This window comes from Nocardia sp. CA-129566 (genome assembly GCF_050956075.1).
Taxonomy (GTDB): Bacteria; Actinomycetota; Actinomycetes; order Mycobacteriales; family Mycobacteriaceae; genus Nocardia.
Genome location: NZ_CP192085.1, coordinates 4,651,155 through 4,706,145, shown reverse-complemented (window position 1 = coordinate 4,706,145; position 54,991 = coordinate 4,651,155). Strand labels below are relative to the sequence as shown.

Below are 54,991 nucleotides of genomic sequence, written 5' to 3'. Positions count from 1 at the left end.
GGCCCTGCCCAAGGATCAGCGCAAAGCGGAGTGGAAGTCCTACCGCCAAGCGCACCCTCAGGACGTACAGGACTTCAGGACCGCCCGCGCGGCCATCCACGACTACCGGCAGGCCTGCCACAAGTAAGTCATCGATCTCGGCCATCCGCGCCCGGCGTGACGGGCGCGGATGGAGAGCAACCCCTGGGCCGCTGCACAAGTCGATCTCGTTATCGCCGGTACCGCCGTTCGAGATGCTCATCGGACCGAGTACTCGAGCGGGCCGCTGACAGGCCAACCCTCGATGCCATCGCGTATGTGGACGCTTTGCCCTGTGGTCCAGTCCGTGCACGGGCATCGAATGTGACGAAGTCCAACTGCGAAATGTGATGCAGGTCATTGCCCGAGAGGGCGTGGTTGGGCATCGTCGTCAATTCGTTTTTGGAAAGAACCTGGTTGGAGATGCCGAAATGGCCGACCTCAATTTTGCTTACGACCTCACGCTGGACGAGGCACGACGGCGCAGCGCCGTCGTCGAGGCGCTCGGTGACAACTGGGATCCGGTCGCGGTGCTCGCCGAGGAAGACCGGGCGTACGACATGCTGTACTCGAATCTCGACGATGAGCAGCAGCGGATCTACGACGAACTCGTCCAGGCCGGGATCCTGCCGGATCGGGCGACGCGCTACATCGCCGACTGATCTCACCGCCAGCGCGAACCATGACTGATGTTCGGCGTGTTGCCTCCGGCGAGTCGTGACCTGGCCGCTCGGGCTCTCGGCTGAGTTGGATGCGCAGGAATGCGCGGCCCGAGCGTTCGGCCGAGCGGTCAGGGGCCCGCAACGCCGTAGTTGCTGCGCCCTGATCGCTTGCCGGGCCAGGCTTCTGACGTCTCGGGCCCGGATTGTTCGGGGCTGCGTGTATCAACCGCACAGTGCCAGTTGGGTGAACGCGCGAAGCGCGTCGTCGATGGGATGGGGTTGCGGCTTCCCCGAGGAGTCGAGTTGATTCCATCGCTGCAGGTTCACCGCTATGGACATTTGCCGTTTGCCGTCAGCGCTGGTCATGGACATCGCGCCGCCACCCCAGACCGAACCCTCATGGCCCCAGTAGGTGCCGTGACCGGGCATCGTCATCTTCTGCAGGCCCAGACCGTAGTCGAGTGTCTTACCTTCGAAGGAGATGACCGGAACAGTATGTTGCATCTGCGCCAGCGCTGATCGGCTGATGATTTCGCCTGCCAGCAGCAGGGCGAAGAAGCGGTTCAGGTCCGCGGTGGTCGATATCAGCGAAGCCGCCGGCCCCACCCACGACATGTCATAGACGCTGTAGTCGCGGGGCGGGTCGATCATGCCGAACCATGCCTCGTAGTGCAGTGCGTGCGGTCCGTTGATATGCGGTCCGGCTGGGAGTTCGGTGTCGCGCAGCCCGGCGCGCTCGATGATGTTGCGAGTGATGCATTTCTCCGCCGAGATACTGGTAACCGACTCCAGGAGTTGACACATGAGTAGGTAATTGGTGTTCGAGTACACCCCCGGGGTGCCACCAGGGGTCCCGGTAGCAGGCGCCGAGACCCCCATCTCGATCAGCTCGGTCGCATGAAACCTGGTGAACCGGCTGTCATCCAGGCTTGCCGGTGTCGTTTTCGCCAGATCTGGAAACCCCGCGAGGGAGGGGTAGGCATGAGGGAGGTACTCGGCGAGGCCGCTGGTGTGGTTGATCAACATCCGGACCGTGATCGCCGCACCTCGATCGCCGGGAACCAGCTGCGGCAGGTAGTGGCCGATGGGTGTGTCGAGCTCTATTTCCCCGTCGTCGACCAGCTGCAGCACAGCGGCTGCGGTGAACGTCTTGGTGATGCTGCCGACGCGGTGTCGCATCTCGGCCGTGACGGGGCGGCCGGTGGCGACATCGGCCACTCCGGCGGCGCCGCACCAGATTTGGTCGTCGTCGCGCACTTCGGCGAAAACTCCGGGCATGCCCGCGCGATGGACGGTCTCCAGGGCGGTCTGTAGCTTCTCGGGATCGAATGTGTTGGTCACGGCACCACTATCGACCGAGCGGTCCCCCACGGTATTGGAAAAATCTTCCCCAGGCCCCGTACCGGTGCCGGGCGATGGTGGGCAGATAGTTCGCCGTGAGTGACCCCGGCGTGCGGTTGGCGAACATCGATACGTCTCGGCACAGATGAGCCTGATCGGTGTACCCGCAGTCCACCGCGACGTCGGCAGCGGGTCGGCCCGCCAGCAGACCGTCGACCGCGGACCGGAATCGGACCAGCATCGCCGCCCGCTTGGGTGTCAGGCCGATCTGGGACTCGAATCGCGCCCACAGCCGCTTGTGGCTCCATCCGAGGGATTCGGCGAGCGCACCGATCTTCACTTGGCCACCGGAGGTGAGTATGGAATTCCAGCCGGCGAGCACCTCCGGGTCGGGAGTCCGCATCGGCCTGTCACACTGCGCCAGAAACGATTTCGTCAATGCGAAACGTTCGTCCCAGGTCCGGGTGGACGCGAGTTGCTCACGCAGTCGCCGAGCCCGCGATCCCCACAGGTCTTCCAGGGCGACAACGCCCCGGCCCAAATCCGTTGGGGAAACACCCAACAGCGAATACGCCTGTATCGGCGACAAGCGAACCTCGATGCACTCGGCGCGCTCGCCACGAACATGCATGGCCTCGAGGGGAAGCCCGGCAACGAAGCCGCCGAGGGTTCGCCGCCCGACAGCATCGTCGACGAGCAGCCCGCGGTCCCCGAATTCGATCAGCACGGTGATCGCCGCTGTCCCGGCGACCCGAAGATCCACCCCGGCGCCACCCGCATCGCGGTAACCGATGATCGCGGCACCCAGCGGCCCGGCATCGGCCGAACCTGCGAAATCCCACCGCACATCAGACTCGCGGCCGAAGTCCACACTGTCCACCCGTCCAGGCTACGGAAAGGCGAGGACACCGCCATCGTGGCCGCAGCCGCACTCTTCAGAGGAAGACACGAGCGATCTCCAACCACTTCCGCGCGTCCTCGCCGACCGCGGTGAGGTCGGTCTCGGCCAGCGACCTGCGTTGGGTGACTCGAAGACAGAAGTCGAGGGCACTGCCCCGAACCCGTTGCGCGGCATCTTCTGGGCCCCAGACCCAGGTCTGGCCCTCGGGACCGGTCAGCTCGACACGGAACGGCTCTGCCGGAGTAGGCAATTGGGCCGCATAGAACGACAGCTCTCGTCCTATGACACCCAAGGCGGCCACATGCCGGAGCCGACCCGTCGGACGGTGTGAGACACCCAGCGTATCGAAAACATCCTGCCCGTGAGCCCAGGTTTCCATCAGTCGAAGCGGCACCATGAGCGCGGCGGTCAATTGCGAGCCGTACCACGGAAACCCATGGTCCAGTGGAACATCACGCAGCGCCGCCGCCACCTCGGCTCGACCAGCACGCCATTGTTCCAGCAGTACCGATCGCGGTTTCGCTGCTCCCGCGGCGGCGTCGAGATCGGCGTATCGGCTGCCTGCGGCTTCGGCCTGCTTCAGCACGGCGTCGAACGCCTCCGGGGTCCGTATGGCGATGAGAACGTTCGCATCAGCTACGGCAAGATGAGCGATCTGGTGGGCGATCGTCCACCCCGTTGCCGGCGTGTCCTTGGACCAGTCGGCCTGCGCTGATACCAGGGCGTCGAGCTCATCTCCTTCAGCCACCAAGTCGGGCAGAGCGAGATCGCGCTCCACATCGGACATGTCAAGGTCGTAATTCAACATCCGGTATCACCTTCATCCCCGTGGTCGAACATGATCACCACCAAGGTAGCCGCCGACCGTGCCACACGGCCGACACATCCGGAAATGCCGCTGGGCGCGGCCGACGAACGAGATGCACTGCGGCTCAGGACATCTCGCAATAGCCGATGAGTGGGCGCGCCGAGGTCTAGATGACCTTGGCGGCGATCAGTAGGTTCCAGATCTCGACCTGGTCGACGACCTCGACGCCGAGTTTTTCCGCCTTGGCCAGCTTGCTCTCACCGACTCCCGCACCGGTGATGAGCAGGTCGGTGTTGGCCGAGACCGAGGACGCCGACGTCGCGCCCGCCTGTTCACACAGGCGTTGGAACGTAGGGCGGGCGACCTTCTCTCCGGAGCGGGGGTCGCTGATAGCGCCGGTGATCACCACCGTCTTGCCTTCCAGAGGCGCGCCGGCCGCGATGACCGGGGGAAGGTCCTCCTCGCGAACGTCCAGACAGACGCCCGCCTCTCGCAGCCGCTCCAGTTCCGGACGCAGGCGAGTGAGGTGCGCGACCAGGGAGGCAGCGACCTTCGGTCCGATGTCCTCCACCGCCACGAGCCGTTCCTCGCCCGCGTCGGCGACCTCCTCCAGGGAGCCGAATCCCGCCCGGGCCAGGCGAGCGGCGGTACCGTCGGAGGCCATCGGGATCGCCAGGCCGATCAGCGCGCGGCGCAGGCCGATGGGACGACTCGCATCGATCGAGTCGATCATGCGCGCGGCCGAGACCTCCCCGATGCGGTCGAACGCGAGCAGGCGCTCCTTTGTCAGCGTGTAGAAGTCCGACGGGCGCTCCAGGATGCCCGCCTCGGCCAGGCGTTCGATCCACACCTGCCCGATGGCGTCGATGTCCGCCGCCGCGCGCGATGCCCAGTGGATGAGCCTGCGCACCGTCTGTGCGGGGCAGGAGACGTTGGTGCAGAACAGCTCCCGGCTGTTGCCCTGCTCGGTCACCGGCTGCGCGCACGAGGGGCAGGCGGTGGGCGGCACGATCTCGCGCTCCTCACCCGTGCGTTTGGAGGCGTCGAGCACGCCCGCCACGAACGGGATCACGTCGCCCGCGCGGCGCACCAGCACGGTGTCTCCGACCTTGATGTCGCGGGCACGGATCACCTCTTGGTTGGCCAGCGTGGCCTTCGTGACCGTCGTGCCGCCCACGAACACCGGCTCCAGCCACGCGACCGGGACGATCTTGCCCGTCTTGCCGACGTCCCAGACCACCTCGGCCAGCAATGTGGTCTTCTCCTCGGCGGCGAACTTGAACGCCAGCGCGCCCCGTGGGGAGTTCGATCGAGTCCCGGCTGCCGCGTAGGCATCGCGGTCGGCCAGCCGCAGCACCGCGCCGTCGAGGTCGTAGTCCAACTCGTTGCGCCCCTGCTCGATCGCGGTGATCGCCGTCTGCGCCTGCTCTGCATCGGCGCAGAGCCGCATCTGCGCACCCGCGACCCCCAGCGCTCGCAGCCCCTCTCCCAGGTCGACCGCGGCACCGCCGGCAGAGGTATCCAAGTCGAAGCCGAAGAACTGTAAGCGCCGCTCGGAGACCGTGGCCGGGTCCTTCGCCCGCAGCGTGCCCGCCGCGGCGTTGCGCGGATTGATCAGCGGCTTGTCCGGATGCGCCGCGTTGTAGGCGAGGAAGGTCGAACGCAGCATCACCGCCTCGCCACGCACCTCTACCCGCCCCGGGACGTCGATCCTCTCGGGAACACCGTCGACCAACGCGCGGACCAGCACAGTCACATCGTCACCGGTGGTGCCATCACCCCGGGTCACGGCACGCACCAGCCGGCCCTCCTCGAAGACCAGCGCCAAGGACAAGCCGTCGAGCTTCGGCATCACCACCACCGACTGGCCGGGAAAGCGGTCGAAGAACGCCACGACTTGCTCGGGCTTGGTCGCCTTCTCGAGTGACAGCATCGGACGCGAGTGCCGGATCGGGGCGTGCAGCACAGCGGGCGCCCCGACCTGCTCCAGCGGATTCGGGTCGGGCGTGAGGTCGGGATACGCCTCGATCAAGCCACGTAGCTCGTCCTCGATCGCGTCGTACTCGGCGTCCGCGACCAACGGCGAGCCCTGGTAGTAGGCCTCGCGTAGCGCCACAATACGGTCCGCAAGCTCTTGGATATGTACCCCAGTTTCCACAGCACCCGACGCTACCGATACCCACCGACACCCGCGTCGAACGACGCCGCGTGGGACGCTCGGCCTGCTCAATACCTCCTGGGCTGACCGGATTCTGCTTCGCTCGCCCAGACCGGCACGACGGGGACGTTCGTAACCACGGCTGGAGGGCATTGCTCCGAAGACGACTGCCCCGCAATCGGGCGAATCCTTTTGCGCCGTCGGCGCCTCTTACACGTGGCATCTGGACCAGGACGGTATGGCCGAGGTCGCTGATCGCCGAGCCGGCTGGCGTGCCAACGATCGGGCTGTACCCAGTGCGACACAGTCTCGATTCTGGTCCGTCCCGCAACTAGAAGGAGCACACATGTCCGATTTCCATCCGCCACAACCGATCTCGGTCGCACCCGATGGCGAGCCGTTGCCCTGCCAACTCCGGCCCGTCTCAGGACGCCGGACACCCGTCTCGGCCGTGCTGGCGGCACTGGCCATCAGCATGCTGTTTGTCGGGCCCGGCGTCGCTCACGCCGATCCTGCTCCCGATGAGCCCGCCGCCACGACGGATATCGCATGGACAACGGCAAACGGTTTCCGCGGGTCGCCGTCGTTGACAGCGCCCACCCACGTCGTCGATGTCGCTGGGGTACCGATCGCTTACCGCAGCTTCGGACACGGGCCAACCCTGGTGTTGACTCCGTGCCTCGGACTCAGCATGGACGATTGGGATCCGGCGCTGCTCGATCGCCTGGCCGCGACCAACCATGTGGTCATCTTCGACTCCGAGGGCGTGGGACGGACCCCAGCGAACGAGTCGATCATCTCGACCGTCCGACAACTGTCCGATCAGGCCGCCGGTCTGATCCAGGCTCTTCATCTGGACCGCCCCACCGTCGTGGGTTACTCCCTGGGAGGATTCGTCGCGCAACGTTTGGTCGTGGATCACCCCGATGCTGTCGGCGCCCTGATTCTGATGGGTACGGGTCCCGGCGGATCGCAGCAGGTGCTGCCCGATTTCCCCGATCTGATCGCGGGCGCGCCAGCGTTCGATCCACTGGCGCCCGCCGACCGGGTCATTCCACTGTATTTCAGCGATCATCCCGACGCTCTGGCTGCGTGGCGTCAACGAACAGCTCTGCGCCCCGACCGGGTCGGGGTGAACTTGACCGGCCTCAACCGGCAACGCGCGGCAATGAGCGACTGGCTCATCGACCCCACCGCCAACGTCATCGCCAGCCTGCCGAACCTGCGGCTGCCCACCCTGATCCTGGGTGCGGATAACGATAAACAAGAACCCGCCGCCAACTCAGCCCTGCTGCATCGCTACATCAACGGTTCGGAATTGCTGATCTACCCTCAGCTCGGCCACGCGTTCCCCTTCGAAGCACCGGCGCGCGTTGCTGAGGATATCGCCCGGTTCACGCGGTAGCAGCCTGCCCCACCGTCAGCGCCGGTACGCGGGTTCCCGGGCCGACCGCCTACCGAGCGCGACCGGATGGCGATGGTCCTCGCCAGCGGCGGCGCGTCGAGCGCGGCACCGACGTTGTTTTGCGTCGATGGGGAACATCATCGCTTACCGTGAAGCCGTTGATCCTGATGAGCGTGGCTGCGTTCGAACCGTCACATCCGGCAGTGCTGCCTGGTCTCCCTGTCGGCAACACACGACAACGAAGGACCGATCATGCAGGCCATCATCGTTGAGAATCGTAACGCCGGTGTCGCCGGGATGACCCTGACTCACGACTTGCCCTACCCGCACGCCGCCGAGAACGACGTGATCGTGAAAGTGCACGCCGCCGGGTTCACCCCAGGCGAGCTGGACTGGCCCGGCACCTGGACCGACCGCGCCGGCCGGGACCGGACCCCGAGCGTTCCCGGGCACGAGTTGTCGGGAGTGGTCGTCGAGTTGGGTTATGGCACTACAGGTTTGACCGTCGGGCAGCGGGTCTTCGGTCTGGCCGATTGGACCCGCAACGGCACACTGGCCGAATACACCGCGGTGGAGGCTCGCAACCTCGCTCCCCTGCCCGCCGATATCGACCACACCGTGGCCGCCGCGCTGCCGATCTCGGGGCTGACTGCCTGGCAGGGCCTATTCGACCACGCTCGCCTCAGCACCGGTCAGACCATCCTGATCCACGGCGCCGCCGGCGGTGTCGGCTCGATCGCGGTGCAACTGGCCCGCGAGGCCGGGGCCCGAGTCATCGGCACCGGCAGATCCCGCGACCGCGACCGCGCGCTCGCCTTCGGCGCGCACAGCTTCCTGGCCCTGGACACCGAGCCGCTCGAGCAGGTCGGCGAAGTCGATGTGGTATTCGACGTGATCGGCGCAGACATCCTGGATCGCTCGACCACCCTGGTACGCGCCGGCGGAACCCTGGTCACCATCGCCACGCCACCCACGATCCAGCCCGACGACGGCCGCGCGCTCTTCTTCGTGGTCGAACCCGACCGGACCCAACTCACCGAGCTCGCCACGCGTCTGCGCGACGGCCGCATCAAGCCGGCCGTCGGTGCCGTCCGCCCCCTCGTCGAAGCACCCGAGGCCTTCAGTCCCGGCAAGCACAGCCCCGGCAAGACGATCATCCGCGTCAGCGACGAATGAACACACGCCGTTCACCCTGATTGCGATCGGTCGCCGAGTCGAGCGCCTAGGCCCCGATCCCCCGCCGATGCATTCACTGCCGAAAATACGAGAACAGCAACAACACACCGACCACAACCAGAGAGGGTGACCGCTCACGGCCGCCTATTGTGCGTTTCCCAACGCGCCCCCTGAGGTTCGACGGTCGGTGGCCGTGTCGCGGGGTCCGCAGAGGACCCCGCGACCAGTTGCGCCGACCCCGCACTCGTCAGGCGGCGAGGGCCGCGGTGATCTTGCGCGCCATCGCAGCCACGGCCGGGCTGGGCTCGCCCTTGCCGGACCGGGCGGCGGCTTCGACGGCCAACAGGACGGTGTCGCGGAAGTTGTCGGCCTCGCCCGGATGCTGCTGGCCGAGCAGGGCCATGGCCGCTGTCAGGGCGGGCAGCACCTGGTCGGCGAGTTCGGCGACCGACTTACCTTGCAAGTGAATGTCTTTGGACTTGGCCGTGAGCACGTGTCCGACCAGTCCGGTCGCCGAGGTCAGGACGATCGAGGCCTGCGTGCTGCCCTTGTGCGGTGCACCGGCGGCGGCTAACAGCGACACCGCACCGTAGGCGGCGGTGCGCAGGGTGCTCTTGTCCTGATCGGTCAGGGTGATGGTGACAGTCATGTCGTGTGCTCCTCGAAATCGGTTGTGGCACTGACTGGAACGGTGTCGGTGCCGGTCGTTTTGTTCGATGGACAGACTTTCGCCGGGCCGACTGACAGCGACCTGACACACACCTGACACCTGCACTGACACCGCGATCGGCCATCCATACGCCAGCTGACCCGCTGACGATCACACCGTCCGAAACCGCTGTGGCTCAGCACGTCCTATGTCGCGACCCGCGCGCGTTCGATCTCGGCGGTGCCTTACGGCCGACAGTTTCCGATGCCGCGCCGTCAGGTGCGACCGCCTGCACGCAACAAGACCGGAGTCATCGCCGCGACTGCCGTGCTCGTGGTTGCGGCAGCCTTTACCGCCGGGGTGCTGGTCCGGACCGGCCGGGACGCACGTAGTGCGGCGTCGGCGGGACCTTCGGTCACAGTGGTGCCCGCACCGTGGGCACCAGCACAGCAGGCAATTGCGGATGCGTTCCGGAAACTGGTCTCGGGCAAGAAGAACTCGTCAGATTCCTGGCGAGGGGCCCGGTGTACCGGCGCGGCCAGTCAAGGCGACGCGTCTCCATTCGTGGCGGGCAATCTACGAATCCGTATACGTGACGCCGTGTGAATCCGCCGCCGGTTCAGACGCCCTGGCGGACGCGACCGGAGCCGAAGAAACTTCGATCGAGTAGGCCATCCGCTAGGCCAATCGATGATTCGAAAGACCATCCTCGAAAAACAAAGAATTATCTTCAGCGACATAGAGATTTGTACGCATAATCTTCACATTCGGCAGTTCTACTGCGTGGCGAACATGCCCGGCGCGGTGCGGCACACCTCGACCGCCGCCCTCATCAATGCCACTCTGCCGTAGGAGATCTCACTCGCGGACCGCGGCTGGCGCGAAGTCGTCGCCGCCGATCCGGGCCTGGACTCCGCCGCGACCGCTGCGGCAGTGCGCAACTTGGTCCACAACCGGTAACGAAAGCACTGGTGCACAATCGAATTGCTGCGGGAAGCCGTCGAGGACCGTCGGCTGCCGCCGCGCCTGCCGTGTGAACGATTGTTCCTCGGGCCATGATCAGCGGAGCCAGATGTCGATGTCCGCGACCTGTACCGTCCATGTCACCCAAGCCCGGCTGCCATCTACCAGCGATCACCTATATGGCCCGTGAAATCGAGTAACACAAGTCCGCCCGAGCCGCCCGCCGCAGCCACGATCGCCAATTCGCCAATGTGATCATCCGGCGCATGTAGGCCGACGCTGCTTCGGTCGCATGTCCGGACGGAATCGCAACTCCTGGCTGGCCGAACACGAATCGGGTCGACCTCGGCAAATGGTGTACGACGATTCATGCGTTGCCCTGCTATTGCCCCTTGTCAATGATGGCGGTCGAATATAGCTGGCGATGACGAATTTGCGTTGAGTTACTGGCAATTTCGTATCGCCCAATCTTGCTTGCTGTATGTTTGCCATCGTTGTCCGACCACAACTTCGGGAGGTTTGTCATGAACGATGAGCGCGACCGATTTGCTGAGCTGTCCGAGGTCAGGATGTGCTACCGCGACGAGGGTGATCCGTCGGGGGAACCGCTGCTGATGATCATGGGGCTCAGCTCGCAGCTGATCCACTGGCCCCAGGAAATCGTCGACGACCTCGGCGAGCGGGGCTACCGGGTGATCCGTCCCGACAACCGCGACAGCGGTCTGACCGAGTGGAAGATCACACCGAGCCAGTACTACCTGAGGGCGGTCGCGCGCGACGCCATCGAGTTGCTCGATCATCTCGGTATCGAGCAGGCGCACGTCGTCGGCGCCTCGATGGGCGGGATGGTCGCTCAACTGCTCGCGATCGAGCACCCTGCGCGGGTGCGGTCGCTGTGTTCGATCATGAGCACGCCGCACGTCAGCATCGGCATGGCCGATGGGGAGGTGCTCCAAGAGCTGACCAAACCGCTCCCCCCGAATCGTGACGAGGCGATCGAGCAGGTCGTCGACCTGTACACGCTCATCGGCTCGAAGACCTACGCCGACCGGGAGCGCCGCTACGCACTCGCGACCCACGCCTACGATCGCGCGCGCCACCCCGAGGGCCCGGCACGCCAAGTGACCGCGAGCATCATCGCTCCCAACCGCACGAAGAGCCTGCAGCAGTTGCGGGTGCCCGCGCTGGTCATTCACGGCGCCGAGGATTCGCTCATCAAGATCGCCGGCGGCGAGGCCACCCACGCAGCGATCCCCGGATCGACCTATCTGCCCCTGGCGGCGATGGGTCATGACATACCCGCACCCCTGTTCGACGAAGTCGTCGCGGCCATCGCCGAAAACGCGGCCCGGCGCCCTGCGGTCGTGTGAGATCCTCGCCGCACCCCAAGTTGCTGCCGGGTGGCCTGGGCCAGACGCCACCCGGTGACGGGGCCATGGTCAGTTCTCGAGGCGAAATACCGTGGGGCGACCGACGGTAGCGACGACCTCCACCAGTCCGGCGGTTACGAGCAGCCCGTCCGAATCACGGCGGGCTGTTCGTGAACCCATGGGGCCGATGACAAAGACACCCGAACTCCTGAACACGCCGGAGCCTCCCGCAAATCACAACGATGGTGCTCAGCGCTTCGAGTGCGTCCTGACCGACTACGGTCGGCGGTCGGGCAGTAACGCCCTCGGATGAGTTGCGGCAGCGGCGATTTCGATCTGCCCGGCCAAGCCGAGAATATCTGCGGCGCACGTCGTATCGACGCGGATTACCGGGCTCAGTTCCAGCGGTCGACCGTGCTCGGCCCAGGTATCCCAATCAAGAGCCAGGCGCTGTCGGTCATTGTGCACAGCGGCCCGCTCTCGCTGCGCGTACCTGGCGCGCGCCGTTTCCGCGGAAGCGTCACACCAGATCTCGATCGCGCGGTCGGCGCCGACTCGCTGCATACCTGCTTTCGCGAACCCGAGGTCGCGCGGTCTGAACCACCATGAGTCGATCACCACCGAATAAGGTATCGCCGCGGCCATAGCCCAGACCGCCTCCATCGCAATCGCGCCGAGTGACGGCAGGTCCTCGGGGCAGGAAATGCATTCCGCCAAGTCTTCTTTCACCACATCCTTGGACAGCACCTGCGCATTCAGTGCGTGCGCGAGCAGCGGTGCCAATGTCGACTTACCCGAGCCGGGTAGGCCATTGACCAGCACGAGAAGCTTGTCCATCGCTCCCTACGGTTTCGGGTATGGGCTTGGCGAATGATTCTGGAGTCCAGCGGTCGAGCGGTGTGACCGAAACGATACTTGAAACCGACGTTGCGTCAGGTTTTAGCGTGGGTGGGGCACGTCGAGAGGAGTCATGTTGGTTGAGCGGGTGTGGCGGGTTGGGGAGGTGGCTCGGGAAAGTGGGGTGACGGTGCGGGCGCTGCATCATTACGACCGGCTCGGGCTGTTGGTGCCGTCGTCGCGGACATCGGGTGGGCATCGGTGCTATACCCAGGCCGATGTTCAGCGGCTGTATCGCATTGTGGCGTTGCGGGGCTTCGGGTTTGCGCTCGAGGACATCGCGGCACTCCTGCATGCCGAGCCGACTCTGGACGCGCGCGAGCTCATCCGGCAGCAGCTGGTGGTGGTCGATGAACGCATCGCACGCGCGGCCGCATTGCGTGAACGCCTGCTCGGTGTGCTGGACGGCCTCGATGACGCGGTCGAGCCGTCGACATCGGAGTTCCTGCGATTGGTAGAGGAGACAATTTCCATGAATCAGCCACTGACCCCTGAGGAATTCGCCCGGCTGACGCGGCAGCGCGCAGAGTACGCACGGCAGTTGGGCGCGGAAGAATTGGCGGCGATGGCGCAACGGCGCGAGGCTGCCTTCGCGGCGATGAGCCCGGCCGAATGTGCGCGCAGGCACGCCCAACGTGCGCGAATGATGCCGCCCGGCGTCGGAATCGCTGGCGGAGACGACTGACCCACAGCCTCCTGAACGAGGGATTCCGGCACGTGATCCCTCGTCTAGGTGAGGGGTTGCCAGGTCCAGGTGGTCGAGAGTTCCAGGGGCGTGGTGGGGGTTACGGCGTCGGGGTGGGTGTTCAGGCCGTTGGGTGGGCCGGATTGGGGTTCTACGCAGACGGCTTCGGGTTGTTGGTCGAAGATGACCACCCACTGCGCGGGACTGGTAATTGTCAGCTCCAGGGCGTGGGGCCAGGTGAGGGTGACGGTGGTGCCGGTGGGCATGGCGAAACAGTCGTCCCAGGGGCCGGGCTGCGGAGCGATCCGGCGGCCATCGGGAAGGTAGTCGGGGCCACGTTCTTCTTGCCAGGCGGGCGTGAAGTCGAGCTGAATGTCGTTGCCGGAGCCAAGATTCCGGAGGAACCAGGGGTGCCAGCCGACTTGGGCGGGGAAGGTGTCGGCGGCGGCTTCGACGCGCATCGTGAGGGTGACCGAGTCCGGGGTGAGTTCGATCAGCTGGGTGACTCGGCCGGGGTATGGCCATGGGGCGGTGAGGTCGTAGCTCAGTGTGGCGGAGGTTTCGCTAACGCTGAGTACGTGCCAGGCGGTGTCGCGACCGGTGCCGTGGATGGCGTGCGGGGCGGCATTGATGGGCATTTGGTGGACTGTGCCGCCATTTCGGAACTGGCCCAGTCCCATTCGTCCGCACCAGGGAACCATGGGGAACGCGCCATAGTGGGGACCCTGTCGCAGCAGCTCGAGGCCGCTGATCCGCAGGCTTCTCGAGCGTCCGCCATCCTGCGGATCAATTGTCAGCTCCGCGTTCCCAGCGGTCAGCACGACCGTGGAATCGCCGGTATCGGCCATGAGCACTCCCCTTTCGGCAATGAACTGATCCGGTAGCACACACTGCCACGGCGGCGGCCTGGATGCGCGGCGTGCGCGTGGTAGGAGCCTCAGCTGATCCAGTACCGGCGTACCAATGTGCCGTTGGTCCCCGGCTCGATCGAGTCGAGCGTCCGCCGCAGGATTCGATAATGTGTGCGGAGGCGGCGTTGGTGTCGTCGCAAGTGACAAGGATTCGATCCACACCGAGGCCGTGGGCGACGGCAACGCTGGCGCGCAGGATCGCGGTGCCGTAACCGCGACCGCGGAATCGACGCAGGACGGCGTACCCGATGTGCCCGCCGCGGCGCGCCAAAGCCGGATTCAAGGTATGCCGGACCGAGGCGCGTCCGATGATCTCGTCGTCGACGGTGGCGACGAGGAAGGTCTCGGGCACTATGCCAGGTGGTAGACCGGCGCCGATGCGGCGCTCTTCCAGGGTGGACAGGTAACGCGACCAGGTCATGCCGGGCTCGAGACCGAGCGCGAAGTCGAACCCGCATTCTGCCAACTCCGCGTGTGCCGCGCGCACCACCTGCTCATCCGACGCCCGTGGCACCCGGAGCAGCACGGCATCGGTGCGGCGGGGTGGTTCCGGCATCACCGCGACGGTAGGCCGCCGCGCGGCGCGGTGTCGACCGAATTATTCATCGCTTCGCAGGGCCCTGGGCGTGGCGCCAGGTTTACGTCGACCGGGCGGTGCCCGAGCGTGCATGCTGGTGTTAATACCGTCCGACCTGTCGGTTGAGAACGCGAGGTGGTGCAGGTGCTGGATATAGTGCGGGGCGTGTCCTTCGTCCAGCCAGCTCTCGACCGCATTCCGGAGCCGTATCGGTCCTATCTGATCGAGCGTCGCGAACTACTGAAGTTCGCGGTGGTCGGCGGGATCACCTGGTTCATCGACACCGGCATCGTGTACGCACTCAAGCTGACCGTACTCGGCGAAAAGCCGCTCACGGCGCGCGTTCTCGGTGTGCTGATCGCCACCATCGTGTCGTATGTGCTCAATCGGGAATGGTCGTTCCGAACCAGGGGTGGCCGCGAACGACATCATGAGGCGGCCCTGTTCTTCGCCATCAGCGCGCTCGGCATCGGTGTCACCCTATTGCCGCAGGCGGTGGCGCTGTATGTGCTCGATATCCGGGTGCCGCATGTCAGCCCGGTCACCCAGGCGGTATCGAATTTCATTACCGGCCAGATCCTCGGCGTCTTGCTCGCCATGGCATTCCGATACTGGGCGTTCCGCCGGTACGCCTTCCCGGATGATCTCGTCCAATCCGAGCTGGAACCACGGTAGGCCGCTTACCTACGAGGTAATTGACCCCGATTCGGGACGGTCCGAAGATCGCCGGTATGACTCGGATCGGTGTTCTTCTGCCCAGCCGCGAAACCGCCATGACCGGCGACCACGACGCTGCTGGACTTGTCCGCTTTGCCCATGCCGCCGAGGATGCCGGGTTCGACTCGGTGTGGATCGGTGATTCCCCATTGGCCCGCACGCGGGTCGATCCGCTGCCGCTGCTGGCCGCCGTCGCCGCGACCACCTCGCGGGTACGGCTCGGCACCGCCGCGTTGACCGCGACATTGCGTCATCCGCTGCTCGGCGCGCACACCGCCGCCACCGTCGACCAGATCAGCAACGGCCGATTGATCCTCGGCCTGGGTGCCGGATTCCCGGTGCCCGAGAGCCGGGACGAATTCGACGCTGTCAGTGTCCCTTTCACCACGCGGGTGGGCCGACTCGACGAGACGGTCACCATCTGGCGGCGGAGTTGGTCCGGCGCAACCGATTTCGACGGCCGCTACTGGCAACTCGATGACCTGTCCCGCACGCTCCCCGCCGCGAGCCCGGCAGGTCCCCCGCTCTGGCTGGCGGGCAGCGACACACCGCGAGTACTGGAACGGGTGGCCCGGCACTACGACGGCTGGCTGCCGTTCCTGCCGGATCCGGATGCCTATGCCCGCGCGTGGACGACGATCCGCGAAAAGACCACCCGCACAATCACTCCCGGCCTCTACGCCACGATCAATATCAACCCGGACGCCGCCGCCGCGCGTGCCGAACTCGACGGCTACGTGCGCCGGTACTACCGCCGATCCCTGGACGAAATGTCGATGATCCAAGCCTATTTCGGCGGCTCGGCCGAGGAATGTGTGCAGTGGCTCGGCCGATATCTCGATGCCGGTGCGTCGCATCTGGTGCTGCGCATCGGATCACTCGATGCCCGCCGCCAATTGGATCTGCTCGCCGACGCGCTGCTCCCAGCACACCAATCGGCTTGAGCCTCAGGCCTTGTGCTGGGCGATCTGAATCAGATTGCCACACGTGTCATCGAGTACCGCGGTGATGACCGGTCCGTGATCGAGCGGCTGCTGGGTGAACCGCACGCCGAGCCCGAGCAACCGCTCGTATTCGGCGTGCAGGTCGTCCACCGCGAACGAGGTGTACGGAATCCCGTCCTCGACCAGCGCCTTCTTGAACGGTCCGACCGCCGGATGCCCGTCGGGCTCCAGGAGCAATTCGACGCCGTCGGGGTCCTGCTGTGAGGTGACGGTCAGCCAGCGCGCCTCGCCGAGCGGAATCTCGGTCTTCTTCACGAAGCCGAGGACTTCGGTGTAGAAGCGCAACGCCTTGTCCTGATCGTCGACCAGGACACTGGTGACATTGATGCGGATCATTCTTCCTCCTGAAGCCAGCGGTGTGTGAGCCGCCGCAGTGGTTCTCGATTCAGATGGTGGAACTTGTAACGGCCGTCCCGCCGGGTGGTCACCAGACCGGCGGCCGCGAGCACATCCAGATGCTGCGAGACCGCCTGCCTGGTCGAGGTGAGCTGATGGCCCATGGTGAGCCGGGTGCAGAGCTCGAATAACGTCTGGCCGTCGCGATCGGCCAGCTCGTCGAGGATCGCGCGGCGCGTGGGGTCGGCCAATGCCTTGAAGACATCGCCTGCCGGGCCGGTGCTCATGCTCCCACTATAGGCAAGTATTTACTTGCCTATCAAGCCCGAGCTGCGCAGACCGTGCGGTATGCAGGGCGAATGGGGCGGCGGCCGAGCTAAATTGGGTGGATGAGTTACGAGTTCGTGGTGCTACCGGCGGGCGCGGCGGCATCGCCGGGGGACGTACTTCCGTACTTTCGGTCGCGGCGCGGGCAACCCGCGGACGACCATCTCTATCAGACCGTCATCGCCGGACTGCACGGGTGGAACAGCCGAATTCCGGCCGCCGCATCGCATGCCAGGCTGCGGATCGAGGCGGCGGGCGATGCGGTCCGGGTGACCGCGGCAGATAGCGTGGACCGCCGAAGAACGCGTGGCTCCGCGAAGGACTACGCGGAGCCACGCGTTCGCGAGCTCATCGAAGCTCTCATTACGGGTTTCGCGTACGAAATCTACGATGCGCGGGCCAACACGTTGACCAGCCCCGAAATCCGCTGCTTCGCCCTGGTGGATATCGGCGGTGAGCGCAAATATTCCTCCCTCACCCAACGCGATGTCTTCGACTGGGTCCGCCAACTCCACCTGCTGGCCGCAACCCCATTCCTGATCGCCGAAAAGCGAAATGGCACAAAAAGTTTCATACAGACCTACCGTAACTCCCCCACCGACTACACCGTCGAACTCCACCACCCTGTTCGCGACCAACGCCTCAGCGCCACAATGACCGACGGCGCGACCGTTGCCCAGCTCATCTGGGACTGGGCCAGTGACGAGTGGAGCCGCCTCGACCAGGTCCCATGGGAGCCTCTGGACTGAGACCCAGCCCAAAAGGCTAGTGCCACTCCATGATTCGGGCCGCAGCCGCTCGGCGGTGAGCGTCCTCTTCGGTCGAATCCTTGGCGATGGTGCGGATTCGTTCGCGGATCCCCGGAATCCGGGTGTTCACGTGCGCAATGGCGAGTCCGCGGGTCTCGGCCTCGCAGTCATCCAGGCATTCGACCGCGCGGTGCTCGGCGAAGGGCGATTCGAGCCAAGGCAGCGGCGCATCTCGCGCGCAGATAGGAGTACACGGTGCCCTCGTAGATCTCTTCGATCAGCCCGATGCCAGCGACGTGGCCGAGGCGGGCGAGGCCGTCGACCAGGTCGCACTGGGCATAGATGTACTCGTTGCCGCGCTCGAACGCATCCGCCAGGATCTCGAAAACCATTGCGGCGTCAGCAGTTGCGCCGCAATCGGCGATCGGCAGTGGGAACCGATTTATCTGCGGGACGCGCCTATGACGAATGTCCGGGCAACACGCAGACCGTGTCCAGGCCGAGCACGTGGTTGAGTCGTCCGAAGGCCAGCCACGATCCGATGCTCATGCTCAGCTCGACGATTTCGGTTTGGCTGAAGTGCGCCCGCATCCGGTCCCAGAACTCCTCGTCCAGATTGTGGTGATCGGTGGCGTAGCGTTCGGCATATTCGGCGGCCAGCCGGGTGCGCTCGTCGAACAATTCGGTGGTGCGCCAGTTCGTCACCGCGTCCGCGAACTCAGGCTCCACCTTCTGACCGTCGCGCTCGGTGCGCCAGTCCAGGCAGAAGATGCAGCCGTTGACCTGGGCGATCTTCAGCCGCGCCGCTTCGAATTCGCGCAATCCGAGGGTCGAATGCGAGTACACCGACAGGGAGAAGTTGGAGGCGGCCAAGCCGATACCGGGCACCATTTCGCCCCAGACGTAACCGATCGGGTCCTTGCCTTCGGGAATGTCGATGATCATGGGTGTTTCCTTCCGAGCTTGCCGACTGCGGGGCGCAGTGGGATATCGAGCGCGTCATAGAGTCCTGGTTCGGCGTCGACGAGCCAGTCGATGGCATTGACCAGTCGGCCGACCGCGGTGGCATTGCCGCCCGCGGAACGGTTTCCGTCCTCGTCGGCGGCCTCGATGGTGATCTCGATGCGCGGATGGCCCTCGATGATCACGCGGTGCGCACCCTCCCCGTCGGGTGGCGTCGGCCAGTCGGGTGCGCACGACGGGTGGATCCGGGTGACGTGTTCGATGACGATCCGAGGTTCGCCCCCGACGATCCCCTGCACCTCGAATCGCAACGCGCCCTGGGTGCCCGCTTCGAAATCACCCATTCGCTCGGTGCTGACAGTTGTGTCGAGCGCGCGCCGGTCCAGGGTTTCCCGAATCTCGTCGAGTTCGACGCCGAGCGCCCGCGCCATCAACCGAATCTGCCCGCCCCACACCATGGTCGGGACGCTCGGTGCCACCATCGGCGGCAGGTAGTCCATCGGCTGCCCCATCCCGACCAGATAGCGGACCGAATCGGGCTGGTCGTAGGTGGTGTAGTCGAAGATTTCCTGGCAGCGGATCATCTCGACGGTGCTGCCCAATCCGCTCATCAGCAGCGGCAGCACGTCATTGCCCCAGCCGGGATCGACGCCGGACACGAACAGCGACCCGCCGCCGCGTGCGACCGCGGCCAGTACTGGATCGCGCACCTCGGGTGGGGCGCTGGACGGGTCGTAGAGCGCGTAGAGCGCGGGGGTGACGACCACCGCTGCGGCTTCGATGGCTCGGATGATGTCGGCGAGTGCGTCATCGGGGCGGATATCGCCCGAGGCCGCGTACACGACGGCCCGAGGTCCGGCGGCGAGGGCCGCCTCGATATCGGCGGTCGCCGTGACGTCGAGGTCGTAGTCGAGCCCGGCGAGCGGACCCGCGTCGCGGCCGACCTTATCGGGATTGTGGACGAGCACGCCCGTGAGTTCCAGCGCCGGGTGCGCGTCGACGGCGCGGATGGCCGCACGGCCGACATTGCCGGTGCCCCAGACGATCGTGGGGATCATCGAGTGAGCGTAGCAAGCGCTTGGTTCGGTGGTGGGGATTAGCGCAATTACGCTGTGCGGCTATGTAATTCGCGCGGTTATCGTGCGGTGTTGTAGCGAACCAGATACTCGGCGAACCGGCGGATATCGGCGTCTTCCCATGCCGTCAAGCGTTCGGCGAACTCTCGATGGCGACGCTGCTCGGCCACCCCTGCGACCCGTCGCCCCTCTGCCGTCGGCCGCAGGATGTGGTTGCGGCGGTTCTCCGGATCGACCTCCCGGGTCAGATATCCCAGCCGCTCGAGCGCGCCGACCTGTCGGCTGACCGTGGATTTGTCGAGGACGAAATGGTCGGCGACATCGGTCGCCTGGCAGCCGTCGCGCTCGATGACCAGGTCCAGAATGCTGAACGCCACCAGCGATAGCTCCGGATGCAACTCCGAGGCGCGGCCACGGGCGCGCCGCGCGAAGGCGGTCAGTTCGCGCTGGATGGTGTGGATCGACGCGGTGCGCGGTTCCGAAGTCATGGTTGCATGATACATCAGTTGTATGTTACAACCGTAACGGTTGTATTTACCAACTATTAGGAGTTGACCTTCATGCGCTCGCACCAGCTACGGCATGTCGCCGGACATCTGTTGACCCCACTGCTGATGTGCCTCGGCATGGCCCTGGCCTACCTGGGCGCGTTCCATCAGCCGGAGCCCAACCATCTGAAGGTGGCGGTGGTCGGCACATCCGCGCAGGACATGGTGCTCGCCCAGACCATGAAGGACAAGGCGGGCGACGCGCTCGAGGTGATCACGCTGCCCACCCGCGACGATGCCACGGCGCAACTGCGCGACCGCACCCTCTCCGGTGCCTACGTTTCCGATGCGCAGCAACCGGAACTGCTTGTCGCGAAGGCCAATTCCGATACCACTGCCATGGCCGTCGAGCTGGTGTTCCGGCAGGTCGCCGGTGCGCGGGGCATGCCGATGACGGTCACCAATATCGCTCCCACTGCCGATGGCGATCCCACCGGACAGGGCCTGTTCTTCCTGCTCGTCGCGTTGAGCATCGGCTCCTACGGCAGTGTCGCCGCGATCGGCGCGGCCGGTGCCGGACTGTCCATGCGGGTGCGTGCGGCGATCGGGCTGGCCACCTCACTCGCCGTCAGCATGATCGGAATCACGGTGGCCGGACCCGTATTCCACATCGTCGACCACGACTACGCGGCGATCTGGGCCATGGGTTGGCTGTACTCGGCGGGCATCATCGCCGTCGGCATCGGACTGCACACCTTCTTGAAGCGCTGGACCACCCTCGCGCTGATGGTGCTGTTCGTCATGCTCAACTTCACCACCTCCGGTGGTATCTACCGTCCCGAGCTGCAGAACGGTTTCTTCGGCTCGCTGCACGCGTTCTGGAATGGCGCGGGATTCGTGGAGGGGGCGCGCAGCCTGTTGTACTTCGATGGCGGTGCGGGTTTCGCGAGTCGAATCGCCAGTCTGTTCGTGTGGCTGGCGGTCGGCGCGGTGCTGCTGGTGGTGGCCGCCGGATGCGAACGCCGCAGCTCCCCCGCTCCAGCAGCGCCTGAGCGTGCGCAGCGATTGGTGGAGGCCGAAGAGGAAGTGGAAGAGGCAGTCGGCGTCTGACGCCTCGGCTGGTCGCCTCGGCCCACGGATCTCGCTCGATCCGTGGGCCGAATTCCCTACGCTGTCTCGGGTTCCCGGCCCTCGCTGGTGGCACGAGCTTGGGTGCGACCATGATTCGCGGTTGCGCCACATCGCGGCCTGGCATCGGGTAGCATCATCGACATCGCCGCTCTGGCATTCGATTCCACAGAATCTGCTTTACATGTAACCGTGGGTTACATGTAAAATTCCTGCCCACTATCGGATCGGGCACGAGCCGCAACTTCGCATGGCCTGCAACATCTTCCGAGACGTACCCGAGTTGATCGACGCCCTGTGCAGGTGCAAGATCGTGGATGTGTCGCGTGACGGCGCCGGGTGGACGGCGATCGGCATGGAGGCACCGTGATCGAGGAGTCCGCCGTGCGTCCACATTCACGCTCGCACTGAGGTCGAGCCGGGCATCGAAGCCCTACGCATACCCATCCTTCTTGCGGAGCCGCGCGTCCCGTGTGGCTTCCTCGATCGAGAGAAGATCCATGGCAGCAAGTCATCTCGACGCGAACCGAGCGCGCGCCCTCGGACAGGAACTGGTGGCGATCCACCACTGGCTCCGCACCGAACTCGCCCGAATCCGCGCCGACATCACCGCCTATGCAGCGGGTTCCGATCTGCGGCCGACGCAACTTCGCGCGCACTGCACCGCATTCTGCGCCGCGCTGACCCGACACCACACCGGCGAAGACGATGCGGGCTTCCCGGCGCTTGCTGGGCAGTTTCCGGAGCTGGCGCCGGTACTGGCGGAACTGCGTGCGGACCACCAACTGGTGGCCGATATCCTGCGCAGGCTGACCGAACTGCTCGACTCGATCGGGCCGGATAATTCCGATACCGTACGGCGCGAACTCGACGGCCTGGCCGCCATCCTGGAATCGCATTTCCAATGGGAGGAACGCAGACTCGTGCAGGCTTTCGACGAACTCGAAATGGGTATCAGAACAGGCGAGGAACTACTCGGCGCCGCGGTTCGGCGGGACCGCATGCGGTCCTCTCGGGATTGAGCCGCCGACCGGATAGGAGACGAGTACGGTATTACCGGCCGGACCGCGTAGACAGGGGCGAGGAAGCATCGGTGGAAAGTCGGGGCGCGATATGAATCAGCCGTATTCGCACTGGTATGCCCAGAATTCGCCGGAGAGCATACCGCTGGCCGCCCGCTACCGCTCCGCCGATCCGATCACCTGGAACGGCAGTCTCGTCTACCCGATGTACACCGAGCAGGTCGGGCCCGCACCGATCCTGGTCACCATCACCCTGCTGTCCGCCGCACCGCCGGCGGGGCTGCGCGGACACGGAATCGGTCTATCGGTGATAGATGGGCATATCGGCATCGATGGCAGACGCCTGGCCGGTGTCGATGTCTGGAGCGATGCCCTAGCCGCGGGCGTGAGTTTCGAAGTGATCCCGACCGATCCGGGCGCCCTGTTCTCCCTCACTCCCGTCTGGGTGGACGCCTACGGCGCGCAGAAATCCTGGACCGGCAACTACGGCATCCTCATCGAACAACCCCCGACCGGCCGACTCGTGCTCTGGTGCAGCGTCGGCGAGGGCCCACCGAACTTCGCCAACCTCGTAGTAGAAGTCGACACTGCCAGCCTGCCCGCCCTCTCCGTCCCGACCCCGCCTCCCTACGCTGCGCACATTCCGGCGCCGGAGCAGACGCGGCCCGTCGAATCCCCCGCCGCACAGTCGATACCGACCGCAGCACAGCCGACGATGGCCGCCGAATCCGAGCAGCCTCGGTTCCCACAGCCGCAGCCGACACCCCCGGACCTCGAAGTGGTCCGGTTCCCGGAGCCAGCGCAAACAGCATTCGCCCGGCCCGAGATCCCGGACGCGGAGCAAACCGCACCACTGCAGCCCGCGCTGGCCCGGTTGGCGGAACCGCCAACAGAGGTTACGGACATAATGCGTGCTCGGTCTCCAGAGACGCGGGAACCAGCAGCCGCGAATGCCAGCCGCAACCAGGTGACAGAGCTGCCACAGCCCGAGCTGCGACAGCGGCCCGGGGATGGGGACCCCGGATATCGCGCTGCCCTCTACGATCTCGGCGTCGCGATGTTCGGGCGCGGTGAGGAGGATCAGGCATGCGGGCTGTGGGCACAGGCTGCCGATGCGGGGCATGCCGGGGCGGCCTATGACCTCGGAGTCGTGTTGTTCCGCCGCGGTGAACTCGGTGATGCCGAACGCTGGTGGCGCACTGCTGCCGATCGACGGGAACTACGCGCCATGGTCGGGCTTGCCGAACTGCTCGAACGCCAGGGCAATCATGCCGAGGCCAGTGCCTGGCGCACCTGCGTGGCCGAGGAACAGACCGGCAAATCCGATCAATCGGTCAATTCCGGCTGAGTGCCAGCACAATTCGAGGTAGCCAGCTGTGCTCGTGCGGCCGAGATCCTTCGAGCTGGCGAATCACTTGCCCAACTCGGCCGCCTCCGGGGTATCGGCGGGGCTACGATGCGCAGATGGCGCACTCCGCTCCGCCGGTTCCGGGGGCGACGGTCGCTCAGGACCGCTCGCCGGGTGGTTCACGCGGCGTCGCCGAGGTCATCGAGCGGTTCGCCGAGGCCTGGCGGGTGGCCGACGCGCCTCCGGATCTATCGGCCTACTTGCCGGACTCCCCCGCCATCCGCCGGGTGTCGCTGATCGAGCTGATCAAGGTTGATCTGGCGAACCGGTGGACGCGTGGCACCGAACCGAAGCGTCTCGCCGAATACGTCGACGACCTGCCGGAATTGCGTACCTGGCCGCTGCCGCCCGATCTCATCTACGAGGAGTTCCATGTCCGCAGGCGCGCGGGCAGTTCGGTAGCCGTCGAGGAATACACCGCCGCCTACCCGGAACAGGCCGAGCAACTCTCGCAGATGTTGGCCACCGACGACTACCGCAGCACACTGCTGGCGGTCTCCGCCGATCCGGTGAATCTCGACGAGATCGATGTCGGCCAGACGATCGACGATTTCGACCTGATGACGGATCTGGGCCGTGGCGCATTCGCACGGGTATTCCTGGCCAGACAGCGTTCGATGCAGCGGCTCGTCGCGGTGAAGATCTCCCAGGACAAGGGTGCCGAACCGCAGACTCTGGCCCAGCTCGACCACGACTACATTGTGCGGGTCTTCGACCAGCGGGTTCTGCAGAGTCGTCGGCTGCGGCTGCTCTATATGCAATACGTGCCGGGCGGCACGCTGTTCACGGTGCTGGAGCGGGTGCGCAATACGCCGGAAGCCGAGCGCAGCGGCGCACTCCTGCTCGATGTCATCGACTCCGTACTCGCCGATAAGGGCGAGATCCAGCCCAGCGAATCCGCCGTGCGCGCCGATTTGGCCGCACTGTCCTGGCCGGAGACCATCGCCTGGCTCGGACGCAGACTCGCCCTGGCGCTGGACTACGCCGGACGCTGCGGTGTACTGCACCGTGATATCAAACCGGCCAATGTGCTGCTGACCGCCGAGGGCATTCCGAAACTCGCCGATTTCAATATCAGCTTCAGCGGCAATGTCTCCGGTGACAGCCCGGTCGCCTATTTCGGCGGTTCGCTGGCCTACATGTCACCGGAGCAGCTGGCCGCCGTACATCCGGGTAAATCGACGACGGCCGCCGACCTGGACACTCGCAGCGACCTCTACGCACTCGCGGTGATGCTGTGGGAATTGCTCACCGGCAGTAAACCTTTCGATGACAAGACGGCAACCGGCGGTGACCGCACCACACTCGACGGCATGCTGGAGCGCCGCTCGGGCAGCCCGCAATCGCTGCCGTACCAAGATCTTCCGGCCGACTGTCCGGCCGCGCTGCGCCGCGCGCTGGTCCGTGCCCTCGAACCGGATCCCGAACGGCGGTGGGCGCGCGGGGCGGATATGGCCCAGCAGTTCGATGTCAGTCTCGACGCGCGCGCCCGCGATCTGGTCGACCCGCCGCCGCACAGCTGGCGGCTACGCGCCCGACTGCTGATGCATCCCGTCATGGCGCTGGCCATTGCTGTTCCCAACGCGTTGGCAATCCTGTACAGCTACAACCACAACCGCACCTTGATCATTGCCAAACTCGATGAGCAGGCACAGCACCGCTTCGATCAGATCGCCGTCATCACCTACGGCATCTGCTTTCTCATCGGGGGCATTGTCACCATTGTGCTGGTGGTGAATCTCTGGTCCATCTCACGTGGGCTACGCAAGGGCAAGTCTTATGACGCACCCACGCTGGCCAGAGCCCGCACCGACACACTGCAACTCGGCCGCCGAACTGTGTTGACCTGCTTCGCGCTATGGGTGCTGGCCGGTGTGGTCGTCCCGGTTTCGGTGCAGGTCTCGGGCAACCACCTCACCGCCCAGGCCTATGTGCACTTCTTCATCACCCAGATCGTCTGCGGCGCGATCGCGATGGCCTACCCATATTTCCTGGTCAATTTCTATGCCGTGCGCAGCATCTATCCGATGTTCCTGCCGCACGGCGGACTCGGCGGCGCCGACGACGCCCAGCTGCGCCAACTCGACCGCCAAAGCAGCTATTTCCTCGCCATCGCCGCCGCCGTGCCGCTGCTGGGCGTCGCAGGCGCGACTTTCATTCCCGCCATGGACATTCCGGCGGTCATCGTCGCGCTGCGCGTGCTCTGTGTCGGCAGCGCGCTGGCCTTCATCGCCATCTACTGGTTGTTCCGAATGCTCGAGCAGGATCTCGCCGCGCTCGAACGCATTGTCGCCGAACACGTGGTCGCCCGATGACCACCACGCAGCCATTCCCCCGGGCTGGATCAGTGTGCGCTCCGGTCGCATTCTCGCATTGCGCGGCAAGGCATCCAGGAGGGTGACATCGCCCGGCACCGAGAATCTCACGGCCTCGGTCACCCGGTCCAATCCGCATGCGTCCAATCGACCACAGCAGCATTGCCGTATTGGACGATCGCCGGATCGATCCGGCCCGCACCGAAATCGGTGACGGTGTGACCCGCACCCGGCCCTCGACGTCAGCATCGCGCAACCGCCCAGCGACAAAGCAGCCGAGGATGGGGCACTGCAACTCGAAGGTGTATCCCTCTTGGCGGACGACGAGCCCGGACCGGCGGTGCGGTGATCGGTGTAACTGAGACGGCGTTGTTACGCATTTGTTCCCAGCGGTAACACCTAGGTCAAGTGTTCGTCGCTTGCCCGAAAGTTGCGGTATGTCCATTGCGATCGAACCGATTCCCGCAGGCCATGTGGCATTGCACAATGTGATCGAGAACGTTTCGTGCACCGTGATCGCGCGGTGGAAACCGGGAGCAAATATGACCGCCAGAGCAGATCTCGAACTCCAACTGGGCGGCCCGGTCGCGGCCCTCGATCAACTCTCCGATGCCGAGGCCGCTCAACTGCTGAGCATGTTCCGCGATGCGCGTCAGGCCGAGACGGCTGGGCTCGCCGAGGTCGTCGACGGGTTGGTGGGCGCGCTGCCCTGGCCGCTGCGCACGGCGGCCAAGAAGATCATGTTCGGGAATCGGCTCGGCTGATGAAGTCGGCGTCACAGAACGAGTCGATGCAGGGGGTGCCCGATCTGGTGACCAGGGCGCAGCTCATTCTGCTTGCCCGCACCCTCGATGTCCCCGTCGAGCGCTTGACGCATCTGGAGCGAGTCGGCGCCGAGCAGTTGCACGAACTGCAACAGCGCATGGCACGCGTCATCTTCGATGACCACGCCGCGACCTTCAAGCGGATCAGCATGCTGGTGCCGATCATTCCATTGAGCATTTCGCTGCCGCTGGTGCAGCGGATCGTGCCGCCGCTGATGGGCGGACGCGCGGCGGGGGCGGTCGGCATCGCGCATCCGAAGCGGGCGGCGGAAGCTGTCGGGATGCTGGATCCGAAATATGCCGCCGATTGCGCGCCGTATATCGACCCGCACACCGTCGGAAAGCTCGCCGAGATCGCCCCGCCCGAGCCGATCGTGCGCATCGCCAACGAGTTGTTGCGCCGCCGAGACTATGTCACTGCGGGTCCTTTCCTGGGCTACGCCACCACGCCGCTGATCCGAGCCATCGAGGCGGGCGTGCCGGACGACGCCGGGCTCATCCTCTCGGCGGCCTACGCCTACTCCGCCTCGAATATCAGCGCGATTGTGCGTCAACTGCTGTCCGGGTCGCTGGACCGGGTACCGCACATCCTCGCGACGGTCCTGGCCGGTTCGACCGACCTGCGGCTGGCGGCCGTATCGGTCTTCGCCCGCTGCGATGAGGACGTGATCGAGGCGCTCGGCGATATCCTGCTCGATATCGGAGCGCCCGAAGCCATCACGGACCTGGCCACCACCTTGATCGAGCACGGCGCGATCAAGGACCTGCTCCGCTTTACCGCCTATCTGAGCCCATCTGCCCTGGATACCATGGCGGCGAACCCGATCACCACCGATAACGCGGCGATGTCGGCACTGGTCGCCGCACTCGCCGAACAGACCGATCCGATACTTTGGCGCGGCCTGCTCAACCTGGTCGAGCGCACCGAGCTCGACGTTCAACGCCACATCGGTACAAGTCTTCTGGAATTGCCCGAATCGACGCTGACCGCGCTACCCGCGATCGCGGGCAAGGCGCACCTCAGGCCCACCCTGCTGCGCGTCCTCGCCGGGTTCGACACCGATACCCAGGTCCGTCTCGGTGAGGTGTGGGCCAAGCTGCCCGCTGAAAGCCGCGACGATATCGAGCGCGGCGCTCGCGAACTCGGTGTGGCCACTCGCCTCGCGACACTCACGGTCACACTGCACATCTACAGCTGACGCTCAGCACAACCGAATGCGTACGCGGGCAACCGGTCTCGGACCGAACCGAGCGCGCCAGCCGCGCGCCGCACGCGGGTCGACACCATTGCTGATGCCCGAATGACGTACGGCGCGCGACGAACTACACCGGAGTGAAATCGCGGCTGGCGATGTAGGTCGGGCGTGGCGCCGGAGCGGCGAACGGCTGCACCAACGTGTTGTCCACGCTGTTGAACACCAGGAAGATGTTCGAACGCGGAAACGGGGTGATGTTGTTCGACGAGCCGTGCATGATATTCGAATCGAACAGCAGGGCCGATCCGGCGGGACCGGTGAACTGGGTGATCCCGTAGCGGTCCGCGAGCGCCGCGATATCGGCGTGGGTGGGCACGCCGATCTCCTGTTCCTGCAACGACTCCCGATAGTGCTCGGCCGGGGTGCTGCCGATGCACGGTACGAACGTGCGGTGCGAGCCCGGCATCACCATCAGACTGCCATTGATCGGGTAGTTGTTGGTCAGGGCGATCGAGAGGCTGACCGCGCGCGGTGCTGGCATACCGTCCTCGGCGTGCCAGGTCTCGAAATCCGAATGCCAGTAGAAGCCGGTGCCGCGGAAGCCGGGCATGTAGTTGACCCGGCTCTGATGGATATACACCTCGGAGCCGAGCATCTGCCTGGCCAATCCGGCGACGCGGGATTCGCGCACCAGGTCGGCGATCGCGGCGCTGAGCCGATGAACCTCGAACACCGAACGCACCCGATTCGAGGACTTCTCCACGATCACCCGGTCGTCACCGCGCAGTTCCGGAGCATTCGCGAGACGGTCGATTTCGGCGCTGAACTCGTCCACCTCGGTGGGCGTCAGCAGTTGCTCGACCATGCCGAAACCGTTGGCGTCGAAGGATGCCAGCTCCTCGGAATCGGCCGCACCCCAAACGGTCGGATCGGTGCGGTCCTGATGTCGACCCGGGGTTGCGAGCCGGGTCGGGTAGCGATCGTCGGTATGCACCAACGTCATTGCGCCTCCTATGCGCCGATCTGGGCCACGACGAGCGGGTAGACGCCGTTACTGTCGTGGACCTCCTGCCCGGTGACCGGCGGGTTGAACACGCACATCATCCGCATCTCGGTGCGCACCTCCAGGCGGTGGCGTTCGTGTCCGTCCAGCAGATACATCGAGCCGGGCGCCAATGCGTAGGTGACGCCGCTGTCCAGATCCGTCAGTGTCCCTTCGCCTTCGATGAGCCAGACCGCCTCCACGTGATAGCGGTAGTGGAACTCGTGCACGGTCCCGGCCTCGATGGTGGTTTCGTGGAAGGAGAATCCGACGCCGTCGCCGCCGAGCACGATGCGTTTGCTGCGCCAGCTCTGGCCCTCGACATCGCGGTCGGTACCGGTGATCTCCGCGGTGCTGCGCACGATCATCTCAGCGCTCCTGTCCGCAGATGGTACCGATCGCGCCGGTGAGCACGCGCAGACCGTGCTCGATCTCGTCATCGGTGACGGTCAGCGGCGGCAACAGCTTCACCACTTCGTCCAACGAACCGGAGGTCTCGACCAGCAGCCCGCGCTCGAAGGCGATCTGGCAGACCTTGCCCGCCTGCGAGGGATCGTCGAAGACGATGCCGTGCACCAGTCCGCGACCCCGCGTCGAAATACCGGGGAAGTACTCGGCCACCTGGGTCAGCGCCGCACCGATGCGCTGTCCCTTCGCCTCGGTCGAGGCCTGTAGCGCACCATCGGACCAGAAGTGCTCCAGCGCGGTCTGCGCGGTGATGAAGGCCGGGTTATTGCCGCGGAAGGTGCCGTTGTGCTCGCCCGGCGCCCACTGGTCGAGGTCCGGTTTGAACAGCACCAGCGCCATCGGCAACCCATAGCCGCCGATGGACTTCGACAGCGTCACGATATCGGGGGTGATGCCGGCGACCTCGAAGGAGAAGAACGGCCCGGTCCGGCCGCAGCCCATCTGCACATCGTCGACGATCAGCAGAATGCCACGCGCCGTGCACAATTCGGCCAGATGCCGCAGCCACTCCGGTCGTGCGACATTGACCCCACCCTCACCCTGGACCGTCTCCACGATGACCGCGGCGGGCCGGTCGAAACCGGACGAGGTGTCGTCGAGGACTCGCTCCATCCACTGGAAATCGGCGGTGGTGTTGTCGAAGTACCCGTCATAGGGCATGTGCGCGGCATGGACCAGCGGCACACCGGCGCCAGCACGCTTGGCGGCATTGCCGGTCACCGACAGCGCGCCGAGCGACATGCCGTGAAAAGCGTTGGTGAAGCTGATGATCGTCTCGCGACCGGTGACCTTGCGGGCCAACTTCAACGCGGCCTCAACGGCATTGGCGCCGGTCGGTCCGGGGAACTGGACCTTGTACTCCAGCCCGCGCGGCGCGAAGACGGTGTCGCGCAACGTTTCCAGCAGTCGCCGCTTGGCCACGGTCGACATATCGAGGCCGTGTGTGATCCCGTCACCGGCGATGTACTCCAGCAGCGGCCGCTTGAGCACCGGATTGTTGTGGCCGTAGTTCAACGCCCCCGCACCGGCGAAGAAGTCGAGGTACTCCTTGCCGTCCTCGGCGCGCAACCAGGTGCCCGACGCGGTGGTGAACACCGTCGGCCAGGCCCGGCAATATCCGCGGACATTGGACTCGAGTTCCTCGAAAATGGTCGTCTCGGCGGTAATCAACGGTGATCCTCCTGCTTTCGGACGGTAGGGGCGATCAGATAGAGGTCCTCGTCAGCGTGGCTGTCCGGGAAGAGATCGGAATCGAAGAGGGGGTGCTTGGTTATTCGCGCGGCCCGTCGGCGCGCGACCGAGCCGAACATCGCGATCGAGGCCGGATTGTCCGGCGCGATCGTCGTCTCCAGCGCCGAAACACCAGCGGCCGCAACGGTATCGAGCAGAGTGTGCAGCAGCGTGGCGCCCAAGCCGCGTCCCTGCTGTTCGCGCTCGACCGCGACCTGCCACACGAAGACCGTCTCCGGCGCCTGTGGGCGCAGGTAGCCGATCACGAATCCGACGACCCGGTCGTTCACTTCGGCGACCACCGAGGTGCTGGCGAAATCGCGACACCACAGCAGGTAGGCGTAGCTGGAGTTGGTGTCGAGGACCCGCGAATCCTTGGCAATACGCCAGATCTGGGCGGCGTCGCCGACTCGTGGCGGGCGCAGCACCGGCTGCGCGTGTGGCGCCGAAATCGGTACGGCCGAAGGGTATTCGGTGACCGACGGATCAATCGTTGCGGTGGACAAGGTGTGCAGTGACATACATCTCCCTGGTCGGGTCTGCAGTACTCATCCAGGCTTGCGGAGCAACTTTGAGGTGAACCAGTCGATCTCTTTGCGGTTGTATTACGAAAAGATCACAACTGCAGGCTAGGTCACACTTTTAGAGGTTTCAGCGCTGCGGATCGAGCCGATACCCAAGTCCGCGCACGGTAACCACGATGTGCGGATCGGAGGCATCGCGCTCGATCTTGGTGCGCAGGCGGCGCATGTGCACGTCGACGATCCGCTCGTCGCCGAAAAAGCCGTCATCCCATACTCTTTCGAGCAATACCGAGCGGCTGAGCACCCGGCCCGGCGCCTCCGCGAGTTCGCAGAGCAATTTGAATTCGGTGATGGTGAGCCGGATTTCGTCCTCGCCGCGGCGCACCGCGCCACCGTCGCGATCGAGTACCAGCGGTGCGTCCGGATGCGCATCGAGTACCGCCTCCCGCGGCGCTTCCCGCTCCATGGTGAGGCGGGCGCGGCGGCGCAGCGCGCGCATGCGGGCGGAGATCTCCTTGATCTCGAACGGCTTGGTGACATAGTCGTCGGCACCCGCCTCCAACGCGGCCACCACATCGTGGGTGTCGTCGCGGGAGCTGACCACGATGATCGGCACGTCGTGTTCGCGCCGGATCTCCCGGATGCAGTCGAAGCCGTCCATATCGCCGAGCATCAGCTCCACGATCATCACATCGGGGGCGCCATTGCTGCGCAGATAGGTCAGTGCGTCCTCGGCCTCGTGCGCCTCGGCAACGTCGTAACCCTCGTCCTCCATGGCCGTGCGCAGCGCGCCCCGGACCACTTCGTCGTCGTCAACGATCATCAGGTTTGCGGTCAAGCCCTCATCCCTTGCAGCCACGCGGACGCGACGCGACGCGGAGACTCGCGTACCCATAACCGACGCGACAGTCCGCCTTCGAGCACCTTTGCCAACTTCAGAAGTACCCGTACCGGCCATTCGGTAAACGGCAGGTCACGAGCAGTCGGTTAGCGTCCGGCTACTCCACCCTGGCTGCGCACACCCGTTTTGCGCAAATTGGCGGTGACATCTGTCACAAACAGGCCGAGTCACCAGTCATCGCGATGAGACTGTTCCAGCCGGTTGAAATTGCTGGTTCCGCCGTCGGCCCGGCGCTCCTGATACCGGAATGTGAGCCGTCGCGCGTCGAAGGTGGCGAACCATTCGTCCCAGCCGACCGCGCGCAGCACGGCGCCGCCGTAGCCGGGAAAGTCGAAACGCAACACACCGAGGCGACCGTCGTACTCGCTGCCGGGCATGGTGGCCGGGCGGGCGCCGCGCTGTTCGGCCCAGCGCCGGATCACGTCATGATTGCGGGTGACGAGGATGCGACCGGGTCCCGTGCTCTCGGCGCGCGAGATCGATTCCGGCGGTTTCTTCAGCGACCTCGAAGCCCCCGGTCCCGCGTACGGATCTCGGGTGCCCGGTCGTCGCTGATCGTTCATGACGACCTCCTTGCGCGTCGGCATCGTTTGTCCGGTTACCCCACGCGTACCCGTACGTAACCTCGGGCAAACAGTGCATCCGATCACAACGAAACGCGTTGGGCGACAACATCTTCCCAACCAGTTAATCGCGCAGCGCTTGATCGCGCAGCTTGCCCAGCGTTCTGGACAGTATGCGGGAGACGTGCATCTGCGAGACGCCCATCTGCTCGGCGATCTGAGACTGGGTCTTTGTCTCGAAAAAACGCATGATGAGCACCTGCCGTTCCCGCTCCGGCAGGTCTTCGATCAGCGGCCGGACGGCCAGATAGTCCTCGACATACTGGTAGCTGGGCTCCTCGGAGCCGAGACTGTCCAGCAGGGGCAGGGGCGCGTTCTCGATGTCATCGCCCACCACCGCGTCGATGGAGCTGGACTGGTAGGCATTGCCCGCGATGAGCGCTTGGGTGACCTCGACCAGGTCCACCGAAAGCTCCGCGGCGATCTCGCGGGCCTTCGGCAAGCGGCCCAGGCGCTGCGCCATCGCCTCGACGGCGGGTCCGATATTGAGCTGGATCTCCTTGGTGCGCCGCGGCACGCGCACCGCCCAGGTGTTGTCCCGGAAATGTCGGCGCACCTCGCCCATGATGGTCGGCACCGCGAACGACAGGAACGAGGAACCGCGGGTCACATCGAATCTATCTGCGGCCTGAACCAGCCCCAGCCGCGCCACCTGCAGCAGATCGTCGAAGTTCTCGCCGCGCCCGGAGAATTTGCGCGCGATATGTTCGGCCAGCGGCAGGCAGCGGCCGATCAGCTCCTCCCGCAACGCTTCTCGACGGGGATCGGCCTTGTCCAGGGCGGCGATCTTCTCGAACAGTGGCTCGATATTGTCGTAGCTGTCGCGGTGCGCTCTCGACTCAGCCGCCATCGCTGCCTCGCGCCCAGCTGAAGTCGACGATCGTCGGATAGCCGGATACCGCGCTGTCGAACGGCTCCTGCACCGCAGCGATCGACTGCGTCAGCGTGCGAACGATATGCCAGCCGAATCCGGCCTGACCGACCACCGATTCCGATACCGCCACCGCGGCGACGTGCACGAACATTTCGTTGTCGCTGTAGGTGAAGTCGCAGTCCAGTGTGGAGCCCGGCACCGCGTCCAGGATCAGCGAGGTGGCCACCTCGTCGAGTGCGAGCCGGATATCGACCACCTCATCGATCGCGAAATCCGCGATCAGCGCGACGGTTTCGGCCAGCGCGCGCAGCATGGTCAGCTGCTCGAGCTGGGCGGGGACGCGAACCCCGATCGTCGTTGTCTTCTCCGCAGCGGACTGGGAACTCCACTCCCCCATGCCCATCACCACCTATTCCTCCGAGCCGACCGGAACCTGCCTTCGGGTCGGGGACCATTCGCGACTTACCCGGCCGGCCACGATCGAAACATCGCAACCGGTGGGGATTCGAATCAGTCGGCCTCGATCCGTTCATGCGCAGTCAACAGCAGATGGTCGAACTTCGTGCGTAGATCGGCCATCGAATCGGTCAGCGAGTTCAGATCGGCGACCAATCGCACGGCCAGTGTCCGTAACTTGATATTGGTCTCCTGGGAGCGCCAGCTCAGCATCCGGAAGGCCTGATCGGCGTTGAGGCCGTAGACCAGCATCAGCGCGCCCTTGGCCTGCTCGATCACCGCCCGTGCCTCGTACAGCTCTGGCAGCGTATCGTCCAGGGTCTCCTGCTGACGCTCGTCGAGCGCGGCGGTGAGGTCGATGTAGTACCCCGAGGTTCCGATCACCGAATCCGTCTCGTCGAGCATCTGATCGGCGACCACGATTACGTGGTGCACCCGGCCCGCGGTATCGATGATCCGGTGCCGACTCGAGAACGGCCGCGCGGTCTCGATGGTTTTGGCCAGGGTATCGGCCACCTGTGCGCGATCCTCGGGATGTTTGTGCGAGAGCAGCAGCTCGGTGGTCGGTTGCACGGTTCCCGGCTCGTATCCGTGTAGCCGTGCGACCTCGTCGGACCACTGCCACCGCTGATCGGCGAACCAGAAGTGGAAGGTCCCGATACGCTGCGGTTTACCCGCGCCGATGACCCGGCCCAGCGCCCGCGCGTCCTCGGGCGACACCGATCGACTCTCTGTCACAGCCGCAAGTATGGAGTGCACCAGCGTCCGACACCGGAGATCGGCCAGACCAGGGACTTAAGGCCATATCAGGTGTCGAGCGCGGCGCGCATCGATGGGAAGTCGCAGCATATGGCGCGCACGCCGGTGACGGCGAGCACGCGGTCGACCTCGCGGCGACCCGACACGACCCGAACATTCGGACCGCCGCGTGCGGCCCGGTGGGTGATCGCGCCGATGGTTGCCGCGGCGCGAATGCTCAGGAATCTGGTGGCGCGCAGGTCCAGGACGACGGCATGACAGCGGGTGGTCACCGCCCGCTCGAGCATCGCACGGAATTCCGGGAGCGCGGCCGCATCGAGTTCACCTTCCGCCCGGATGACCACGCACTGTCTGCGGCGGTCCATCCGTTGCGCCCAGAACCGACTCCGCGGTCGTAATCCGGCCCTGTGCTGACCGTCTGATCGGTACTGAAGAACGGCGGACATATCAAACCTCCCAGAGGGATGCCCGATCCAGCGCGACAGGTCGGCGGGAGGGGCGGCAACGTGGCTCGATCGTTACTGCCGCGTCGGTAGTCGCCTGCGTCAGGTGTCGCTATGCCAGCTCCCGCTGGCCGGTCCCGCATGGTGGTCGTGTCGGACCGGGGTCGGCTGTAGTCTCAACCTCTCAATAGTCTGGCAGGTGGGTTGCCCCGGTTCAACCATCCGATCGGTCGCTCACATGCCGCCAGCGCAACGGGGCGAGCATCCAGGCCACCGCGAACAGCGTGGCGACCACCGCCCCCGACACCACTCCCGCTACCGGTCCCGCGACGGCCTGCGTCACCAGCATCGTCGCACCGGTCAGCGCGAGTCCGAGCAGCGTGATCCCGGCCATGGCGCAACGGTGCGCCGCGGCGACGATATTGCCCAGCCGGTGCCGCCGGAACAGGATTCGATGCCACGCCACCGGGGCGACCAGGAAGACCGTCGCGCCCATCGCCGCGGCCACCGTTGCCAGGTAGAGCAGCCGCATCGGCTGCGACAGGGTGGCGAATCCGGCCTGGAACGGAAGGATCAGCAGCGATCCGATCAGGAATTGCACGCCCGTCTGGACCACCCGCAATTCCTGGATCAGACTGGCCCAATTGCGGTCCAGCCGCTGGGTTTCGGTCTCCTGCCTGGTTCGGCGGTCCCAGTCCTGGTCACCGGCGGTCACAGATGGCGCATACCCGCGCCGCGCGGGCATACACACGTCGATCTTCCATCCGGCGGTCACTGATTCGGTGATCGCCACCCGGGTATGCCGATCGTGACGCCGATGTGATCGGCGCAATCCTTTCGAGGAGGAACGATCGACAATGAGGACACCTGAGAACCGGCGATGTCGCGTCGGCGCAGTGGTGGCCGCGGCCGTCGCGCTCGCGGTCTTCGCGAGCGGCTGCGAAGAGGCCGAAAAGGCGGTCAACAAGGGCGGGGACACCCCGTGCAGCGAATTCGTCGCGCAGGACAAGGACAAACAGCGGGTCACCGTCAGCAAATTTCTCGAGCAGGAGCGCAACCGCAGTGCGCCGCCGACCAACGAGCAAACCGTCGATGCCTCGATCGCGGCGATAGAACTGATGTGCCGGGCACAGGCCAATCCCGACACACCCATTCGCAAAGCCGACTTGACCGGGATTTTGGTGCCGAAATAAGCACGGGCTGTTCCGATGTCACAGCAAAGAATTGGGTTGCCGGACATATTGTCCGGCAACCCAATTCGCTCGTTACGTGCAGTGACTACGGATAACTACTGGTCCTGCTGGTAAGCGCGCTGGCGTAGTTCGTCCAACTCGGCTTCGGCACGCTCCTTCTCCGCGGCCGCTTCCTTTTTGGCCGCCGCACGCTGTGATTCCGCTTTATCCTGCTGGGACCTGCCTTCGTCCCGCAGGTCGTCGTTTCCGAAGACCGCGCCAGCCGCCTCCTTGATCTTGCCCTTGGCGCCTTCGACGACGCCTTCGAGCCCTTCACGGGGACCGCTCTTGTGTTCGGACACGATATCTACCTCCGAAATATCGGTTTTCAGGTGGACATTGGCCGCATACCCGGGATCGGCTCGTTGAACCGAAACTCTGAATTTTCATGGGCCGATTCGCCGAAATTCCCGCTCGCAGATCGGACCGATCCGAAGGTTTCGTCTGGGCCGGAGCGGTTATGGCCGGAGCATGACGTCACTGTGGTTCAACGACGCTCAGGTTCCGGCCCGGCTGCGGCTCACACCGGGTCTGCACTTCGACACCGTCGTGGTCGGCGGCGGGCTGACCGGTTTGGTGACCGCCCTGCTGTTGGCCGAGAGCGGCGTCGAGGTGGCCGTGGTCGAGAGCAAGCGCGTCGGCATGGGTACGACAGGAGCCAGCACCGCGAAGATCAGTCTGCTGCAGGGGATCCGAGCGCAACAGATCCGCGGTCGTCATGGCGATCGGGCGGTGGCCGACTACGTAGCGGCCAATCGGGAAGGACTGCGGTGGTTACTGCACTACTGCACCGAGCACGCGGTGGCCGTGCAACGCGTCCCGGCGCTCACCTACGCCCAGACCGAGTCCGAAATGTCGGCTGTGCGAGCGGAATACGAGGCGACGCGTGCCGCGGGGCTGGCCACCACGCTGGTCGAGGAGCTGGATGTGCCATTTCCTGCGCACGGTGCGGTCCGCCTCGAGGATCAGGCCCAACTCGATCCGATGGCACTGCTGGCCACGCTCGCCGCCGATATCGAGTCGCGTGCCGCGCCGATCTTCGAATCCACCCTCGCCAAGGGTGTCCGCAGCGGCGACAAAGACGAGTTCATCATCGAGACCGAGCACGGTGATCTGCACGCGCGCACAATCGTATTGGCCACGGGCACGCCGATACTCGATCGCGGCGGATTCTTCGCCCGGCTGACCGCGGAGCGCTCCTACCTGAGCGCGTTCACGGTATCCGAGCCGATCCCCCACGAGATGTTCATCAGCGCGGGACAGCCCACCCGATCGCTGCGCTATACGCCTGGTCCCGATGGCGCGGACCTGCTCTTGGTCGGCGGCAACGGCCACGTGGTCGGGCGGACGGATGCCGCTGGCCGCCGCGCTGCGGAGCTGATCGACTGGACCCTCGGCTGCTTCCCCACCGCCGAACCGCTGCTCAGCTGGTCAGCGCAGGATTACCATCCCGTGGACGAACTGCCGTATGTCGGCCCGCTGTTGCCCGGGCAGAACCGCATCCTCGTCGCTACCGGCTACGCCAAGTGGGGCATGGCGAACGGCGTCGCGGCGGCGTTGGCCATCGTCGGCCAGATCAACGGCAAGCCGCCCCGCTGGTCGGACACCTTCACGAGTTGGCGTCCGAGCGAACTGAAATCATCGGCCGCCGCAATACTGGCCAATACCGCAGTGGCCCAGCAGCTTTCGACAGGCTGGCTGCACTTGCTCGGCACTGGACGCGGCGAGGTTCCGGCCGAGGGCTGCGGGCGAGTCGAACGCCACGGGCTGCGACCCACCGCCGTATGCACCGTCGACGGCGCGACCACCGAGGTCAGCGCGGTCTGCCCGCATCTGTACGGCATCGTGCGGTGGAACGATGCGGAACGATCATGGGACTGTCCGCTGCACGGGTCCCGATTCGCTGCTGACGGAACGCTCTTGGAAGGTCCGGCCACCCGATCGCTCACACCTATCGCCGGACCGTATCCCCGAGTCCTGCCACGGTAGTGACCCTATTGAGCACTGCTGAACGCCGGATCCGAGGAGATCGCCGAACTGCGCCTGCGCCACGACATCCACCAGTTGACGCCGCTGACCATTCATCCGATCGCGTGATACCGGGCCGAGTCGCCCGCGTCATCGAGGGGCCGGGCTCGCTCGAGAATCCGGTCGACGGTCTGCTCGACCGTGAGATCGGAAGTGTCCAACCATAATCCGATGCGCGGCGTCTGCGTTCGCAGGACCTCGTGCAGGCTCTCGACGGTAAAGCCGTCATAGGCAACCTTGTCGCGCCCGGCCTCCCGAGCCGCGACAGCGGCCGGTGTCGGCACGAGCACGACCACATACAGCGGCCGAGTCTTGATCTGGTCGATGGTCCACGGCAGGAATTCCCCGAGCACGACATCCTGGACGATCGCGGTGAACCCGGCCGCCGCGTACCCGTCGGCGGTATGCGCGGCCAGCGCATGACGCAGGCGTAGCTGGTCCAGGGCCGCCGCCGACGGTTCGGGGCTCATCTGCGCCCGACCGCCGATAATGAAGCGCCGGAACGTATCCCCGCGCACATGCGCCGATCGCGGCAATCGCTGCGCCAGCGCCTGTGCGACAGTCGACTTCCCAGCGGCTTGAATGCCGGTGATCAGATAAACGGCCGAATCCATACCTGCCATGTTCGCAGCCGAGCGCCAGCCATTTTCGGCATCGACCACGACCGCGACACTCATCCCGGGCCGGATAGCCGAGGGGGATCGGCGGAAACGGGCCTGTGCGGACCCGTTGAGTTGTAACTTGTTCTAAGTTCGTACTCCGGGGGTGGCAGACCAGATGGTGGTGCGGACGTTTCGCGGAATGTTCGGAGGGGTTGGATGCCACGACTGCCGATGCTGGGTGCTGTTGCGGCACTTGTTGTTTCGTTCACGATGATCGGGTTGCCCGCGCCCGCGCGGGCCGGGGTTTACACCTGGACCGATATCGCGCAATCGGCGGTCCCGCAGGCGGAGTGCGGGGCCGGATCACTGCCGGAGACCGGGTTGCAGGGCGATGTTCCGGCGGCGGATCGGGCCAGTGGGCGCAGCACCGAGGGGTATCGGTGCAATATTTCGTTCGTCGGTGGGTTGCAACAGCAGGGTGGCGGGATTCTGTCGCCGACCTATGACCATTGCTCGTATACGGGGACGTTCTTTCCCGGGAATCTGCTCGATGGCGCGGCTCCGGGCGTGCACGTCCTCGATGTTTCCAACCCGGCCGATCCGGTGCACACCGCGACGCTGAACGAGCCCGCGATGCTGGGCGGAACCTGGGAGACCCTGAAGGTCAATACCGCGCGGAAGCTATTGGCCGCGACCGCCGTTCCGATCACCACCGGCACCGCGTACTTCTCCATCTACGATATTTCCGACTGCGCGCACCCGGTGCTGCTCAACCCCGGTCCCGGCACCGATCTGACAATGCCGTTGCCATTCCTGTCACATGAGGGCGGCTTCTCCCCCGATGGCAATACCTACTGGGCCTCCAGCACCAGCCCGGGGCTGCTCACCGCCATCGATGTGAGCGATCCGGCGAATCCGCGGGTGATCTGGCATGGACTGCAGTCGTTGACCGCACACGGTTTCGGCATCAGTCCGGACGGCAACACCATGTACTTCTCCATCCAGAACGGCATAAATATTCTCGACATCAGCGCGATCCAGCGGCGGGATCCGTATCCCGTGGTGCCGCAGATCGCGACGTATCACTGGGCCGACGGGTACTTCAACCAGCAATCCGTTCCGGTCACCTACGACGGTAGGCCGTATATCTTCACCGGCGACGAAGCCGGTTCCGGCGGTGTGAAATTGATCGACGTCGCCGATCCGGCCAATGCCAGGAAGGTCGCGACGATCAAACTCGAGATCAATATGCCCGCGCACCTCGGCGAGCACGCCCAATCGGCGACCGGCAACGGAATCTTCTCCTACGACGCGCACTACTGCGTCGCCGATCGGCCCGCGGATCCGACGGCGCTGGCGTGCAGTTGGATCGCCTCGGGCATTCGCGTCTTCGACGTGCGCGATCCCGGCGATATCCGCGAAATCGCCTACTACAACCCGCCCGCGCAGACGGGCAGGCAAGGGCAGCTGCTGAATTCGGTGCACGCCGACACCGCCGTAATCGGCGCTCCGGTCTGGAATTATGTTCCGCTGGCTCGCGAATTCGTCAACGGCAAACTCGATCCGGCCACCATGTTCGGCCCGCGCTCGGGCATGATATTCGGCGGCGATATCAGCTCGGATTGGTGCCTGTCGCCGCCGATGTTCCACGGTGACCAGATCTGGACCACCTGCACCGATAACGGATTCATGGTGCTGCGGCTGGACAACGGGGTCTACACACCGCCCGCCGATCAGGAGTCCACCGTTGGCTCGTGAACGCCTACGATTCGCGGCGGTGGCCGTCATCTGTCTGATAGTCGGTGCGGCGGTGGGGTTTTGGGCACATCGACCGAACGATGACGCCGGCGCGGGGCCGCTGTCGACCGTGGATATCGGCTTCGCCCAGGACATGTCGGTCCATCACGAGCAGGCGGTACTGCTCGCACGAACGCTGCCCGCCGACGCGGGACCGCAGATTCGCGGCGTAGCGGAGCGGATCGTGCTGGCGCAGACCGCCGAAATCGCCCAGATGCGCGGCTGGCTGCAACCGTTCGACCTACCGCTGAGCTCCGATCAGCCGATGCATTGGATGGGTCATGAGCACAGCGGACACGGCGCACCCATGCCTGGTCTGGCATCCACTGCCGAGATCACCCAGCTCGCCGGGCGGCACGGCACGGCGGCCGAAATCCTGTTCCTGCAGTTGATGATTCGCCATCACCGTGGCGGTGTGGCGATGGCGCAGACCGCCTTCAATACCGGCTCCGCCTCGGCGGTCACGCGGGCGGCGCTGGAGATGGTCAATGAGCAGGGCAACGAAATCGGCGAGATGACGGCACTATTGACCGCCCGGCAAGGCCAGCCCCTGCCGTTCCCCTGAGCTGTCAGCTCGCCCGGTGGATGGGGTGCAGCCGCGACAGCGCCCGCACCGCATCGGCACGGGAGATCAGCTGATCGCCATCGAGTTCGGCGATGGCGGCCTCCATCCACTCGCGAATCAGCGTCGACATGCCGATGCCTCGGGCATCGGCCAACTGCTTGACCCGGGTGTGCAGTTCCAGCGGCATGCGAATGGAACTGGTTACCACGATGTCGTCACCGGGGGCGAGCGGCGGCGGCGCCTTGTCCGGCGGGACCGGTTCATTGCTGAAGGCCAGCCGATCCATGAACGCCGTCACTTCGTCCGGGGTGGACGGGAAATCCTTCTCGTTCATGCCTGCACCTCGCTGATGCTCGGTTCCGGCATGACCGAGAACTCGGCTGTGTTGATCGATCGCTCGCTTCGCTCGCTCATCACCGGTTCTCCTGTTCCCACGTCTCGAACATTTTCAGTTCGTCGGCGCGCATCTCGCGGGCGCCGATGATCAGCCAGGTCCACTGGTCCTGCTGGCGCGTCGCCACGATCAACGGCCGCCCGGCGCCGGTGCGACCCCAGACCGACAACACCGTGACGTTCCCGTCATCGGCGATCCGCGGCCACCGCCGAGTGCCTTCGAGGACTTGGCGTACTTCCCGGGGTCCGATGCCGATCAGGTGCGCGAACGCCCAGTCCGGCCACTCGAACCCCATGACCACATACTACGCGCATAGTAACCAACCAATCGGTCCTGATTCGCCATTTCTTGACGTGTAGTATTTTTCCTACCTATGATTCTGGATCATGAACATCACCCATGCCAAGGTCGTTACCGTGCCCGTCTCCGACCAGGAGCGGGCCAAGGATTTCTATGTCGATACGCTCGGATTCGAGCTGCTGGTCGATCAGCAGATGGGGCCGGTGCGCTGGCTGCAGGTCGCGCCCAAGGGCGCCCAGACCGCGTTCACGCTGGCCAGTGCGGAACAGGGTTTCACGCCGGGCAGTTCGAGCGGTGTCATTCTCGAAACCGCGGACCTCGATGCGGATTGCGCGGTGCTGACAAAGGCCGGTGCGCAGGTCGAGGGTCCGACCGAGCTGCCATGGGGTCGCCAGGCCACACTGACCGATCCCGACGGCAACCGTTTCGTGCTGGCCGCGGCGGGCCGATGACCACGATGCCGGTTGCAGCGCCCGAGGGCCGGGTCTTCGCGGCGCTGGCCAGTCCGGTTCGGCGGGAGGTATTGCGGCTGCTGCGCGATGGCGGACCGCAGCCGGTGACCGATCTGGCCGCGCATTTCGATATGGCGCGGCCGAGTTTCTCCGAACATCTGCGGGTGCTGCGGGAGGCCGAGCTGGTCAGTGAGAACAAGGTCGGGCGACAACGGCTGTATCGGCTGGAGGCGGCCCCGTTGTACGAGATCCAGGAATGGTTGCACCCGTTCGAGCGGTTCTGGCGCGAGAAGTTGGCCGGGCTGCGTGACCTGCTGGACACCATGGAGGAGCAATGACCATGACCGATGATCCGAGCACCATTCACGTGGATCAGTTCCTGGCGCACAGTCCGGGCAAGGTGTGGCGCGCGCTGACCGAACCGGAGTTGCTCGCGCGATGGTTCATGCCAGCGGACTTCCGGCTCGAGGTCGGGCACCGGTACACCATCGACGCGAAAGCCATTCCGGCAACCGGCTTTTCCGGGATGATCGCGGCTGAGGTGCTGGCCTTCGAACTGGAGCGAATGCTGTGTGTCGGCTGGCGCGACGCCGACCCGAGCGCGGAACACGGCGCCGATTGGACTATCACCTGGACGTTGCGACCCGAAGGCAAGGGGACCCGATTGTTCTTGGAGCACACCGGTTTCGATCCGGACAATCCGCTCCAGCAGAAGGCGCGCACGATCATGGACGCCGGATGGCGCTCGCATGTCATGCGCAGCATCGAGGAAGTGCTGCGCGATATCACGCTCGGATCCGGTGGGGCACCTGTTCGGTGAACGATCAGGCCGGCTCCGCCGTCACAATGATGGTGGTCCAGCCACCGAGATGGATGCGGTCCCCGCTCGCCAGCGGGACCGCTACATTGGCCGGAATCAGGTCCTCACTGCCATTGAGGCTGGTGCCATTAGTGGAGCCGAGGTCGGTGATGCTGATGCCGGTGTCGGCGATGTGAATGGTGGCGTGCGCGCGTGAGACTCCGGCGTCGGCCGGGGCGATGCCCAGATCGATCTCGGGTTGCAGCCCCTGGGAGACGCTGTGCTTGCCGATAAGGATATCGTTGCCGCGCAGGGTGATTCGGCGCTCGGGGTAGTACGCCGGAAATTCGACCTGATCGACATCGGGGCCCTTGCGGGCTTGCACCCGATCGTAGAAATCGCGATCGGCGGTGACGGTGGCGACCCACGTCACAACACTGGGTGTGCTGGAAACCACTGTCGCGGTGCCGATTTCGGTGGACGCGGATGCCGGAGTCCGCGCCACCGGAGTCGGCAGCGCAGAATCATGCCCACATACTTCACAGAATCGGCCATTACTCGGCGCCCCACAGGACGGGCACAGCGCGACCGCCACCGTCGGCGCGGGCGCCCCGATCGGCGAACCGCAGACATCGCAATAATCCATCGCGACGGACTGATGCCCGTCCGGACAGGTGGCAATCGCCATCACCCCTCCTTGCGTACCCGCGCCGTCTTGGTAGATCTTGCGTCCAAGGCCATTTCGTCGGCGGCCTCGACCTGGGCGCGCAACCGCACGGTGCCATTGCGCTCGTCCACCTCGACCACCCCGCGCAACAGTTTCGCCGTGCCCTCATTGCCGGATTCGGCCGCCAACTGCACCGCGCGCCGTAGCTTCGCCGTCGCGGTTTCCGCATCGCCGTTCTTGCGCGCACTCAATCCCTCCTGCACGACCTGCGCGAGTTCGGCCTGCCCGGTGTAATGCGCGACGCGCCTGCTGATTCGAGCCGACAGCTCGGTCTCGGTGGTCCACACCGCACGGACCAGGCCCTGCCCGACCACCTCCTCGCCCGCGACCACACTGACCCTGGCCGCGAGCTTCTCCCGCCCCGGCGCGGCGGGCTCGACCCGCACCTGCACGTGGTAGTCGCGGTCCTCCGCACCCCAGGCCCCGAGCGGGTACTCCCCCAGCTGCGGTCCCGTGTCGGTGCGCCGCGCGGTCAGATCCTCGATCGTCGGCGCGACCTGTTTGACGAACCGAACGCTGGCCCCGGCAGGTGTCCACAGTCGCAGTGTCAGTTCCGGAATCGCCTTGGCCATCGAGGTCTGCATCATGGCGGCGAAGTCCGCGGCCAGGTTCGCCGGATCGGCGACGATATCGACGCTGCCGTGCAGTGCCGAGGCGATGGTGCGCAATTCGTCCACCCGCCAGTCGGTTCCGACGCCGCGGCAATCGCAGGTGAATATTCCCTCGGACTGTCCGATCTCGGCGGCCAGCGCCTCGGGTTCCTCGTGCTCGTTCTTGCCGTCGGTGAGCAGGATGGCGTGCACCATCGTGCCGGGGTGCTTCTTGGCCAGCTGGCGGGTGAGTCCGAGCCAGGTGCCCATGGCGGTGCCGCCGTTGGGGCGCAGCTTGTCCAGCGCGCGGCGGGCCGCTGCCCTGGTGTCGCGGTTGGCCGGCGCCGATGGTTTATCGCTCGGATAGGTCAATCGCGCCATGGAGGTGCCCTCGATGATCGCGAACCGGGTGCCGTCCTTCAGCACATCGAGTGCGGCCATGGTGGCTCGGCGCGCACCCTCGAACTTCTTGCCGGTGGCCATCGATCCGGAGCAATCGATGATCAGCACCTCCAGCCGCTGCGGGGCCGGTCCGGCGGCCACGAAATCCGCGGCCGTCTCCACGGTGACCACCGCGTCCACCGTATCCGCGCCCTCGGCCAGATATTCGTTCTGATCGATCGCTACCGAAATACCCTTATCCGCCATGGAACTCACTGTGCTTCTCCTGCATCGACCGATGGCCCGATCGGCACCAGCGCGACGGTGATGTTGTCGCTTCCCCCGGACCGTAGCGCAAACTCGATGAGGCCACGCGCCGCCTGTGCGCGCGGTACCCCGTTGACCATCCGGGCCAGCTCCGCCGGATCGGATACGTAGTTCCAGAGCCCGTCACTGCACAGCAGCAGTACCCCGGGGCCGGTGGTGTGGAAGGTTTGCACGCATCTGTCCGACCATGGTCTGTCCTCACTGTCGGCGCCGAGCCAGCGCAGCAACGTATGCGCCCGCGGATCCCGCATCGCGGACTCCTCGTCCATCGCACCGGCGTCCACCAGTGCCTGCGCCCACGAATCGTCCACGCTCAAGCGCCGCGACGGCGCGTTCCCGCCCACGATCGGTTCGATGCCGTCACTGCGCAACCAATATGCGCGGCTGTCACCGACATTCACGACGGTGATCTCCACGCCGTCGCCATCGTATCCGCGCACGATGGCCGAAACATAGGTGCACGATGGGGCGTGGCCATCGTGCACCGCGATATCGCGGACCGCCTGCGCCGCCGCCGTGAGTCCGGCCATGACAACCGCGGTGCCGGACCGTGCTTCGGCCAATGCGGTGAGGCAGGCATCGACACCCGCGCGGGCTGCCGCACCGGAGGCCGCCTGCGGATCCTGCGAGGTGGAGACCCCATCGCTGACCGCGACGACCGTGGCGATGGGGCGCTTGTCGACGTGCTCGACCACTGCGGCCGCGACCGCGTCCTCGTTGCGCGCGTGCGCGATACCGCGATCGGTCGCGACATAGACCGCGCCGAGATCGGCCTCGAATCGGTCCGGCTCCGGACGCAGCTGCCCACAGCCGCGGCAGTAACCGTCGGCGTCATAGCTGGTGCCGCCGCAGCCCTCACAGGTGGGTCGTGCATCCGGATCTGACCACGGCAGCGCGATCCGGCGTGCGCCGAGTTCGCGCCCGCATGCCTCGCAGAACCTATCGGCGATCCCGACCCGCGCATCGCATTCCGGGCACTGCGGCGATAGCGCCGCATTCGGTTCCGGCCCAACCGTTTCCGGATCACCACCCCGCATCGAGTCGCTCTGCGACGCGGAATTCATCATAAGGTCGTCCTCGGCCGGATCGCATTGGCCCGATCAACCAGCTCGAATCGTGTCCACATATCATCGGTTTCGCGGGCGAGATCGCGATAGCAACGCTCCAAACCGGTCCGTACTCCGTCCTGATCTAGATTCGCGCCGAGTAGCGCGTCATGTGTTGTCGGTGCTTTGCCCGCACTCAGCCACTCGAGTGCGGCGTCGAGCACACGCATTCGCGCCTGTGCGCCACGGCTTTTCGAGTCGATGTGCAAGGCCTCGACCCGTCCGCCCGCATCCCGCAGGATCGGTTCGGACAGTTCGTCGGGTGTGCGATCGGCCAGCATTGTGTCCACGGCGGTCAACCGGGCTTCGGCGTAGAGCGCCGAGGCCGCATCCACCTGATCCAGGACGGTCACCGCGCCATCGCGATCACCGTCCGCGGTGCGCAGCCGGGCCAGACCGAAGGCCGCGCTGACGTGGCTGTGATCAGTGCGCCAGACGGTGTTGTAGAAGTACGCGGCCTGTCGCCTATCCGGTTGCGCGCCAGCTAATTCGGTGACAGCGGCCTGGGCCACTTTCGGTGCGGCCTCGCCGGGTAGTGCGGCGTACACGGCATCGAATTCTGCGTAGGCGGCATCGAAGTCGGCTCCGAGCAATTCGGCTTGGCCGCGATACCAGGCGAGCCGCCAGTCACCGGGCAGGGCGTCGGCCAGTTCGTCGATACGGCGGAGCGCATCGGCCGGATCGCCGACCTCGAGCGCGGCGCGCGCCAACCGCAGCGGAATCTCCACCGAAGCCGATGCACCGCGGGTCGTGAGCACCGAGCGCAGCCCGGCCTCGAACGCCTGCTCCAAGTCGGTTGGCGTGGTCGCGCCGGTGGTCGCCAGCAACGCCGAACCGCTGTCGTTCGGATCGACCAGCGGAACCGGCAGTGCCGCGACGATACTGGCCGGTGTCGGTGCCTCGTGCACACCGAAGACACCGCGCGGCGGCCCGAAGTACGCCGACATACCCGGACGCGCAACGCCGTCATCGGTGCTCAGCACCTCGCGTAGCACTCCGGTCAGCTGATCGGCCATCTCCTCCATCGAGGCGAATCGCGCCTCCGGATCGACGTCGGTGGCACGCAGGATGAATCGGTGCAGTGAATCGTATTTCGCCAGCAGTGGTTCGGCCTCCGGCCCGGGCAGTGCGCCGAAATGTCCGCCCTGCTGCGCCACATTCATCATCAGCACCGCGAGGGTGCGGCCCACCGTGTACACCTCGGTGGCGATGGTCGGCCCGGTTTCGGAGATCTCCGGTGCTTGGTAGCCGATGGTTCCGTAGATGGGGCTGTCCTGATCGTCCATGGCGATCACCGCGCCCATATCGATGAGTTTGAGTTGCTCATCGGTCTGCATCACGTTGTCGGGCTTGAAATCACAGTAGGCGAGGCCCAGCGAGTGTAGATAGCCGAGGGCGGGCAGCATCTCCAGGATGTAGGCGATGGCCTGGGGTGCCGGCAGATAGCTGCCGTCGCCGTCGCGACGGGTGCGCAGGATCTGTTTGAGCGAGGTGCCGCCGACGTACTCCATCACGATGTAGCCGACGGTTACCCCGTCGGCGCCGCGGTGTTCGACGAAGTTGTAGATCTTGACAATGCTGGGGTGCTCGACCTCGGCCAGGAACCGCGTCTCGGCGACCGCTGCCGCCATCGCGTCCAGATCTCCGGAATTCAGCAGGCCTTTCAGCACCACCCAGCGGCCGCTGACATTGCGGTCGGTGGCCAGATAGATCCAGCCGAGTCCGCCGTGCGCCAGACAGCCGACAACGTCGTACTGCCCGCCGACCAGATCGCCCTTGCTCAGCTTCGGCGCGAAGGAGAACCGGGTGCCGCAGTTCGGGCAGAAGCCCTCGCTGCGGCCCGGTGCACCGTCGCGGCCGCGCCCGACGGGCCGTTCGCATTTGCCGCAGAACCGTTTTCCCTCGGCGACCTGTGGATCGGCCATGACCGCGGCGGCCGGATCGATGCGCGGCATCCGCGGCACATCCACCATGCCCGCACCGAGGCGACCGCGCGCACTCGATTTCGACGATGACCGGCCGGTGCGCACCGAGCGCCCGGAGGCGCGGGTGCTGGCCGAACGGTTCGACAGACCGGACAGCGCGGACGTCGCGGGTGCGGTCCCGCAGGCATCGCAGTACCCCCCGACGATCGTTCCGCCGCAGTCCGCCTCGGCGCAAACCTGTCCCTCGGTCGAAACCTGGTGCGCCACAGGCGTTTCCGCTCCGGCTGCGGCAGGTGCGGCACCGCACGTATCGCAGTACTCGTCAACGACTGTTCCACCGCATCCGGGCTCGGCGCACAATTGCGCAGTGCTCGAATTCTTGTGCACCACAGGAATTTCCGCCGAGACGGTAGTGGCCTCCGCAGGTGCGGTGCCGCAAACCGCACAGTATCCGTCTTCGATTGTGCCGCCGCAGCCCGGCTCATTACAGGTCATTTGCCCCGCCCCGATTTCTCCCCGATGATCTGCTGGAAGTCGGCGACAGCCCGGGTGACGGCCGCCAGATCACACGGCCTTCGGGCGAGCAGGCCCGCCGCTATCTGACCGGCGGCCAGCACGTCTCGGTCCTCGCTGACACCTAGTCGAGCCGCCTTCGCCTGATAGGCGGCCAGCCGCCCGCGCAATTCGATGCGGCGATCCAGCAGTCCCTGGGCCAATTCTTCGGCGGTGGCCGCCCCGGCGGTCGCATCGGCGATCTGGACGCGCAAGCGCACCAGGTCCGCGACTGCTGCCTGATTCGCCGCCAGCGCATCCAGTTGCGCGCCGAGTGCGGCGGAATCGTCGGGGTGCACCGGCAGCGGGCCCGCCAGAATCTTCGCTTCGACCTGCGCCCTGGCCGCCGCTGCCCGGGTCCGCGTGTCGCCCAGCGCCGTCAAGCGCCTGCGTGTCTCGGCAATGGCCCCGGCCCAATCCGACGCCACCGCATCGAGTTCGGCCAGCAGCGATGCCACCCGCCCCAACTCCCCCGACAACTCGGCGATGCGTGCGTCGATCTCCGCCACCGTCAGTGCGAGCGGATCGGTCGCCGATCGGCTCAGCAGCGCGGCGATACCGTCGCCGATCGCGCCCAGTTCGGTCGTCTCGCCTCCGGCGGCGCGGGCCCGGTCCACCATGTCCTGCAGTGGCGCCAGGCCCGACATGACCCGGGTGTTCACCGCATCGACCGCGTCGAGGAATTCGGCGATCTCCGGGAAGGTGGCCCGCATGCGATCAACGGTATCGGCGAGTCCGACGAACAGGACCTCTTCCGCGGGTCCGGTGAGTGAACGTTGCGCCATCGGTATCGGCGTGCGCGTGGCCTCGTAGGGCCGTCCCCGCAAGAGCCGGGTGAGTTCGGCCCGTTCGCCGTCGTCGAGCCGAGAACGAGTGCCGCGTACCTGCTTCGCCGTGTCCAGGATGCCCTCGAGGCGGCCGTAGTCCGCCCACATCAGCGCGAGTGCGGCCCGGACCGGCTGCCAGCGCTGCTCGGTCAGTCCGGTCGGCGGATAGCGCTGCAGCAGCGTGTGTCCCGGATGTCGGTCCAGTTCCAGCAGGGTGGCGGTGATGGCGTCGAATTCGGTTGCGCGGGCGGCCAATTCACCGTCGATCTCGGCGAGTGTGAGTAGCTGCATGGTCGCCGGTCTCACTCCTTGTACCGGAGATCCGGTGGCCCCGGCGAGGGGCCGAGCGCGCTCAGTCTGGCGTTGTAGATCTGCTGCCAGGTGCCGTCGGCGCGGATGCGTTCGAGTACGCCGTTGACGAAGCGCACCAGCGCCGGATTACCCTGTGCGACACCGACCGCGTAGGCGCCGGTGCCGATGACCTCGCCGACGATCTCCAGATTCCGATCCTGGGCCACCAGCCCGACCAGGATCGGATCATCGGCGCTGATCGCGTCCACGTGGCCCTGCTGCAATGCGGCCAGGCAGTCGGTCCAATTGGACGCGCCGAGGATGGTCGGCCGCTTCGGCAGGCTGAACAGCGGTCCGGGCGAAGTGGTCCCGCGAGTGACGCATACCCGTTTGCCGCCCAGATCCGCGCCGGAGCGGATACCCGAGTTGCGCGAGGCGAGAATGCGTTGGGTCGCACGGTAGTACACACCGGAGAAGTCGACGTCGCGCCGGCGCTCGCAGGTTGCCGAGAACGTGCGCACGATCAGGTCGACCTGCTTGTTCTGCAGCGCTGGAATCCGCTCGGCGGCGGTGACCGAACGCAATTCGATCTTGTCCGGATCGCCGAACAGCGCCTTGGCAATCTCCCGCGCGATATCGATATCGAAGCCCTCGAGCTGACCGGTGGTGGGATTGCGGAAGCCGAACAGATAGGTGTTCTGATCGACGCCTACCCGCAACTTGCCTTTGGCGGCAATGGCTGCCATGGGCGAACCCGGCGGCATCGCACCCGGACTCGGCAACGGACCGGGACGCAAGGTGAGCTCGGGGTCGCCGCAATTGCCGCTGGTCTCGGACTGCGGCGGCGTGGTGATCTCGATGAGGTCGGGCTTCGGCTCGACCGCGGCAACGCTCGTATTTTCGGGAACCTGGGTGCCGGAACCGCACGCGGTCACCAGTGCGCTCGTACCGACCAGGGTCGCGGCCAGCATCACTCGCGCCCGCGCGAAACCCCTCCGCCGCATCAGAACTCGCTGCCTCACAAGAACTCCTTCAGCCGCGGCCACAGCCCGGTGACGATCGCGGCCGCCGCGAACAGCAGCAGCACCAGCGTCCCCGCGGGGCTCAGCGCCAATGCCGCACCCGCCGAGTCGACTCCGTCGCGCAACTGCTGGCGCTGCTGACCGAGGTCGTCGCGCAACATCGCATCCAACTGCGCGAACAGCGTCGCCGAACTCTGCGCGTCGGTGCCGATGGCCTGCGCGACGGCCGCCGGATAGTTCGCCGACTCGTAGGCCTCACGCTGCTTGGCGTGTCCGGCGGTCCAGCCCAACAGGCTCCGCGAAGCCTCGGAATCGGATCCCGTCACGGTCGCCAGGCGATCGGACAGCTCGGTGGTGTGCTTGCGGAAATCGGTTTCACTGCCGGTGATATCGCCGCGGGTGATCAATGCCAGTGTTTCATCAGTGCGCGCCTGCTGGGCCAGGATCCTGGCCTGAGCCAGGGTTTCGAATCGACTGGTCGCGCCGGATCTGCCGGTGTCGAGTGCGGCCGCGGCGATGCTCGTCGCGCCGACGATCCACAACAGCGCCACGGCGGCGGCACCCGCGGCCACCGCGAGACCCACATTCATCCGGCGATTGGTGCGGCGCAGCAACACCAGAGTGCCGCCGCCACAACCGATCAGCACCAGTATCAACAGCACGATGCTCGTCCACGGCAGCGCGCCGAGGTCGTGTTGATCGTGGCGCACCGCCGCCAGACGGTCCTTGCTGAGCCTTTCGGCATTGGGCAGCAACGAGTTCTGCATCACCAGCGACGCCTCGTGCAGATAGGACGAGCCGACTGGGAAGCCCTGCCGGTTGTTCGCCCGGGCCGCTTCGACCAGGCCGGTGTAGGCGGGTAGGTCGGCAGCGATCTGCGCGACGATCGCTTTGGTCCGCTGATCGGCGGCACCCGTCGTGGCCTCGGCGAGCGCGGCGGCCGCCTCGGCGAGCGCCTGCTGGTATCGCCAGCGCACCTGCGGTGATTCGATGCCGCCGGACAGGAACGCCGTAGCCGCCGATGCGTCCGCGGCCGAGAGCGCGACGTACAACGTCTGTGCCGCGTAGGCCAGCGGTTCGGTGTGGTCGAGCACCACGTCGCGTCGAGCGATCTTGCCGCTCAACTGATCAGCCGAGGTCGATCCGGCGAGCAGACACAACACCACGGACACGACGGCCACCAGGGCGATCGTGCCCGGAGTCGTCCGGGCGAAGCGCCGCAACCACGCACCCCCGCTGCGTACGGCCGCCGGAAGGCGAATCTCCAACACCGTCCCCCTTCGTCTACCCCGCCGGTGTTCTGATCGCGATAGTACGTCAGGGAATTCGGGCTTGCCGCCCAATGCACTGGAGGCATCGACTGCCGACGCTACGGTGCCGAATCCGAGGCCACGTCGAGCAGGGGCGCGAGATTCGGCGTCCACCGCGGGTATTGGCTGAAGATGTCACCGAAGGACTTCGCCGGTTTGCCGAGCGACAGGCCCGCCGACCGGTCGGCGTGCAGTTCGCGCTGCAGTGATTCCACCGCGCGCACCAATCCGGTGTGCAGACTGCGCTGTTCGAGTGCCGCGCTGCGGCCGGTCACCCCGATGGCGCCGATAAAAGCGCCCGAGGCGTCGCGCACCGCCGAGGCCACGCAACTCCAGCCCACCGCTGTTTGCTCGCGCTCATGTGCGAAACCGGTGTCGCGGGCCTCATCGAGCAGTGCCCGGAGTTTGCGCGGATCGGTGACCGAATACTGGGTCAGCGGCGCCCATCCGATGGCGAGGATCTGTTCGGCCTGTTCCTCGTGTGCGGCGATCTGCAGCCGACCCGCGGCGGTGAGGACCATGCTCGGCCCGAACGAGGCCAGGCTCGGCCAGCTCTGTCGCTTCATCACCGTGGCGTAGTTGCGGCCGAACGCCGATCCGTTGAGGGTCAGCTCGCCACCGTACACGGTTGCACACCAGACGATTTCGCCGCGCGTACGCAGATAGAGGTCCTGGATATAGGGCTGTGCCGTGACGACGAAGCCGTGCTGCTGGGCCGCTCGCAGACCGTGGTAGATCAGCAAGGTGCCCGCGCGATAGCCCTCCGGGGTCAGCTCGAGCACACCACGGCGGGCCAGATCGTTGGCGATCCGGCGGACGGTCGGCTTCGGAATGCCGGTGCGCCGGGTCAGGGCAGCCAGCCCGACCGGATCGTGGGAATCGGCGACCGCCTCGATAATGGCGACGGCACGCCCGACCACGGTGTGGTCATCGGGCATGGCGCACCGCCGAGGCGAGCGGAGTGCAGCGGCGACACATCATGTCGACCTTCTGGGGATTCGGTAATGGCCGCGCGAAGAATCATGCGCGGTAGCGATGAGTGTGCGACCGCGGGCCTGCCCTGTCAAACCGGTATCGCGTTGGACGGCCGTTGGATTTTCATTGGCCGATGCCGCGAATGTCAGGGGGTCGGCGAAAGCGTACCGACGAGTGCTCGGTACCGACCCCCAACACACCCCTATCCCAACCTTTCAGCGTCGCACCCCGACGCGACCGTAATCAATGCGCGCACAGCCAATTTCGCCGAACGTGTCACTCAGTGATACGGCGGTGATGTTTCCGCACCGGATTTGCCGGACGCTGATTCCATGTCCCGTCCACCGGGCTTGGCGCGCAGGAAAGTGAATCCAGTGAAGTACCTACTCACCGCTGTTCTCGCGGTCGTCGCGGTCGTCGCCGTCGTCCTCGTGATCGGTAGGTCGAATCTCGATATCCATATGCCGCATACCGATCAGGCTTCGAATCCGGGCCAGACCGGCGACAATGGCGGCGGTGACACCGGATCTACCGGCGGCAAGAGCAGTACCGTGCCGACCAGCGTGAAACCGACGGATACACCGAAGAAGCACACCATCGTCTTCGATGTGACAGGCAGTGGCAAGGTCCGTGACCTCAGCTGGGGTGACGGCGCGAGCAGCTACCTCGGCGCGGGAAGTACGACACTGCCGTACTCGCACACCCTGGTCAGCAACCGGACCGGTGGGTTCGTCGTCTACGTCGAGGGCACGCCCGATCCCACCGGTGCGGCCCACTGCAAGATCACCGTCGACGGCAAGGTCGTCGCCGATCAACAGTCCAGCGCTCGCGGAATGTCGTGCCGCGCAGAAGTTTCCAACTAAACGGAGCCAGGAATGCGTGAGGATACTCGTTTCAAACTCACCCAGGCGGGAGTGAGCGCCAGCCGGGTGTTCCCGTTCTATGTCGTCTGCGACGTATCCCGGTCGATGTGGGATCCCGCGTGGACCGACCAGAAGATCACCCCCTTGGAGACGGTGGAACAGGCGCTCCCGGATATGCTCAATGTGCTGGAGGAGGATCCGACCACCTATGACACCGCGCATCTTTCGGTCGTCGCCTTCGGTGATTCCGCCGTCGCGGTGCTGCCGCTGACCCCGCTGCGCATAGACCCCTCCATTCCGGCGCTGCCGCGCCAGGGCGCGACCGACTACGCGGACGTATTCCGTTATCTGGACCGGCAATTGCGGGCCGACCACAAGCGTTTCACCAGCGCCAGACTGGACACCTACACCCCGGTGATCTTCTTTCTCACCGACGGAAATCCGCAGGTGCGCGGTCAATTCCAGCCCAATGAGGTCTGGGTTCCGGTGCGGGCCGGGCTGGAAGCGCCCGGCCATCCGTTCCGTCCGGTGG

Annotated in this window: 61 protein-coding genes and 1 pseudogene (2 of these 62 only partly in view); 25 read left to right on the top strand and 37 right to left on the bottom strand. The window is 65.7% G+C overall.

Annotated elements, in window-relative coordinates:
- Both ACQP0C_RS20285 and ACQP0C_RS20280 read left to right on the top strand, forming a co-directional pair.
- A protein-coding gene (locus tag ACQP0C_RS20285; protein WP_433685197.1) for a hemophore-related protein crosses the window boundary here: on the top strand, window positions 1–127 show its 3' portion. The gene continues 197 nt to the left of window position 1, outside the view; 127 of the gene's 324 nt are visible here — the last part of the coding sequence; its start codon lies beyond the left edge, outside the window; the stop codon is at window positions 125–127.
- A gap of 322 nt (window positions 128–449) precedes the next feature.
- Complete coding sequence (locus tag ACQP0C_RS20280) at window positions 450–680, top strand: DUF6400 family protein (protein ID WP_433685196.1); 231 nt, start codon at window positions 450–452, stop codon at window positions 678–680.
- 222 nt (window positions 681–902) lie between these two features.
- On the opposite strand, the gene ACQP0C_RS20275 is transcribed toward ACQP0C_RS20280, so the two are convergent.
- The 4 genes from ACQP0C_RS20275 to ligA form a co-directional block, all read right to left on the bottom strand.
- Entirely contained in the window at window positions 903–2,021 is a 1,119-nt protein-coding gene (locus tag ACQP0C_RS20275; protein ID WP_433722021.1) for a serine hydrolase domain-containing protein, read from the bottom strand.
- 7 nt (window positions 2,022–2,028) lie between these two features.
- Window positions 2,029–2,901 carry a helix-turn-helix domain-containing protein gene (locus ACQP0C_RS20270; protein ID WP_433722019.1) on the bottom strand — a complete coding sequence of 291 codons (873 nt, stop codon included), beginning with the start codon at window positions 2,899–2,901 and terminating at the stop codon, window positions 2,029–2,031.
- A gap of 55 nt (window positions 2,902–2,956) precedes the next feature.
- A complete protein-coding gene (locus tag ACQP0C_RS20265; RefSeq protein WP_433722017.1) occupies window positions 2,957–3,730 on the bottom strand; it encodes a TIGR03084 family metal-binding protein in 774 nt (257 codons plus the stop codon).
- Window positions 3,731–3,896: 166 nt separating this feature from the next.
- Window positions 3,897–5,888 carry an NAD-dependent DNA ligase LigA gene (ligA, locus tag ACQP0C_RS20260; RefSeq protein WP_433722015.1) on the bottom strand — a complete coding sequence of 664 codons (1,992 nt, stop codon included), beginning with the start codon at window positions 5,886–5,888 and terminating at the stop codon, window positions 3,897–3,899.
- Window positions 5,889–6,234: 346 nt separating this feature from the next.
- Here ligA and ACQP0C_RS20255 point away from each other — a divergent pair, with 346 nt between their 5' ends.
- Window positions 6,235–7,293, top strand: a complete 1,059-nt coding sequence (locus tag ACQP0C_RS20255) for an alpha/beta fold hydrolase (protein WP_433722013.1) — start codon at window positions 6,235–6,237, stop codon at window positions 7,291–7,293.
- Window positions 7,294–7,545: 252 nt separating this feature from the next.
- Window positions 7,546–8,469, top strand: a complete 924-nt coding sequence (locus tag ACQP0C_RS20250; RefSeq protein ID WP_433722011.1) for an NADP-dependent oxidoreductase — start codon at window positions 7,546–7,548, stop codon at window positions 8,467–8,469.
- Window positions 8,470–8,716: 247 nt separating this feature from the next.
- Here ACQP0C_RS20250 and ACQP0C_RS20245 read toward each other — a convergent pair whose 3' ends face one another.
- Window positions 8,717–9,118, bottom strand: a complete 402-nt coding sequence (locus ACQP0C_RS20245; RefSeq protein WP_433722009.1) for a hypothetical protein — start codon at window positions 9,116–9,118, stop codon at window positions 8,717–8,719.
- A 768-nt stretch (window positions 9,119–9,886) separates the two neighbouring features.
- Between ACQP0C_RS20245 and ACQP0C_RS20240 the strand changes: the two are divergent.
- Window positions 9,887–10,078: pseudogene (locus ACQP0C_RS20240) on the top strand (alanine dehydrogenase); the annotation flags it as partial.
- 527 nt (window positions 10,079–10,605) lie between these two features.
- Window positions 10,606–11,451 carry an alpha/beta fold hydrolase gene (locus tag ACQP0C_RS20235; protein ID WP_433722007.1) on the top strand — a complete coding sequence of 282 codons (846 nt, stop codon included), beginning with the start codon at window positions 10,606–10,608 and terminating at the stop codon, window positions 11,449–11,451.
- 276 nt (window positions 11,452–11,727) lie between these two features.
- On the opposite strand, the gene ACQP0C_RS20230 is transcribed toward ACQP0C_RS20235, so the two are convergent.
- Entirely contained in the window at window positions 11,728–12,288 is a 561-nt protein-coding gene (locus ACQP0C_RS20230) for an AAA family ATPase (protein WP_433722005.1), read from the bottom strand.
- Between the two features lie 133 nt (window positions 12,289–12,421).
- On the opposite strand from ACQP0C_RS20230, the gene ACQP0C_RS20225 reads away from it, so the two are divergent.
- Entirely contained in the window at window positions 12,422–13,033 is a 612-nt protein-coding gene (locus tag ACQP0C_RS20225) for a MerR family transcriptional regulator (protein ID WP_433722004.1), read from the top strand.
- A 44-nt stretch (window positions 13,034–13,077) separates the two neighbouring features.
- On the opposite strand, the gene ACQP0C_RS20220 is transcribed toward ACQP0C_RS20225, so the two are convergent.
- Window positions 13,078–13,854 carry an aldose 1-epimerase gene (locus tag ACQP0C_RS20220; protein ID WP_433734599.1) on the bottom strand — a complete coding sequence of 259 codons (777 nt, stop codon included), beginning with the start codon at window positions 13,852–13,854 and terminating at the stop codon, window positions 13,078–13,080.
- Window positions 13,820–14,500 (bottom strand): GNAT family N-acetyltransferase, encoded by a 681-nt coding sequence (locus tag ACQP0C_RS20215; RefSeq protein WP_433722002.1) that lies wholly within the window; start codon window positions 14,498–14,500, stop codon window positions 13,820–13,822. Before ACQP0C_RS20215 ends, ACQP0C_RS20220 begins: the two co-directional genes overlap by 35 nt.
- Window positions 14,501–14,686: 186 nt before the next feature.
- Between ACQP0C_RS20215 and ACQP0C_RS20210 the strand changes: the two genes are divergently transcribed.
- Window positions 14,687–15,196: a GtrA family protein gene (locus ACQP0C_RS20210; RefSeq protein ID WP_433685182.1), complete on the top strand. Its 510-nt coding sequence runs from the start codon at window positions 14,687–14,689 to the stop codon at window positions 15,194–15,196.
- Window positions 15,197–15,252: 56 nt separating this feature from the next.
- A complete protein-coding gene (locus ACQP0C_RS20205) occupies window positions 15,253–16,182 on the top strand; it encodes an LLM class flavin-dependent oxidoreductase (protein WP_433722000.1) in 930 nt (309 codons plus the stop codon).
- Window positions 16,183–16,185: 3 nt separating this feature from the next.
- Here ACQP0C_RS20205 and ACQP0C_RS20200 read toward each other — a convergent pair whose 3' ends face one another.
- The gene (locus ACQP0C_RS20200; RefSeq protein ID WP_433734598.1) at window positions 16,186–16,575 is read right to left on the bottom strand and encodes a VOC family protein; all 390 of its coding nucleotides are present in this window, start codon (window positions 16,573–16,575) and stop codon (window positions 16,186–16,188) included.
- Window positions 16,575–16,865, bottom strand: a complete 291-nt coding sequence (locus ACQP0C_RS20195) for an ArsR/SmtB family transcription factor (RefSeq protein WP_433721998.1) — start codon at window positions 16,863–16,865, stop codon at window positions 16,575–16,577. Before ACQP0C_RS20195 ends, ACQP0C_RS20200 begins: the two co-directional genes overlap by 1 nt.
- A 102-nt stretch (window positions 16,866–16,967) precedes the next feature.
- Here ACQP0C_RS20195 and ACQP0C_RS20190 point away from each other — a divergent pair, with 102 nt between their 5' ends.
- Window positions 16,968–17,654 carry a hypothetical protein gene (locus ACQP0C_RS20190; protein WP_433721996.1) on the top strand — a complete coding sequence of 229 codons (687 nt, stop codon included), beginning with the start codon at window positions 16,968–16,970 and terminating at the stop codon, window positions 17,652–17,654.
- A gap of 167 nt (window positions 17,655–17,821) precedes the next feature.
- Here ACQP0C_RS20190 and ACQP0C_RS20185 read toward each other — a convergent pair whose 3' ends face one another.
- The 4 genes from ACQP0C_RS20185 to ACQP0C_RS20170 all read right to left on the bottom strand — a co-directional run bounded on the left by ACQP0C_RS20185 (window position 17,822) and on the right by ACQP0C_RS20170 (window position 20,181).
- Window positions 17,822–18,046, bottom strand: a complete 225-nt coding sequence (locus ACQP0C_RS20185) for a hypothetical protein (protein WP_433721994.1) — start codon at window positions 18,044–18,046, stop codon at window positions 17,822–17,824.
- Window positions 18,047–18,113: 67 nt separating this feature from the next.
- The gene (locus ACQP0C_RS20180; protein WP_433721992.1) at window positions 18,114–18,599 is read right to left on the bottom strand and encodes a carboxymuconolactone decarboxylase family protein; all 486 of its coding nucleotides are present in this window, start codon (window positions 18,597–18,599) and stop codon (window positions 18,114–18,116) included.
- Window positions 18,596–19,675: an NAD(P)H-dependent amine dehydrogenase family protein gene (locus ACQP0C_RS20175; RefSeq protein WP_433721990.1), complete on the bottom strand. Its 1,080-nt coding sequence runs from the start codon at window positions 19,673–19,675 to the stop codon at window positions 18,596–18,598. Before ACQP0C_RS20175 ends, ACQP0C_RS20180 begins: the two co-directional genes overlap by 4 nt.
- A gap of 77 nt (window positions 19,676–19,752) precedes the next feature.
- On the bottom strand, window positions 19,753–20,181 hold the full coding sequence (locus ACQP0C_RS20170; RefSeq protein WP_433721988.1) for a MarR family winged helix-turn-helix transcriptional regulator: 429 nt from the start codon (window positions 20,179–20,181) through the stop codon (window positions 19,753–19,755).
- A 72-nt stretch (window positions 20,182–20,253) separates the two neighbouring features.
- On the opposite strand from ACQP0C_RS20170, the gene ACQP0C_RS20165 reads away from it, so the two are divergent.
- The 6 genes from ACQP0C_RS20165 to ACQP0C_RS20140 all read left to right on the top strand — a co-directional run bounded on the left by ACQP0C_RS20165 (window position 20,254) and on the right by ACQP0C_RS20140 (window position 28,077).
- The gene (locus ACQP0C_RS20165) at window positions 20,254–21,291 is read left to right on the top strand and encodes a hypothetical protein (protein WP_433721987.1); all 1,038 of its coding nucleotides are present in this window, start codon (window positions 20,254–20,256) and stop codon (window positions 21,289–21,291) included.
- 518 nt (window positions 21,292–21,809) lie between these two features.
- Window positions 21,810–22,331 carry a hemerythrin domain-containing protein gene (locus ACQP0C_RS20160; protein ID WP_433721985.1) on the top strand — a complete coding sequence of 174 codons (522 nt, stop codon included), beginning with the start codon at window positions 21,810–21,812 and terminating at the stop codon, window positions 22,329–22,331.
- 91 nt (window positions 22,332–22,422) lie between these two features.
- The gene (locus tag ACQP0C_RS20155; RefSeq protein ID WP_433721983.1) at window positions 22,423–23,679 is read left to right on the top strand and encodes a hypothetical protein; all 1,257 of its coding nucleotides are present in this window, start codon (window positions 22,423–22,425) and stop codon (window positions 23,677–23,679) included.
- Between the two features lie 116 nt (window positions 23,680–23,795).
- A complete protein-coding gene (locus ACQP0C_RS20150) occupies window positions 23,796–26,054 on the top strand; it encodes a serine/threonine-protein kinase (RefSeq protein ID WP_433721981.1) in 2,259 nt (752 codons plus the stop codon).
- A 437-nt stretch (window positions 26,055–26,491) separates the two neighbouring features.
- Complete coding sequence (locus ACQP0C_RS20145) at window positions 26,492–26,818, top strand: hypothetical protein (protein WP_433721979.1); 327 nt, start codon at window positions 26,492–26,494, stop codon at window positions 26,816–26,818.
- Window positions 26,818–28,077: a hypothetical protein gene (locus ACQP0C_RS20140; protein ID WP_433721977.1), complete on the top strand. Its 1,260-nt coding sequence runs from the start codon at window positions 26,818–26,820 to the stop codon at window positions 28,075–28,077. The genes ACQP0C_RS20145 and ACQP0C_RS20140 overlap by 1 nt, the downstream gene beginning before the upstream one ends.
- Before the next feature lie 124 nt (window positions 28,078–28,201).
- Here the strand turns inward: ACQP0C_RS20140 and thpD are convergent, their stop codons facing one another.
- The 11 genes from thpD to ACQP0C_RS20085 all read right to left on the bottom strand — a co-directional run bounded on the left by thpD (window position 28,202) and on the right by ACQP0C_RS20085 (window position 36,139).
- Window positions 28,202–29,077: an ectoine hydroxylase gene (gene thpD / locus ACQP0C_RS20135; protein ID WP_433721975.1), complete on the bottom strand. Its 876-nt coding sequence runs from the start codon at window positions 29,075–29,077 to the stop codon at window positions 28,202–28,204.
- 8 nt (window positions 29,078–29,085) lie between these two features.
- On the bottom strand, window positions 29,086–29,484 hold the full coding sequence (locus ACQP0C_RS20130; RefSeq protein ID WP_433721973.1) for an ectoine synthase: 399 nt from the start codon (window positions 29,482–29,484) through the stop codon (window positions 29,086–29,088).
- Between the two features lies 1 nt (window position 29,485).
- Entirely contained in the window at window positions 29,486–30,754 is a 1,269-nt protein-coding gene (ectB, locus tag ACQP0C_RS20125; protein WP_433721971.1) for a diaminobutyrate--2-oxoglutarate transaminase, read from the bottom strand.
- Window positions 30,751–31,335 (bottom strand): diaminobutyrate acetyltransferase, encoded by a 585-nt coding sequence (gene ectA / locus ACQP0C_RS20120; RefSeq protein ID WP_433721969.1) that lies wholly within the window; start codon window positions 31,333–31,335, stop codon window positions 30,751–30,753. The genes ectB and ectA overlap by 4 nt, the downstream gene beginning before the upstream one ends.
- A 130-nt stretch (window positions 31,336–31,465) precedes the next feature.
- Window positions 31,466–32,176, bottom strand: coding sequence for a response regulator (locus tag ACQP0C_RS20115; protein ID WP_433721967.1), 711 nt, complete (start codon window positions 32,174–32,176; stop codon window positions 31,466–31,468).
- Window positions 32,177–32,406: 230 nt separating this feature from the next.
- A complete protein-coding gene (locus ACQP0C_RS20110; protein ID WP_433721965.1) occupies window positions 32,407–32,802 on the bottom strand; it encodes a hypothetical protein in 396 nt (131 codons plus the stop codon).
- Between the two features lie 124 nt (window positions 32,803–32,926).
- Window positions 32,927–33,712: an RNA polymerase sigma factor SigF gene (locus ACQP0C_RS20105; RefSeq protein WP_433721963.1), complete on the bottom strand. Its 786-nt coding sequence runs from the start codon at window positions 33,710–33,712 to the stop codon at window positions 32,927–32,929.
- Window positions 33,702–34,133 (bottom strand): anti-sigma factor, encoded by a 432-nt coding sequence (locus ACQP0C_RS20100; protein WP_433685160.1) that lies wholly within the window; start codon window positions 34,131–34,133, stop codon window positions 33,702–33,704. Before ACQP0C_RS20100 ends, ACQP0C_RS20105 begins: the two co-directional genes overlap by 11 nt.
- Before the next feature lie 113 nt (window positions 34,134–34,246).
- Window positions 34,247–34,930: a PAS and ANTAR domain-containing protein gene (locus ACQP0C_RS20095; protein ID WP_433721961.1), complete on the bottom strand. Its 684-nt coding sequence runs from the start codon at window positions 34,928–34,930 to the stop codon at window positions 34,247–34,249.
- A gap of 68 nt (window positions 34,931–34,998) precedes the next feature.
- Window positions 34,999–35,316 carry an STAS domain-containing protein gene (locus ACQP0C_RS20090; RefSeq protein ID WP_433685157.1) on the bottom strand — a complete coding sequence of 106 codons (318 nt, stop codon included), beginning with the start codon at window positions 35,314–35,316 and terminating at the stop codon, window positions 34,999–35,001.
- Window positions 35,317–35,608: 292 nt separating this feature from the next.
- On the bottom strand, window positions 35,609–36,139 hold the full coding sequence (locus ACQP0C_RS20085) for a DUF6328 family protein (protein WP_433734597.1): 531 nt from the start codon (window positions 36,137–36,139) through the stop codon (window positions 35,609–35,611).
- Between the two features lie 112 nt (window positions 36,140–36,251).
- On the opposite strand from ACQP0C_RS20085, the gene ACQP0C_RS20080 reads away from it, so the two are divergent.
- Window positions 36,252–36,587, top strand: coding sequence for a hypothetical protein (locus tag ACQP0C_RS20080; RefSeq protein WP_433721959.1), 336 nt, complete (start codon window positions 36,252–36,254; stop codon window positions 36,585–36,587).
- 95 nt (window positions 36,588–36,682) lie between these two features.
- Here the strand turns inward: ACQP0C_RS20080 and mbp1 are convergent, their stop codons facing one another.
- A complete protein-coding gene (gene mbp1, locus ACQP0C_RS20075) occupies window positions 36,683–36,928 on the bottom strand; it encodes a microaggregate-binding protein 1 (RefSeq protein WP_433721957.1) in 246 nt (81 codons plus the stop codon).
- Window positions 36,929–37,097: 169 nt separating this feature from the next.
- Between mbp1 and ACQP0C_RS20070 the strand changes: the two genes are divergently transcribed.
- A complete protein-coding gene (locus tag ACQP0C_RS20070; RefSeq protein ID WP_433721955.1) occupies window positions 37,098–38,615 on the top strand; it encodes an FAD-dependent oxidoreductase in 1,518 nt (505 codons plus the stop codon).
- A gap of 92 nt (window positions 38,616–38,707) precedes the next feature.
- On the opposite strand, the gene ACQP0C_RS20065 is transcribed toward ACQP0C_RS20070, so the two are convergent.
- Entirely contained in the window at window positions 38,708–39,268 is a 561-nt protein-coding gene (locus ACQP0C_RS20065; protein ID WP_433721953.1) for an AAA family ATPase, read from the bottom strand.
- Between the two features lie 204 nt (window positions 39,269–39,472).
- On the opposite strand from ACQP0C_RS20065, the gene ACQP0C_RS20060 reads away from it, so the two are divergent.
- Both ACQP0C_RS20060 and ACQP0C_RS20055 read left to right on the top strand, forming a co-directional pair.
- Window positions 39,473–41,014, top strand: a complete 1,542-nt coding sequence (locus tag ACQP0C_RS20060; protein WP_433721952.1) for an LVIVD repeat-containing protein — start codon at window positions 39,473–39,475, stop codon at window positions 41,012–41,014.
- Entirely contained in the window at window positions 41,004–41,618 is a 615-nt protein-coding gene (locus ACQP0C_RS20055; protein WP_433721950.1) for a DUF305 domain-containing protein, read from the top strand. Before ACQP0C_RS20060 ends, ACQP0C_RS20055 begins: the two co-directional genes overlap by 11 nt.
- Window positions 41,619–41,622: 4 nt before the next feature.
- Here ACQP0C_RS20055 and ACQP0C_RS20050 read toward each other — a convergent pair whose 3' ends face one another.
- Both ACQP0C_RS20050 and ACQP0C_RS20045 read right to left on the bottom strand, forming a co-directional pair.
- Complete coding sequence (locus ACQP0C_RS20050) at window positions 41,623–41,952, bottom strand: hypothetical protein (RefSeq protein ID WP_433721948.1); 330 nt, start codon at window positions 41,950–41,952, stop codon at window positions 41,623–41,625.
- A gap of 79 nt (window positions 41,953–42,031) precedes the next feature.
- A complete protein-coding gene (locus tag ACQP0C_RS20045) occupies window positions 42,032–42,307 on the bottom strand; it encodes a hypothetical protein (protein ID WP_433721946.1) in 276 nt (91 codons plus the stop codon).
- Window positions 42,308–42,398: 91 nt separating this feature from the next.
- Between ACQP0C_RS20045 and ACQP0C_RS20040 the strand changes: the two genes are divergently transcribed.
- From ACQP0C_RS20040 to ACQP0C_RS20030, 3 genes are read left to right on the top strand one after another with little or no spacing between them, the layout of a single operon-like run.
- Window positions 42,399–42,764, top strand: coding sequence for a glyoxalase superfamily protein (locus tag ACQP0C_RS20040; RefSeq protein ID WP_433721944.1), 366 nt, complete (start codon window positions 42,399–42,401; stop codon window positions 42,762–42,764).
- A gap of 5 nt (window positions 42,765–42,769) precedes the next feature.
- Entirely contained in the window at window positions 42,770–43,102 is a 333-nt protein-coding gene (locus ACQP0C_RS20035; RefSeq protein WP_433721942.1) for an ArsR/SmtB family transcription factor, read from the top strand.
- The gene (locus ACQP0C_RS20030; protein WP_433721940.1) at window positions 43,099–43,584 is read left to right on the top strand and encodes an SRPBCC family protein; all 486 of its coding nucleotides are present in this window, start codon (window positions 43,099–43,101) and stop codon (window positions 43,582–43,584) included. Before ACQP0C_RS20035 ends, ACQP0C_RS20030 begins: the two co-directional genes overlap by 4 nt.
- A 4-nt stretch (window positions 43,585–43,588) precedes the next feature.
- Here the strand turns inward: ACQP0C_RS20030 and ACQP0C_RS20025 are convergent, their stop codons facing one another.
- The 8 genes from ACQP0C_RS20025 to ACQP0C_RS19990 form a co-directional block, all read right to left on the bottom strand.
- Window positions 43,589–44,251, bottom strand: coding sequence for an FHA domain-containing protein (locus tag ACQP0C_RS20025; RefSeq protein ID WP_433721938.1), 663 nt, complete (start codon window positions 44,249–44,251; stop codon window positions 43,589–43,591).
- Window positions 44,251–45,528, bottom strand: coding sequence for a vWA domain-containing protein (locus tag ACQP0C_RS20020; protein WP_433734596.1), 1,278 nt, complete (start codon window positions 45,526–45,528; stop codon window positions 44,251–44,253). Before ACQP0C_RS20020 ends, ACQP0C_RS20025 begins: the two co-directional genes overlap by 1 nt.
- Before the next feature lie 5 nt (window positions 45,529–45,533).
- Window positions 45,534–46,655, bottom strand: a complete 1,122-nt coding sequence (locus tag ACQP0C_RS20015) for a phosphatase (RefSeq protein ID WP_433721936.1) — start codon at window positions 46,653–46,655, stop codon at window positions 45,534–45,536.
- Window positions 46,652–48,886, bottom strand: a complete 2,235-nt coding sequence (locus tag ACQP0C_RS20010) for a tetratricopeptide repeat protein (RefSeq protein ID WP_433721934.1) — start codon at window positions 48,884–48,886, stop codon at window positions 46,652–46,654. The genes ACQP0C_RS20015 and ACQP0C_RS20010 overlap by 4 nt, the downstream gene beginning before the upstream one ends.
- A 224-nt stretch (window positions 48,887–49,110) precedes the next feature.
- Window positions 49,111–50,289, bottom strand: a complete 1,179-nt coding sequence (locus ACQP0C_RS20005; protein WP_433721932.1) for a hypothetical protein — start codon at window positions 50,287–50,289, stop codon at window positions 49,111–49,113.
- A gap of 11 nt (window positions 50,290–50,300) precedes the next feature.
- A complete protein-coding gene (locus tag ACQP0C_RS20000) occupies window positions 50,301–51,311 on the bottom strand; it encodes a glutamate ABC transporter substrate-binding protein (RefSeq protein WP_433721930.1) in 1,011 nt (336 codons plus the stop codon).
- The gene (locus ACQP0C_RS19995) at window positions 51,308–52,582 is read right to left on the bottom strand and encodes a hypothetical protein (protein WP_433721928.1); all 1,275 of its coding nucleotides are present in this window, start codon (window positions 52,580–52,582) and stop codon (window positions 51,308–51,310) included. Before ACQP0C_RS19995 ends, ACQP0C_RS20000 begins: the two co-directional genes overlap by 4 nt.
- Window positions 52,583–52,680: 98 nt before the next feature.
- Entirely contained in the window at window positions 52,681–53,559 is an 879-nt protein-coding gene (locus ACQP0C_RS19990; protein ID WP_433721926.1) for an IclR family transcriptional regulator, read from the bottom strand.
- Window positions 53,560–53,928: 369 nt separating this feature from the next.
- Here ACQP0C_RS19990 and ACQP0C_RS19985 point away from each other — a divergent pair, with 369 nt between their 5' ends.
- Both ACQP0C_RS19985 and ACQP0C_RS19980 read left to right on the top strand, forming a co-directional pair.
- Window positions 53,929–54,459, top strand: a complete 531-nt coding sequence (locus tag ACQP0C_RS19985) for a hypothetical protein (RefSeq protein ID WP_433721924.1) — start codon at window positions 53,929–53,931, stop codon at window positions 54,457–54,459.
- Window positions 54,460–54,471: 12 nt separating this feature from the next.
- Window positions 54,472–54,991: the 5' portion of a vWA domain-containing protein gene (locus ACQP0C_RS19980; RefSeq protein WP_433721922.1), read on the top strand. The gene runs 215 nt beyond the window's last position; the window shows 520 of its 735 coding nt (coding positions 1–520); its start codon is at window positions 54,472–54,474; the stop codon falls past the right edge of the window.

Coding starts and splice junctions, on each gene's coding strand:
- ACQP0C_RS20040 (WP_433721944.1), top strand. CDS start 42,399: ATGAACATCACCCATGCCAAGGTCGTTACCGTGCCCGTCTCCGACCAG.
- ACQP0C_RS20035 (WP_433721942.1), top strand. CDS start 42,770: ATGCCGGTTGCAGCGCCCGAGGGCCGGGTCTTCGCGGCGCTGGCCAGT.
- ACQP0C_RS20235 (WP_433722007.1), top strand. CDS start 10,606: ATGAACGATGAGCGCGACCGATTTGCTGAGCTGTCCGAGGTCAGGATG.
- ACQP0C_RS20100 (WP_433685160.1), bottom strand. CDS start 34,133: ATGGGGGAGTGGAGTTCCCAGTCCGCTGCGGAGAAGACAACGACGATC.
- ACQP0C_RS20170 (WP_433721988.1), bottom strand. CDS start 20,181: ATGACTTCGGAACCGCGCACCGCGTCGATCCACACCATCCAGCGCGAA.
- ACQP0C_RS20090 (WP_433685157.1), bottom strand. CDS start 35,316: ATGGACCGCCGCAGACAGTGCGTGGTCATCCGGGCGGAAGGTGAACTC.
- ACQP0C_RS20160 (WP_433721985.1), top strand. CDS start 21,810: ATGGCAGCAAGTCATCTCGACGCGAACCGAGCGCGCGCCCTCGGACAG.
- ACQP0C_RS20280 (WP_433685196.1), top strand. CDS start 450: ATGGCCGACCTCAATTTTGCTTACGACCTCACGCTGGACGAGGCACGA.
- ACQP0C_RS20165 (WP_433721987.1), top strand. CDS start 20,254: ATGCGCTCGCACCAGCTACGGCATGTCGCCGGACATCTGTTGACCCCA.
- ACQP0C_RS20265 (WP_433722017.1), bottom strand. CDS start 3,730: ATGTTGAATTACGACCTTGACATGTCCGATGTGGAGCGCGATCTCGCT.
- ACQP0C_RS19985 (WP_433721924.1), top strand. CDS start 53,929: ATGTCCCGTCCACCGGGCTTGGCGCGCAGGAAAGTGAATCCAGTGAAG.
- ACQP0C_RS20030 (WP_433721940.1), top strand. CDS start 43,099: ATGACCATGACCGATGATCCGAGCACCATTCACGTGGATCAGTTCCTG.
- ACQP0C_RS20195 (WP_433721998.1), bottom strand. CDS start 16,865: ATGAGCACCGGCCCGGCAGGCGATGTCTTCAAGGCATTGGCCGACCCC.
- ACQP0C_RS20175 (WP_433721990.1), bottom strand. CDS start 19,675: ATGATCCCCACGATCGTCTGGGGCACCGGCAATGTCGGCCGTGCGGCC.
- ACQP0C_RS20250 (WP_433722011.1), top strand. CDS start 7,546: ATGCAGGCCATCATCGTTGAGAATCGTAACGCCGGTGTCGCCGGGATG.
- ACQP0C_RS20150 (WP_433721981.1), top strand. CDS start 23,796: ATGGCGCACTCCGCTCCGCCGGTTCCGGGGGCGACGGTCGCTCAGGAC.
- ACQP0C_RS20105 (WP_433721963.1), bottom strand. CDS start 33,712: ATGGCGGCTGAGTCGAGAGCGCACCGCGACAGCTACGACAATATCGAG.
- ACQP0C_RS20230 (WP_433722005.1), bottom strand. CDS start 12,288: ATGGACAAGCTTCTCGTGCTGGTCAATGGCCTACCCGGCTCGGGTAAG.
- ectA (WP_433721969.1), bottom strand. CDS start 31,335: ATGTCACTGCACACCTTGTCCACCGCAACGATTGATCCGTCGGTCACC.
- ACQP0C_RS20020 (WP_433734596.1), bottom strand. CDS start 45,528: ATGGCGGATAAGGGTATTTCGGTAGCGATCGATCAGAACGAATATCTG.
- ACQP0C_RS20070 (WP_433721955.1), top strand. CDS start 37,098: ATGACGTCACTGTGGTTCAACGACGCTCAGGTTCCGGCCCGGCTGCGG.
- ACQP0C_RS20185 (WP_433721994.1), bottom strand. CDS start 18,046: ATGGTTTTCGAGATCCTGGCGGATGCGTTCGAGCGCGGCAACGAGTAC.
- ACQP0C_RS20255 (WP_433722013.1), top strand. CDS start 6,235: ATGTCCGATTTCCATCCGCCACAACCGATCTCGGTCGCACCCGATGGC.
- ACQP0C_RS20225 (WP_433722004.1), top strand. CDS start 12,422: ATGTTGGTTGAGCGGGTGTGGCGGGTTGGGGAGGTGGCTCGGGAAAGT.
- ACQP0C_RS20060 (WP_433721952.1), top strand. CDS start 39,473: ATGCCACGACTGCCGATGCTGGGTGCTGTTGCGGCACTTGTTGTTTCG.
- ACQP0C_RS20155 (WP_433721983.1), top strand. CDS start 22,423: ATGAATCAGCCGTATTCGCACTGGTATGCCCAGAATTCGCCGGAGAGC.
- ACQP0C_RS20110 (WP_433721965.1), bottom strand. CDS start 32,802: ATGAACGATCAGCGACGACCGGGCACCCGAGATCCGTACGCGGGACCG.
- ACQP0C_RS20065 (WP_433721953.1), bottom strand. CDS start 39,268: ATGGATTCGGCCGTTTATCTGATCACCGGCATTCAAGCCGCTGGGAAG.
- thpD (WP_433721975.1), bottom strand. CDS start 29,077: ATGACGTTGGTGCATACCGACGATCGCTACCCGACCCGGCTCGCAACC.
- ACQP0C_RS20045 (WP_433721946.1), bottom strand. CDS start 42,307: ATGGGGTTCGAGTGGCCGGACTGGGCGTTCGCGCACCTGATCGGCATC.
- ACQP0C_RS20085 (WP_433734597.1), bottom strand. CDS start 36,139: ATGCCCGCGCGGCGCGGGTATGCGCCATCTGTGACCGCCGGTGACCAG.
- ACQP0C_RS20025 (WP_433721938.1), bottom strand. CDS start 44,251: ATGGCGATTGCCACCTGTCCGGACGGGCATCAGTCCGTCGCGATGGAT.
- ACQP0C_RS20205 (WP_433722000.1), top strand. CDS start 15,253: ATGACTCGGATCGGTGTTCTTCTGCCCAGCCGCGAAACCGCCATGACC.
- ACQP0C_RS20245 (WP_433722009.1), bottom strand. CDS start 9,118: ATGACTGTCACCATCACCCTGACCGATCAGGACAAGAGCACCCTGCGC.
- ACQP0C_RS20145 (WP_433721979.1), top strand. CDS start 26,492: ATGTCCATTGCGATCGAACCGATTCCCGCAGGCCATGTGGCATTGCAC.
- ACQP0C_RS19990 (WP_433721926.1), bottom strand. CDS start 53,559: ATGCCCGATGACCACACCGTGGTCGGGCGTGCCGTCGCCATTATCGAG.
- ACQP0C_RS20180 (WP_433721992.1), bottom strand. CDS start 18,599: ATGATCATCGACATTCCCGAAGGCAAGGACCCGATCGGTTACGTCTGG.
- ACQP0C_RS20190 (WP_433721996.1), top strand. CDS start 16,968: ATGAGTTACGAGTTCGTGGTGCTACCGGCGGGCGCGGCGGCATCGCCG.
- ACQP0C_RS20215 (WP_433722002.1), bottom strand. CDS start 14,500: ATGCCGGAACCACCCCGCCGCACCGATGCCGTGCTGCTCCGGGTGCCA.
- ACQP0C_RS20015 (WP_433721936.1), bottom strand. CDS start 46,655: ATGATGAATTCCGCGTCGCAGAGCGACTCGATGCGGGGTGGTGATCCG.
- ACQP0C_RS20140 (WP_433721977.1), top strand. CDS start 26,818: ATGAAGTCGGCGTCACAGAACGAGTCGATGCAGGGGGTGCCCGATCTG.
- ACQP0C_RS20005 (WP_433721932.1), bottom strand. CDS start 50,289: ATGCAGCTACTCACACTCGCCGAGATCGACGGTGAATTGGCCGCCCGC.
- ACQP0C_RS20050 (WP_433721948.1), bottom strand. CDS start 41,952: ATGAACGAGAAGGATTTCCCGTCCACCCCGGACGAAGTGACGGCGTTC.
- ACQP0C_RS20130 (WP_433721973.1), bottom strand. CDS start 29,484: ATGATCGTGCGCAGCACCGCGGAGATCACCGGTACCGACCGCGATGTC.
- ACQP0C_RS20080 (WP_433721959.1), top strand. CDS start 36,252: ATGAGGACACCTGAGAACCGGCGATGTCGCGTCGGCGCAGTGGTGGCC.